The organism is Sphingomonas sp. HMP6 (assembly GCF_013374095.1).
In the GTDB taxonomy this organism is placed as follows: Bacteria; Pseudomonadota; Alphaproteobacteria; order Sphingomonadales; family Sphingomonadaceae; genus Sphingomonas.
This window is the reverse complement of record NZ_AP022672.1, coordinates 2,403,998-2,461,668: the sequence shown is the minus strand read 5'-3', so window position 1 is coordinate 2,461,668 and position 57,671 is coordinate 2,403,998. Positions and strand designations below refer to the sequence as shown.

Here is a 57,671-nt window from a genome sequence, read left to right as displayed (position 1 = left end):
TGCGGCGCGAGGGGATCTGCACCGGGTGTTTCTTCTTCCACTGGGCATAGGTCATCGGGCCGTCGGGGGTGTCGATGATCGTATCGTCGATGCTCATGCGCGCGCACTCCGGGGCTTGAACGGCCAGTCGATGACCGCACCGGCGAACAACGCCCACCACACGATCACGGGTTGAAATGCCAGACGCGGGATATGGTACCACAGGCTCAATCCGCCAGTGCCATGCGTGACGTAATCGACCGCGTGCTTCACGTTGGCCGGATAGACGCACACCGCATACGCCGCCAGCAGCACCCCCGCCCACCAGCGCAGGCGCGGCACGAACAGGCCGATGGCGCCTGCCACTTCGCACAGGCCGGTGAACAGGATCACCTGCGCGGCGTAAGGCACCCAAGGGGGGGTGATGCCGAGGAACGGGGCGGGGTTGAGGATGTGGAGCACGCCCGCGACGAGATAAGCGACGGCGAGCAGGACACGGAGGATTTGGCGGGTGAGCGGCATAGGGGCGAGCTTAGGCGCTTACGGGGACGCGGGCAAAGCCCGCGTCGTCGACCGGGGCAAGCCCCGTCGGCCGGGCTTGCGCGAGTCAGTCGGCGTCGCCGCCTGCCGCGCTGCGCCTTAAAACGGGAACCACTTCGATTTGTGGCTGAACTTCATATAGCCGACATTGACGCCCTGCCGCCAGCCGACGCCGAGCCGGATCGGGATCACCACGATGTTCCCGCGCCGCAGATAGGATGCGGTAAACCCGCCAATGACGTACAGCCGACCCTCCGCCGCCGGGAAGCGGTGATAGAGTTCCTCCGAATCGTATAAATTGTAGACCAAGACGAAGACCTTGTTGGCATCGCCGCCAAGATCGAACCCAACCGAGGGCCCAGTCCAGTAGACGGGCTGCTGACCCTCGACCTTGTGAAACATCGTCCCCTTGCCATAGCGAAGGCCGACGACAACCGCGCCCGATGCTTCGCGTCCAGCGATATAGGCATTGGGGCGGCCCTGTTCCTTGAGCGTGCGTTCGAGAATGCCGGCAAGCCCCGCCGCACCCTTGCCGAACGTGCCCTCGGCAGCACTCAGCAATTCCTGTTGCTGAAAGGTCTGGCTCGCGGCCGATTCGGCACCTGCCCCATCGCGGGCGACTGTTTGTGCGCTTTGCTCGCCCATTGGGGGCGCTTGTGCAGGGCCGGTCGGCACCGGCGCATTCGATTGCGGGGCGTCGGGGTAGCGCCGGGCGTCTGGGTCGGTCGGTGTCGCGGCGGGCGCTGCCGGATAGCTGGTCTGCGGTGCGCTGGTCGATCCACGCGCTCGTAAATCCGCATCGATCGTTTGAGTGGGATCGATCGTGCGCACTTGCTGCGCGGCAAGCGGCGCGCTGGCCGTTACGACCGCGAGGGCGAACATGAGGCTCGCTCGCCCATATCCAATCGCTATCCGCCGCATCACCGTCTCCCCCGGAAATTCAAAGACGGAGCGTAGCGCCGTGGAGCCTGTCCCGACAATGAACGGCGCGGCATCGGCGCGACCAAGCGAGTCGATTTCGCGCCGAGCGCCCGTGTGATGCATGGTTGATCACGGACGCCGGCGCGGCTATAGCGCCACTTCGCTGTGATCCGGAGACGTGGGTGAGTGGCTGAAACCAGCGGTTTGCTAAACCGCCGTGGGGGGTTTACTCCCACCGAGGGTTCGAATCCCTCCGTCTCCGCCAATATCCTTGAAATCAGTGATGCGCCCGCTGGGCCACGATGCCGCCTCCGCCGGATCGCCACGCTGCTCGCACAAGGCGAGACGTCGGTCGGCGCAATAGAGGCGTTGACCCGCATCAGCCGCCTTCCTCGCTGCGTTGGCGCGGACCGCTCCAATCGAGATGGCGGCGCGCGCCGAGCGCCGAGCGTTCGGCAGCATCGTCGGCGCGCGGTTCAGCCGCCATGTTCGCCAGGATCCTCTAGCTCCTTGGTTTGTGGCCGCACCCGGCCACGACCGTCCGTCATGAGTGTCGCCGCAAGCACCGCTGGCGCCAGCAGGATTGTTCGATATGTCAGCCTGGCATCATCGAGCCCGTGTCGATGAAGCGCTGATGCCAGGACAGCGCTTCGCCGGGTAAGGAGGGGGATTGCTGGCCATAGGAACCGTCACGCGCCCGGCGGTAATAATCGGCCAGCGCGGGCCGATAGTCGGGATGCGCACACTTCTCGATGATGACGGCGGCCCGCTGTTTTGGGCTGAGGCCGCGAAGATCGGCCAGTCCCTGCTCGGTGATCAATATCTGGACGTCCTGGCTGATATGATCGACGTGGCTCGCCTGTGGCACGATCGCGGAAATCTTGCCGCCCTTAGCGGTCGAAGGCGTCATGAAGATGGAAATATAGGCGTTGCGCGCAAAATCGCCCGAACCGCCGATGCCATTCTGGATCCGCGATCCCATGATGTGGGTCGAATTGACGTTGCCATAGATGTCCGCCTCGATCAGGCCGTTCATCGCCAGGCAGCCAAGCCGCCGGATCAATTCTGGGTGATTGCTGATTTCCTGCGGTCGCAGGATCATCTTGTCGCGATAGCGCCCCATATCGGCATTCAGTCGCATCGCCGCGTCGGGACTGAGCGAAAAGGCGGTGGCCGAAGCCATGCGTAACCTGCCCGAATCGAGCAAGTCCAGCATCCCGTCCTGGATCACCTCGGTATAGGATGTCATGTCCTCGAACGGACCTGTCACCAGCCCGGTCAGCACCGCATTGGCGATATTGCCGACCCCCGATTGTAGCGGCAGCAGCGACGCGGGCAGCCTTCCCCTGGCGACCTCATGGCGGAAAAATTCGATCAGATGCCCGGCAATGGCGTGCGCCGCCGCATCCGGCGCCGCAAAGGGCAGGTTGCGATCGGGTGCGTCGGTTTCCACAATCGCGATGATCTTGTCGGGATCGCACCGAAAATAAGCCTCGCCGATGCGGTCGTCCGCCCGCACGAGAGGTATCGGAATACGGTGGGGCGGCAATGCGGTGCCATAATAGATGTCGTGCATCCCCTCGAGCGCAGGGTTCTGCCAGCGATTGACCTCAAGGATCACGCCTTCAGCGCGATCGAGCCAGGTCTTGTTGTTGCCCACCGAGGACGATGGGATCAGCGATCCGTCGGCGCGAATGCCCGAAACTTCGATGACCGCCACGTCGAGCGGCCCGAGAAAGCCCTGCCACGCCATCGGCGCGACCTGGCTAAGGTGCATGTCGAAATATTCCATCTCGCCGCGATTGATCTTCTCTCGCGCGATCGGATCGGAATTATAGGGCAAGCGGAACTCGATTCCGTCCGCCTTGGCCAGCGCGCCATCCAATTCGGGGCCGGTCGACGCGCCCGTCCAGACGCGGCAGCGAAACGGATCGCCGGCAGCGTGTGCCGCTTCGATCCGCTGTGCCAATGCGAGCGGCACCGCCTTGGGATAGCCCGATCCGGTGAACCCGCTCATGCCGATCGTCATGCCGTTGGAAATCAGGCTGGCCGCCGCATCCGCATCCATGATCCGATTTGCGAACCTGCTATCGGCAATGCGGTTTCCGTTCACGTCAAACTCCTTGTTTTGAGGCGGCATTCGACTGTTTAGCAGCGCACCATCCCCGCGCGGCGATGGTCGTCGCGGGCGTCGCGATTCGAATGCACACCGCCTGGGCTATTTCGCGCCGAAATGCTCGCAGAGAAATTCCATCAGGTTTTTTCGGTATAGGCGGCGGCCTCCATATCGTGCCGAGACGAATAGCGTCGACGGGGATGCCGGTGATCAACGCGGTTGGATCATCGCGTGTGGCGGTGGCCGCCTTCGGGCTGACGAAAGCGCGCTTCACGGTGCCGATCCTCTGTGCCGCCCTCTCCCTTCACCGACGCCGCCGAACGGCAAGCGGCGTTGTGGCGGTCATTGCCCTAGCCGCGGCTCGGCGCTGCCCAGGTCGCGATGACATCCTTGGTCGCGGGATTGTCGATCGCCACATCGTCAAAGGTCACGGCGACCAGACAGACCGGACGCTGCTCCTTGCCCGCCGGCTGTCGGCAACGCACCGTCGCCCCTTCGGGAAACCGGGTGATGCGCCCGCGAAGCCGAACGCGCAGGCCCTGGTCGATCCTGAGATCGTCCTGCTTCAATCTGGTCACGCTTTCATAGGGCTTGCCGCCCCGCCGCGCGCTTCGCGAATCCTCATCGGTAAAGACTTGCGCGAGCCCCAGCGTCTGGCCGGGCAGCGTCACCGGATCGGTGCCGCGCTGCGCGCTCGGATCGGCCTCGCGTGCGCAAGTCTCCTGCGACGACCACGGGCGGGTGACCCAGAAGCCCTCAATGGCCTCGCTCGCCGCGGTCGGCTCCCCCCCGCTGCCTTCCGACGATTGCGCGTGAAGCCATTCCTCCGGATCGAAGGCGACCGGCGCGACGGAGATGCGCAGCGAGGCCGTCTCGCTGTCGTAGCGCCATCGGAACGGCTCGATACTGTCGCCCGATACTGGGCCGTCGCAGCCGAACGGCAGATAAATTTCGAAACGCTGCGCATCGGCCGCGGTGACACTTAGGGGCATAGGTTGCCCCGCCGAGGCAGCGTCCGCAGCCGCATTGGCGATCCCGATTACGTCGCCCCGCGCGAGCACCCGCACGACCGGCTTCGCGGCTGCTTCAGGCGGTGCCGCAGGCGCAGGCGACGGTATTACGACCGTTGGCGGAGCCTCCGGCACGGTGCTCCGCCCGAGCAGAAATCCGCCCCCGCCGAGCAGGACAACGGCCGCGACCGCGCCGGCGAAGGCGAGGCGACTGGTGCGGGGCGACGGCTCATGCATCTGAAGACGATAGCAAAATTCGCGCAATGCTCCATAGCGCAAGCGCTAAAGGTGAGGATGAGCAGCGTCGGAAGCAAACCGACGATGAGGGACGCATGACGATCGATCAACTCATCACCCTGTCGGTCCTGGCACTCGTCGTGGCCGCGCTGATCTGGGACAAGGTTCGCGCCGACGTGGTTGCGCTGGCCGGTGCCGCCGTGCTGTTGATGACCGGCGTGGTCCGTCCCGTCGACGTCCAGGGCGCGTTCGCCAGTCCCGCCATCATCGCGCTCGCTTCGCTGTTCGTCATTTCCTATGCGCTCGAATTGTCCGGGCTGCTCGATCGTGCGATCGAGGCTGCGGTCGCGATGTGCCAAAGGCTCGGGGCGACCGGCGTGTGGCTGCTGCTGGGGGTCGCGGGGCTTCTGTCGAGCGTGTTGAACAGCACGCCGATCGTCGTCTTGACCGCCCCCGTCGTCAAGGATGTCGCCGCGAGTCTGCACTTGTCGGCGAAACGCTTCCTGATGCCGCTGTCCTACATCACCATCCTTGGCGGATGCTGCACGCTGCTCGGCACCTCGACCAACCTGCTGGTCGACGACATGGCGCGGATCGCGGGGCAGAGCCGCTTCGGCATCTTCGAGATCACGCCCGTGGGCGTTCCGGTCGCGCTGGCGGGGGGGCTGTATCTGCTGCTGTTCAGCGGGAAGCTGATGGGCACGCGGATGCTCGATCCCGACGATAGCTTGCCGGATGCGCCGATCGTGGCCGCGGGAGGACAGATTGGCGACGCCGAAGTCTTCGCCGAACGCCGTCCGCTACAGCCGATAAAGGCCGGCATCGCGCTGGCGACGTTCGTGGGCGCGATCCTGCTAGCGGCCTTCAATGTCGCACCGATCGCGGCAACGGCGTTTGCGGGCGCGGTGCTGCTGATCCTGCTGCGCGTCATCTCGGCCGACCAGGCATATGGCGGATTGCGCCCGCAGATCCTGATCCTCATCGCTGGCATGGTCGTGCTCGGTATCGCGATGGCGCAGAGCGGGCTGGCGAGTGCTGCCACCACGACGCTGATCGCCTCGCTGAAGAGGGTGAGCCCGCTGACCGCGCTCATCGTGCTCTATGGGCTGACGATGGTGCTGACCGAACTGCTCTCGAACGCGACCGTGGCGGTGCTGGTCACGCCGGTGGCCGTGGCACTGGCAGAAAGCCTCGGCGTAAGCCCGCGCCCCTTTCTCGTCGTGGTCATGATCGCGGGCAGCGCATCGTTCGCGACGCCGTTCGGTTACCAGACCAACGTCATCGTCTATCAGCTCGGCCGGTATCGCTATACCGATTTCCTGCGGGTCGGCCTGCCGCTCAATTTGATTACGGCGGCCGTTGCGATCGCCGCGACCCAGACATTCTTTCCGTTCTGACCATCTGTCGGCGGCGCCTGGCCGCGCAGGCGGATCAGCGTTCGCCGAAAAGTTCGCGCTGCGCTTTCTCCAGTTCCTCGGCATAGCGTCGCCGGACATAACTTTCCGACACGATGCCAAGGACGCAGCGATCGCTGGAAAGCACCGCAAGTTCGTCGGTGCGCGCTTCGTCGAAACTCGCCATCACTGCCGCGATATCCATATCCGGCGTGAGGACCAGCGCGTGACCTGTCGCCAGCGTCGCGACGCTCGCCTCCGGTTCAAGCCCCTCTGCATACGCGGTCGGCACCACCACGATTCCGGCATAGGCATCTTGCGCATCGGTCAGCACGACCCGGCTGGTCGATCCGAGCGGGAAGGCGCGTCGAAACTCCGCAATGGAAATCGCTGCTGGCGTCGCGCGCGTTTCCTTGCGCATCATCCGTCCGGCGGTGAGCGTCTTGACCCATCCGACATCGCGCGCACTCTTGATCGTCTCGCCGCGCAAATGCAGACGCCAAGTCGAGAAGGAATAGCCGAACAGTTCGCGCACGATCGCCGATGCGACCAGCGATGCGGCTATGACTGCTCCGGTCAGGGAAAAATCATGCGTCGCCTGCAATACCAGCATCGCCATGGTCATCGGGCCACCGACAACGGCAACCGCGAAGGCTGCCATGCCGACCAGTGCAGCGTTGCGCGGATCGATCACGACATGACCCGCCACCAGCGCCAGACTATCGGCGAATAAGTGGCCGATCAGCGTGCCGAGAAACAGCGACGCAAAGAACAGCCCCCCGCGAAACCCGAAACCGAGCGAGATAATAGACGCGGCACTCTTGGCGCACAGCACGAGCACAATGAAGCCGATCGACGCGCCAACCGCCAGATCGGCATGGAGCGCACCGTGGCCAGCGGACAGCACTTGGGGCGAAACGATCGCGACCGGAATCAGCAGCAGACCGCCGACGATGGGGCGCGCCCAATCAGGTAGCCAGCGTTGGCGCGACCCGCGCTCGACCAAGGCCACGGCGCGCATCAGCGCGATGCCGAGCAATGCGCAGATCGCACCCAACCCACCGTAAATCAGATAATGATGCGTCTCGACGAGCGTGTTGGATGCGACATCGATCAGATATGGCTGAACGCCAAAGAGTTGGGCGACCAGCGCACCAGCGAGTGCGGCTGCCGCGACCGGGGCGATTGCCGCCGGCGAATAGGTGCCGATGACGATCTCAAAGGCGTAGAATGCACCGGCGAGCGGTGCTCCGAATGCTGCCGCGATTGCGGCACCCGCCCCGGCACCGACCAGGGTTCGCTGGTCCGCGCGTCGTAGCTTCAGCCAGCCCCCGAGAACCGACGCAGCCGCACCCCCCATTTGGGCATAGGCCGCTTCGAGCCCGACCGAAGCGCCGAAGCCATTCGACAAAATCGTCTGGCCAGAGATGACCAGGCTGTCGGGCAGCGACATCCGCCCTCCATGCAGCGCATTCGCCTCGACGGCGTCGATGAGGCGGCGCTTGCGTGCGCGCGTTGCGAAACTGAACAGCGCGAGCACCGCGCCGCCGAGCGGCAAAACCGCGAGACTGGCCAGGCTCAACTGACCGATGGCGCTCAACCGTGTATCGGCGGGAAGCGCGAACAGCAGATGCTGCAGCGTGCGCGCAAGCGCGCCCAGCACAACGCTGAGGAGCCCCGCGCCCGCGCCGACGGCGATCGCCAGCACGATGAACGACGCTTCGCTTGCGCGCAGCCAGCCGCGGAAATCGCGCGCCGCGACGCGGGCGCGTGCACCTGAGCGAGCAAGTACGGAGGCAGCGGGCCGCGCGGGCGTCATGAAACAGACGCTGACACCCGGTGCCCTGCGGCACGCCGTGGCGGCGTCGCCACCAGACAGGCACCGTCGAACACCATCGGAATCGTCATCCATTGCCCCATATGCAGCCCGGTTCGTATCGTGACCTGAATGCGTTGCGGATCCGGCTCGCGGAAGATTTCCACCGCGAAACGCGCGCAGCCCTAGCCGATCGGGAACGCTCCTACCAGCATTCCCGGACGGCGGCGGGCAAGGTTGCTCTGCCTGTTTTCGGCTCGGCCCGAATGTTTCTGCGCGCACCGCAGGACCGCGTTCCGATATGTTTTACGCTCCCGTTACGCCTGCGCCCGACAATGCCTCGCGCGGCTTAACGCGCTTCCGCGATAGCCAGTCCGCCTGACCATCAAAGGCGGCCTTATGTCCACAGATCTCATCCTCGGCGCGATCACGCTCGCCATCATCCTTATTTACCTGCTCGCCGTGCTCGCACGGCCCGAGCGGTATTGAGCGGGAGCGCGGCGATGACCTTCGCTGGATGGAGCTTGATCGTGCTCTTCACCGCCATCGTGGTGGCGCTCGCCAAGCCGGCGGGCAATTGGATGCATGCGTTGTACGCGCGCGACAGCCTGCCGGGTGAGCGCGTGCTGTTCAAGCTGATCGGCGCCGATCCAAAGGCCGAACAAAGCTGGGTCGGCTACGCGGTTTCGCTGATGACATTCAACCTGCTCGGCATCGCGTTCCTGTTCGCGGTGCTGAAGCTGCAGGGCGTCTTGCCGCTCAACCCGCAAGGCTTCCCCGCGGTCGAAAATCTGCTCGCCTTCAACACCGCGGTCAGTTTCGTCACCAACACCAATTGGCAGAATTACGGCGGCGAAAGCACGCTGTCGCATCTGTCGCAAATGGTCGGCCTGACGGTGCAGAATTTCCTGTCGGCGGCGACAGGCCTTGCGGTGGCGTTCGCGCTGATCCGCGGCTTTGCGCGGCGGCAGGCCAGCGGCATCGGCAATTTCTGGGTCGATGTCACCCGCGTCACGCTATACCTGCTGCTGCCCGCGAGCATCGTGCTTGCGCTCATCTACGTCGCGCTCGGGGTGCCCCAGACGTTCGCGGCATCGGTCGGCGCGACGACGGTCGAGGGCGCCAAACAGGTCATCGCACTCGGGCCAGTGGCGTCTCAGCTCGCGATCAAGATGCTTGGCACCAATGGTGGCGGCTTCTTCAACGCCAACTCGGCCCATCCGTTCGAAAACCCTTCGGCGATTAGCAATCTCGTGCAGTTGCTCAGCATGTTCGTGCTCGGCGCGGGGCTGACGATCACCTTTGGCAAGGCGGTCGGTAATGTCCGGCAGGGCTGGGCGATCCTGGCAGCGATGCTGCTGCTGTTCGCCGGTGGCATCGCGGTGGCGTACGGCGCGGAAGCGGCCGGCAACCCGGTGCACCATGCGCTTGGTGTCGCGGGCGGCAATATGGAGGGCAAGGAAGTGCGCTTCGGCGTGGCTGCGTCGGCATTGTTCGCGACCGTTACCACCGCGACCTCGACCGGTGCCGTCATCGCCGCGCATGACAGCTTCACGCCGCTTGGCGGGTTGGTGCCGCTGTTCAACATGCAATTGGGCGAACTGGTCATCGGCGGGGTCGGGTCGGGGCTGTATGCGGTGCTGATCTACGCGATCCTCGCGGTGTTCATCGCCGGGCTGATGGTCGGCCGCACCCCCGAATATGTCGGCAAGAAGATCGAGGCGCGCGAGATGAAGCTGAGCGTCATCGCGATCTTCATCCCGCCGCTGATGATCCTGGGCCTCGCCGCGATCGCCAGCGTGCTTCCCGCCGGATTGGCCGGACCGCTCGCCAAGGGGCCGCATGGCTTTAGCGAGATCCTCTACGCCTTCTCCAGCGCAGCGGCGAACAATGGCTCGGCGTTCGGCGGCCTCTCCGGGAACACGCCCTTCTACAATCTGCTGCTTGCACTCGGGATGTTCGTCGGGCGTTTCGGAGTGATCCTGCCCGTGCTCGGCATTGCCGGCGGGCTGGCGGCCAAGCGCGTCATCCCGGCGGGTGCGGGTTCCTTCCCGACCACGGGCGGGCTGTGGATCGGGCTGCTGGCCGCGGTCATCCTCATCGTCGGTGGGCTCACCTTCCTGCCGGCCCTCGTGCTCGGACCGATCGCCGATCAGGCGCAAGTCGCCGCCGGCACGCTTCTCTAAAGGCTTATCGACATGGCAAACCAGACTTCGCTCTTCACCGGCCCGCTGATCGCGACCGCCGCGCGCGACGCCCTCGTCAAGCTCGATCCGCGCACGCTGATCCGCAACCCGGTGATGTTCGTGACCGGCATCGTCGCGGCGCTGTCGACGGTGTTGCTCATCAAGGGCATCGCGACGGGATCGAGCGGCATCGCCTTTCAGGCGCAGCTCGTCTTCTGGCTGTGGCTGACCGTCCTGTTCGGCAATTTCGCCGAGGCGATGGCGGAAGGACGCGGCAAGGCTCAGGCCGCGTCGCTCCGTTCGACCAAGGCCGATCTGCGCGCCAAGAAGTTGATCGGCGTGGCCGACGCCTGGGAAATGGTCGATGCGACGCGGCTCCAGATCGGCGACGAAGTGCTGGTCGAAACCGGCGACCTGATCCCGGCTGACGGCGAAGTGATTGCCGGTGTCGCGAGCGTCAACGAAGCCGCCATCACGGGCGAAAGCGCGCCGGTGATCCGCGAGGGCGGTGGCGACCGGTCGGCGGTTACCGCAGGCACGCGCGTCATTTCGGATAAAATCACGGTGCGCGTGACCGCGGCACAGGGGCAGGGGTTTCTGGACCGGATGATCGCGCTGGTCGAGGGGGCGAGCCGCCAGAAGACGCCCAATGAGGTTGCGCTGACGATCCTGCTTGCCGGGTTGACGCTGATCTTTCTGATCGCGGTCGGCACGCTGCCGGCGTTTGCTGCCTATGCCGGGGGGAGCCTTGCCATCCCGGTGCTGGTCGCGTTGTTCGTCACGCTCATCCCGACGACGATCTCGGCGTTGCTGTCGGCGATCGGGATCGCAGGGATGGACCGGCTGGTGCGCTTCAACGTGCTCGCGAAATCGGGTCGTGCGGTCGAGGCCGCAGGCGATATCGACACGCTGCTGCTCGACAAGACCGGCACGATCACGATCACGATCGGCGATCGTCAGGCGACGGCGTTCCTGCCCGTGCCCGGCGTTTCGCTGGCCGAGCTGACCGCCGCCGCGCGCCTCGCCAGCCTGTCGGACGAGACACCCGAAGGCCGCTCGATCGTCGTGCTCGCAGGCGCGGGCGAGGCGGCTCCGGCCGGGGCCGAGGAGATCAAGTTCACGTCGCAGACGCGCGTCTCTGGCCTCCAGATCGGGGACCGCGCCTTGGTAAAGGGGGCGGTCGACGCGATCCTGAAGCGCCTGCCCGATGCGCCGAATGCCGATGCGCTGCGCAAGATCGCGGATGAGATCGCGCGGAGCGGCGCCACCCCGCTCGCGGTCGCCGATGGCAACCGTCTGCTCGGCGTCGTCCAGCTCAAGGATATCGTCAAGGCGGGCATTCGCGAACGCTTCGGCGAACTGCGCCGGATGGGGATCCGCACGGTGATGATCACCGGCGACAACCCGCTGACCGCCGCGAGCATCGCCGCGGAAAGTGGAGTCGATGATTTCCTCGCCGAGGCGACGCCCGAGGACAAGTTGGCCCTGATCCGTAAGGAACAGGAAGGCGGCAAGCTCGTCGCGATGTGCGGCGACGGCACCAACGATGCCCCGGCTCTGGCGCAGTCCGACGTCGGCGTGGCGATGAACACCGGCACCCAAGCCGCGCGCGAGGCGGGCAACATGGTCGATCTCGACAGCGATCCGACCAAGCTGATCGAGATCGTGGGCTTGGGTAAGCAATTGCTGATGACCCGCGGCGCGCTGACGACCTTCTCGATTTCGAACGACGTGGCGAAATATTTCGCGATCCTGCCTGCGATCTTCGTCGTGCTCTATCCGGGCCTTGCCGGGCTCAACGTGATGCGGCTTGGCCGCCCGGAAAGCGCGATCCTGTCGGCGATCATCTTCAACGCGTTGATCATCCCCGCGATCGTCCCGCTTGCGCTGAAGGGCGTGAAGTACCGGCCCGCACCGGCGGGCGATCTGCTCGCGCGGAACCTCGCGATCTACGGCGTCGGCGGGCTGATCGCGCCGTTCATCGGGATCAAGCTCATCGATCTGGCCGTCACCGCTCTTCATCTCGCCTGAGAAAGTCACACCCATGTTGACCGAAATCCGCACCGCGCTGCGCCCCGCCGCCTCTCTTCTGCTGCTGCTCGCGGGCGTCACAGGCCTCGCCTATCCCGCGCTCATTACCGGCGTCGCGCAGGTCGCGCTGCCCGCCCAGGCGAATGGCAGCCTGATCGTCGATCGCGGTACCGTGATCGGGTCCGCGCTGATCGCGCAAGGCTTTGCCGCGCCGCGCTATTTCCACCCGCGCCCGTCGGCGGCGGGGAAGGGGTATGACGCCAGCGCATCGGGCGCGACCAATCTTGCGGCGGGTTCGAAGAATTTGCACGACGCCATCGCGGGCCGTGTGGCCGATGCGCGCGCTCAAGGCATGACCGGGGGTTTAACAATCCCGCCTGACCTGGTCACAACTAGCGCCTCGGGGCTCGATCCCGATCTGAGCCCCGAGGCGGCTTTCTGGCAAATTCCCCGCGTCGCCACGGCACGCGGCATCCCCGAAGCGAGGGTACGCGCGCTGGTCGAGCGGTCGATCGCCTGGCCGTTGCTCGGCATCATCGGCGAGCCCCACGTCAACGTGCTGTTGCTTAATCGACAGCTCGATCGGATTTCGACTAACCCGGTTCCGTGACCGATCCCACGCGCCCCTCGCCAAATGCCTTGCTGAAGGCCGCCCGTCGGGAGGCGCGCGGGCGGCTGAAAATCTTCCTCGGCGCGGCGCCCGGGGTCGGCAAGACTTTCGAGATGCTGCGCGAGGGCGCCGAGCTGTTGCGCCAGGGGCGTGACGTGGTGGCGGGGATTGTCGAGACACATGGCCGGGCCGAGACCGAGGCGCTGGTCGAACCGTTCGAAGTCGTGCCGCGCCGCGCGATCGAACATGGCGCGCACCGGCTCGATGAATTCGATATCGATGCGATGCTCGTCCGGGCGCCGGCGGTCGCCTTGATCGACGAACTGGCGCACACCAACGCCCCCGGCAGCCGCCACCCGAAGCGCTGGCAGGACGTCGAGGAGCTGCGCGACGCCGGCATCGACGTGCTGACCACGCTCAACATCCAGCATATCGAGAGCCTCAACGACGTCGTCGCCGGCTTCACCCGGGTGCGCGTGCGCGAGACGGTGCCCGACGCGATCCTCGACGATGCCGAGATCGAAGTGATCGATCTGCCGCCGGACGAGCTGATCGAGCGCCTGAAGGCGGGCAAGGTCTATGTCCCGCACGAAGCGACGCGGGCGCTGGGGCATTTCTTTTCGAAATCGAACCTCTCCGCGCTGCGCGAACTGGCGCTGCGCCGCGCCGCGCAAGCCGTCGATCGGTCCTTGCTCGACCATGTCGATCTGATTGGCGACACGGGAAATTGGGCGGTCGGTGAACGAATCGTCGTCGCTGTGGGAGATCAGCCAGGCGGCGACGCGCTGATCCGCGCCGCCAAGCGCTTCGCCGATGCGATGCACGCGCCGTGGACGGCGGTGAGCGTCGAGACGCCCCGCACTGCGACCCTTGGTGATGCCGCGCGCAACCGCATGGCGAGCGCGCTCAAGCTCGCGGCAAGCCTCGGCGCGGGGCTCGCGACCGTTCCCGCGCGCTCGGTCATCGACGGGCTGCGCGCGCATGTGCTGGAGACGCGCGCCACGGCGGTGGTGATCGGTAAATCGCGGCGCAGCTGGTGGTTCGAGCTGCGCCACGGGTCGGTGGTCGATCAGCTCGTGCGCGGGCTGGACAATGTCGCGGTGCACGTCGTTCCGATCGGCCTGGGCCCGGCGCCTGGCGGCGAAGGCGCGGTGCGGCGGTCGAGTGCGACACGCGGCATCGCTGCCGGGCTGGCGATGGTCGCGGCGACGACGGCCGGTGCGGTGGCGCTCCATCCGCTGATCGGGTCGAACGCGATCGACCTGCTGTATCTGCTGCCCGTCATCGCGACCGCGACGTTGTTCGGGCTCAGATCGTCGCTGGTGGCGAGCGTCGCGGCCGCGCTGGCGTATAATTTCTTCTTTTTGCCGCCGATCTACACCTTCACGATCAGCGATCCGCAGAATGTCGTCACGTTGCTCGTGCTCGTCATCGTCGCGGTTGTGGCCAGCCAGTTGACCGGTCGGCTGAAGCGCGAGGCGACGATCGGCGCGCGCACCGCGAGCGAAAACGCTGCACTGGCGGCCTTTGGGCAACGGCTCGCCTCGGTCTCCGACGAAACCGGGACCGCGGCGGCGGTGTGCGAGGAGATCGCGCAGTTGCTGAAGGTGTCGACCGTGTTGTTCGCGCGGGAAGGCGGGAGCATCGCGCTGATCGGCGCGAGCCCGCCCGCGCCCTTGCTCGGGGCAATCGACATGGCAGCAGCCGAATGGTCGTTCGATCGCGGCGAAGTGTCGGGGCGCGACAGCGGCACGCTGACCTCGAGCGACTGGCAATTCCACCCGCTCGAAACCGCGCTCGGCATCCTCGGCGTGCTCGGCGTCGCCGCCCCGGGCGGTGAGGATCCGGTGCCCGCCGACAAGCGCATCCTGTTTACGACGCTGCTCGGGCAAGCGGCGCTCGCCAACGAGCGGTTGAAGCTGGAAGCGAATGCGCGCGAGGTCGGTGCGCTCAAGCAGCGTGATGATTTGCGCGCGACCCTGCTGTCCTCGATCGGGCATGATCTGAAGACCCCGCTAACCGCCGTCGTCGCCGCCGCCGACGCGCTCGCCGCCGAGCATGGCGAAAGCGGCACCACCGCTATGCTCAAGAGCGAGGCGCGGCGGTTGCGGCGGGTGTTCGACGATCTGGTTGAAATGACGCGGATCGAAGCTGGCGCCTTGGTCGTGAAGCGCGAGGCGACCGACTTGACCGATGCGGTCGCCGCGGCGGCGCAGGATTTGCGCGCCGAACTGGTCGGACACCCGCTCGTCCTCGACGTGCCGCCCAGCCTGCCGCTGGTCGAAGCCGACCCGCGGATGTTGCATCACATCCTGATCAATCTGCTCGGCAATGCCGCAAAGTTCGCCGGACCCGGCAGCGAAATCGTCATTCAGGCGCGGCGCTTGCCCGATCGGGTCGTGCTGTCGGTGCTCGATCAAGGGCCGGGCCTGCCGGTCGGGCGCGAGACCCTGCTGTTCGATCGCTTCACGCGTGTCGACGGGGACGACCGGAACGGCGGCACCGGGCTTGGTCTTGCGATCGTGAAGGGCTTTGCCGATGCGATGGGGCTGGACGTCGCGGCGTCGAACCGCGAGCAGGGCGGAGCGGCGTTCGCAGTGATCTGGCCCGAGGCAAGTATCCGGCGGGGGGGCGAATGACTGGGCAAATCCTGATCGTCGATGACGAGCCGGCGATACGGCGGCTGGTGCGGGGTGCGGCGGAGCGCGCTGGCTATTCGGTGAGCGAGGCGGAGACCGCGGCCGATGCGCTGCGCGCGGCGCACCGCGAGGGGTGCGAGCTCGTCTTGCTCGACCTCGGCCTGCCCGATCGCGACGGGCTCGAACTGGTTGGCTTGATCAAGGCGATGGACCGCGCCGTCATCGTACTGACCGCGCGCGATGCGACCGGGGAGAAGGTCGCCGCGCTCGATCTCGGTGCCGACGATTATGTCGTGAAGCCGTTCGATACCGAAGAATTGCTCGCGCGCATCCGCGCGGCGCTGCGCCACCGCAACGCGCCGAGCAGTGGGACTGCGGCGCTGGTCATCGGCGACATCACGGTGGACCTTGCCGCGCGGCGCGTGATGCGCGGCGGTGACGAGGTGCGGCTAACGCGGAAGGAATATGCCGTCCTTGCCGAACTCGCGCGCCACCCCGATCGCGTCGTCACGCACGCCGCCTTACTCCGCGCGGTGTGGGGTGATGCGCATGTCGACGACGTCGAATATCTCCGCGTCGCGATGCGCGGGCTGCGGCTGAAATTGGAAGCGGACCCGGCCACGCCGAGCATGTTCCGCAACGAGCCGGGGGTTGGGTATCGGTTGGTCGCGTAAACCCGGCCCGTCAGATTGCAAAAAGTGCCTATCGAACCCGCAACGACCCGGCAGTCCGCTATAACGGAAAAAGCGGCGATCTTTAATCCGACATCGCCGCCTTGATGCGACCGGCGGCTCGGTCGGGTCGGGGCAATCGGGTCGTCGGCCGAAAGACAGGGAACAGTGCGTGATGCACGCCGACAAGGCTGACAGCGTCGAGCGGGAACTCTTCGCGATCACCTGCGAAAACCTGAAGGCGATGGTGGGCATGAGCTTCGTCGCGTGCGCTGGCGTTTCGTTCATCTTATGGTCGAGCGGCGCGCACTGGGTGGTCGGGTGGTTCGCCGTCGGCACGATCATGGGGGCCTATCGCTATGGCTTCAGCATCCGTCTGTCGCGCGCGGTCATCATGGCGGGCACGCCGCGTCAATTGGCGCGCTGGCGCCAGGAGTTTGCGGTCGGGCTGTATCTGTCCGCCGCCTTGTGGGCGTCGCTGTCGCTGCTGGTCAGCCGCACCCATCTGCCCAGCCAATATATGCTCGCGATCGTCGTCTCGGCGTTGGCGGCGGGTGGATCCGGCATCATGGCGACGGTGCTGCGCGAGGGTCGGATATATATCGTCGTGATGCTCGCCCCGGCATCGATCCTGCTGTTCGACTCCGATCATCAGGGGTGGGTGATGCGGCTTCTTGGCCTGGTGTTCCTGTTCGTGATGCTGCTGGTGCATGGCCGCAACCACACCGCGATCCGGTGCAGTGTCGTGCTCAGGACCGAGAATGTCGAACTGGTGCGCGATCTGCAGACGCTCAATACCGACCTAGAACACCGGATCGAGGAGCGCACGAAGGCGTTGGCCGATGCCGCCAATTCCGACAGCCTTACCGGCCTGCCGAACCGACGGCGGCTGCTGACCTGGATGCAAAGCCATCTCGATGCCGATAAGGGTCGCGACGCTGCGGCCCTGTTTCTCGATCTCGACCGCTTCAAGCAAATCAATGATGCGATGGGCCATGATGTCGGCGATCGCATCCTCAAGGCCGTGTCCGAGCGGATCGCCCGACTGATCCCCGCCAATGCCATGCTCGCGCGCTGGGGCGGGGATGAATTCGTCCTCGTGCTGGGGCATGGCGAGGATGTGCATCACCACGCCGAGCGGATTGGCAACGCCCTGATCAAGGCGGTGGCCCGGCCGTTCCGGATCGACGGGCAAACCCTGTCGATCGGCCTCTCGGCCGGGCTGGCGATGTTTCCGGCAGATGCACGCACGCACGAAGCGCTGATCCTGGCGGCCGATCTCGCCGTTGCGGAGGTAAAGCGCCAGGGGCGCGGCAAGGTTCTGACCTTTCGCGAATCCTATGCCGCCACCCAGAAGCGCCGCTTCGAAGTGTCGCGCGCGCTGTCCAATGCGATCCAGGTCGAGCAACTGGTGCTGCATTATCAGCCGATCTTCAATTGGCGCACCGGCGCAATCCATGGCTATGAAGCGCTGGCGCGCTGGACCCATCCGCTGCTCGGGACGATCGGGCCGGACGAATTCATCCCGATTGCAGAGGAAACCGACCGGATCATTGCGCTCGGCGATCTCGTCCTGCGGCGCGGTTGCGCCGCTGCAGTCGCGTGGACGACGCCACATCATGCGCCGAGCGTGGCGATCAACGTCTCGGTCAAGCAGTTGCGCGAGAGCGATTTCGCGCTGCGCGTCGCGCAGATCCTCGTTCAGACCGGCTTGCCTGCGGGGCGGCTTGAGCTTGAGGTGACCGAATCCGTCTTCGCCGACGACCATATCGACGCGACCCGCGCCTCGATCGAAAGCTTGCGGGCGATCGGCGTGTCCTTGCTGATCGACGATTTCGGAACCGGATATTCCTCGCTGTCGCGCCTGTTGAGTTTTCCGGTCACCGCAGTGAAAATCGACAAATCGTTCATGTCCACGCTTGGCGGCAATGGCGGCGCGGTCGTCGAAAGCACCGTGCTGATCGCCCGGCGGCTCGGGATTTCGGTCGTTGCCGAAGGTGTCGAAACGGCGGAGCAGGCCGCGCTCCTGTCGGCGATGGGGGTGGATTTGTTTCAGGGCTATTATTTCGGCCGTCCCGCCGCATCGGTGCTTTTTGACCACGACATGCGCTTTCCGCTGACCGCGACGCCGCGCTGAACGGCGCGAACATCGAACGTGAGCCGCGCTGAGCGCGTCAGCGTCGGCGCTTGGTGCGATAGGTGGGGGCGGGGTTGTCCTCTGCGGCCAATTGGCGCCAGCGATCGAAGCGCTCGGCCGTCAGCGTGCCCTCGGCAATCGCTTCGCGCACGGCGCAGCCGGGTTCGCTGCCATGCGCGCAGTTCGAGAAGCGGCAGCGCTGGGCAATCAGGACCAGATCGTCGAAGACCTCGGCTATGCCGGCGCTCGCCTCGGCCAACTGGAGCTCGCGCATCCCCGGTGTGTCGAGCAGCCAGCCCCCGCCGCTTAGCCGGTGCATCATCCTCGCCGTCGTGGTGTGGCGCCCGGTATCGTCGCTTTCGCGGATCGACTGGGTTGCGATGCTGTCCGAACCGCGCAGCGTGTTGACCAGCGTCGATTTGCCGACGCCCGAGGAGCCGAGCAGCGCGACGGTCTTCCCCGGGCCGCAATAGGCGGCGAGCCCTGCGGCGCTGGCGGCATCGCGCCCATTGATCGTCTCGACCCGCAGGCCCGGTTCGATCGCACGCACGGCTGCGGCGAAATCCTCTGGCGTGTCGGTCAGGTCGATCTTGGTGAGCACGACGACGGGATCGACCCTCACTTCACGCGCCAGCACAAGATAGCGCTCCAGCCGCGCCACGCTGAAATCCTGATTGCACGACGCGACGATGAAGAGCGTATCGATATTGGCGGCGATCATCTGCTCGCGGCGCGGGTCACCCGGCGCGCGGCGTTTGAACAGGTTCCGCCTCCGGAGAACACGGGTCGGCTGCTGCGTGGCGGTGTCGACCAGCAGCCAGTCGCCGACGGTCGGATGGTCGTCCGTCGGGGAAGCGCCGGGGATATACGGCGACACCGAGAAGGTCGCGCTAGCTCCGGCGACGGTGATTTGACCGCGATGCACCGTCATCACGCGGACCGGGGTGGATTGCTGCGTCTCCTCGCGCGAGAGCTGCTCGCTGAAAAAGGCGTCCCAGCCCAAGCCCTGCAAGGTTTCATCCGTCGGTGGCATAGCGCGCGGCAGCGCCTTTCTTGTCAGCCGACACGCACGAACGGCCGGACATGTGGCGCTACCATGATCGATCGCGCGATCCTACCCGTGATCGGGCTGCGATCCTTGTTCTCTCTCTGTTCGACACGTGCTATGCCGCGCGCATGCTTGCCGAGTCCACCGTCAGGAAGGTCATCCATGTCGACATGGACGCGTTCTTCGCCTCGGTGGAGCAGCGCGACGACCCGTCGCTCCGCGGCAAGCCGGTCGCGGTCGGGCATGGCGCCGCGCGCGGCGTGGTCGCGGCGGCGAGCTATGAGGCGCGCACCTTCGGGGTGAAGTCCGCGCTGCCGTCGGTCACTGCGCTCAGGCGTTGCCCCGATCTGGTGTTCGTACGCCCGCGTTTCGAAGTGTACCGCGCCGTCTCGCAGCAAATCCACGCGATCTTCGCCGACTATAGCGATCTCATCCAGCCGCTGTCGCTTGATGAGGCGTATCTGGATGTGACCGCAAACCGGCGCGGGATCGCGACCGCGTGGCTGACCGCCAAGGAAATCCGCGCGCGCATTCTGGCGGAGACCGGGCTGACGGCCTCGTCGGGCATATCGTACAACAAATTCCTGGCGAAGCTCGCGTCGGACCATCGCAAGCCCAATGGGCAGTTCGCAGTCACGCCCGACATGGGCGAGGCGTGGGTCGAGACGCTGCCGGTGTCGCGCTTCCACGGCGTCGGCCCGGTGACGGCAGCGAAGATGAAGCGGCTCGGCATCGAGACCGGCGGCGACCTTCGCGCCAAGCCGCTGGATTTTCTGCAGCGCCATTTCGGCAGTTCGGCGGACTGGTATCATGCGATCGCGCGGGGGCAGGATCACCGACCGGTCAACCCCGACCGGGTGCGCAAATCATCGGGATCGGAGACGACCTTCCGCGCGGATCTGACCGAGAATGCGGAGATCGAGGCGGGCGTGCTGCGGATGGTCGACGATGTCTGGGGCTGGTGCGAGACGCGGCAGGCGTTTGGGCGGACCGCAACGGTGAAAGTGAAATATGCCGATTTCCGGCAAATTACCCGCAGCCGCAGCAGGCCCACGCCGATTACGTCCTATGCCGAACTGCGCGATGTCAGCCTTGAGTTGATCCGGTCGGTGCTGCCGGCAGACAAGGCGATCCGGCTGGTCGGAGTGACGGTGTCGAACTTCGAGACGGTGTCGGCGGCGGCTGAGGAGCCGCAGCTTTTCGAAGCGGTATCAGGCTAGAGCTTCGTGCTCTACCGTCGCCCCCCAACCCGTTCGGGCTGAGCTTGTCGAAGCCCTGCCGGCCACAAACGGCGTCGGGCGCGTGGCACGCTGCCCTTCGACAAGCTCAGGGCGAACGGTCCTGGGGCAGTCTCATCAAAAAGCAATTTGGCGCCCGGTGCGCTCAGTCCTCGTCAAGCCGCTCGCTCATTTCCATGAAATTGCGCGCGGCGTCCCGATCCTCGGGCGCGGCAAAGGCGACGTCGAGATCGGGCGCGACGCCGAGCATGTGCATCAGCGTCCACAAAGCAAAGCGGCGGTTGCGATCCTTTTCCAGCCCGAATGCGACGCGCATATGCTCGGTCCCCGCGGCCAGCGCCGCCGGGGTCAGCGTGGCGAGGTCACTCGTGCCGAAATAGCGGCGGAACTGGTCGTCGAGCTCCACGCGCTATTTTCCCTTCAACGCTTGCCGCACGCTCGGCAGGAGGCGCGCGACGATGACATCGACGCCGCGCGGATTGGGATGCAAGCCGTCGGCCTGGAGCAAGCGTGGGTTGCCGGCGACGCCATCGAGGAAGAAGGGATAGCGCGGCACGCGGTGCTTTGCGGCGAGCGCCGGATACATGCCGTCGAACGCCCGGACATAGTCCGGCCCGAGATTGGGCGCGGCGCGCATCCCCGCCAGCAGCACCGGGATGCGGCGCTTGCGGAGCTCGGTCAGGATCGCATCCAGATTGGCCTTGGCCTGCGGCACGGGAAGCCCGCGCAGCATGTCGTTCGCGCCGAGTTCGACGATCACCAGATCGGGCGTCGCACCGAGCCCGCGCAAGCCCCAGCGCAGCCGCGCGCGGGCCTGGGCGGCGGTGTCGCCCGACACGCCGCCGTTGCGGACGGTCGCGGCAACGCCGACCTGCCGCAACGCCGCCTGCAACCGCGCGGTGAAACCGGCGGCGGGCGGTAACCCATATCCTGCACTGAGGCTGTCGCCGAACGCCCAGATCACGGGTGCGCGGGGCGACGCGTCGGCGGTGGGGGCAATTGCGAGAAAGAACAGCAGCGCGAGATGGACAATTCGCCGCGACCATCCATATCGCTTGAGACGTGACCATAGCATCCCCCCCAGATAGCGCGCTGATCTGCGCGCGCAATGTCTCCCTCTCGCTCGGCCGTGCGCCGTCGCGCGTCGAAATCCTGCGCGGGATCGACCTCAGCGTCGCCGCTGGGGAAAGTGTGGCGCTGCTCGGCCCCTCGGGATCGGGCAAATCGTCGCTGATGGCGGTGCTGTCGGGGCTCGAACAGCCGAGCGGCGGGACGGTCGAGGTAGCAGGGCTCGATTTCACCGCGCTCGACGAAGACGCGCTGGCGATCGCCCGGCGCGGGCGAATCGGGATCGTGCTGCAGGCGTTTCACTTGCTCCCGACCATGACCGCGCTCGAAAATGTGGCGGTCCCGCTCGAGCTGGCGGGCGAGCCGGATGCCTTCGCGCGCGCCGCGACCGAGCTTGCTGCCGTCGGCCTTGGCCACCGCACCGGCCATTATCCCGCGCAATTGTCCGGCGGCGAGCAGCAACGCGTTGCCATCGCCCGCGCGCTGGTGGCGCGCCCCGCGTTGATCTTCGCCGATGAGCCGACCGGTAATCTCGACACCGCGACGGGCGTTGCGATCATGGATTTGTTGTTCGAACGGCACGCGGCAAGCGGCACGACGCTGTTCGTCATCACGCACGACCCGGCGCTTGCCGCACGCTGTGCGCGCGTGATCGATTTGGCGGATGGCCGGATCGTGGCCGATCGGGTTAGCGCTTGAGCATTGCCTGGCGGCTTGCGGTGCGGGACCTGCGGCGGGGCGGTCGCGGGTTGCTGTTGCTCGCGGCGTGCCTGTTCCTGGGGACGGCGGCGCTCGCCGGGATCGGGAGTCTCGCCGCGAGCATGATCGCCGCGCTCGACGCCAACGGGCGGCAGATTCTGGGGGGCGATGTCGAATTCAACGTGTCACAACGTCGCGCGACCGTCGAGGAGCTTGCGCTTTTCGCGCAAGCCGGGCGTGTCGCCGAGACGGTGTCGATGCGCGGTATGGCGGATGCAGGGGGACCTGCGACGCTGGTCGATTTGCGTGGGACCGATGCGGCGTGGCCACTGGTCGGGCAATTCCGGCTGGCGCCCGGTGCGCTGGCGGAGCGACCGCACGGGCGCGAGGTCGCGGTCGCACCTGCGCTTGCCGAACGGTTGCGGTTGAAGCCGGGCGATACGCTCCGGCTGGGCATGGCGCGACTGCGCGTGATCGGCATCATTGCCGAGGAACCCGATCGGCTTGGCGCTGGCTTTACACTCGGGCCACCGGTGCTGGTCGATCTCGCGGGGCTGGACGCGACGGCGCTGGTTCAGCCCGGCAGCCTGTATGAGAGCCACTATCGCATCGTGCTGCCCCGTGGCGTGAGCGCAAAGGCGGTGCGCGAACGCTTGCTCGCGCGGCTCGGCGGCGCGGGCTGGACCGCCAAGACGAGTGACCGTGCGGCCGGCGGCTTGCGTAGCGGGATCGACCAGTTTGGCCAGTTCCTGCTGCTGGTCGGGCTCGCCGCGCTGGCGATTGCCGGGGTGGGCGTCGGCAGCGGGGTCGCGGCGTATCTTGCGGGCAAGGCCAAGATCATCGCGACGCTGAAAGTGCTGGGCGCAACCTCGCGCACGATCGCCGCGATCTTCCTGGCGCAACTCGGGCTGGTCGCGGCGGGCGGGATCGCCGCTGGACTCCTGGTCGGCGCGGCGGTGCCGTGGATCGTGACGTCGGTGGTCGGGGCGGCGCTGCCCGTGCCGCCGCGGCTGGCGCTCTACCCGGTGCCGCTCGCGACCGCTGCGCTGCTGGCCTTGCTCGTGGCATTGTTGTTCGCGGTGCCAGCGCTGGCGCGGGCGCGCGATGTGCCCGCCGCGACGTTGCTGCGCGATGCGCTTGCCCCGCGCCGCTGGCCCGCGCCGGGCGTGCTGGCGGTGATGGCGCTGCTGGTCGCGGCGCTGGTGGCGCTCGCTGTGCTCACCGCATCGAACCAGATGTTGGCGCTCGGCTTTGTCGGCGCGGTGACGGCGGTGATCGCGATGTTGTGGGTCATCGGCATCGCCATCCGCCTCATCGCCGCGCGCTTGCCGCGTGCGCGCACGCCGCTGCTCCGGCTCGCGATCGCCAATCTGCACCGGCCCGGCGCGCAGACCGACCGGTTGGTGGTGGCGCTCGGCCTCGGTTTCTCGCTGTTCGTCGCGCTCGCGGTGATCGATTCGAGCCTGTCGTCCGAACTGCGCAACGCGGCGCCAACCAAGGCACCGCGTTTCTTCGCGATCGACCTTCAGCCCGGCGATGCGCCTGCCTTCGCCAGCGCGGTGACGGGTGCCGCGCCCGACGCCATAATCGAATCGTTACCGTCGCTGCGGGGTGCGATCGTCGCGCTGCGCGGGCAACGCGTCGCCGACATGAAGACGCTGCCCGAGGGGGCATGGGTGCTGCGCGGCGACCGGACGATCACCTATTCGGCGCAGCTCCCGCCGCGCAACGTGGTGGCGGCGGGCAAATGGTGGCCCGCTGATTATCGCGGCCCCCCGCTGGTGTCGCTGGAGGATAAGGCGGCGGCGGCGCTTGGCCTTAAGGTCGGCGATAGCATCACCGTATCGGTGCTCGGGGTTGAAGTGCCGGCGCGAATCGCGGCGCTCAGGACGATCGACTGGGGCGGGCTGGGGTTGAACTTCGCGATCGTCTTCTCGCCTGGTTATATCGAGGAAGCGCCCCACGGCCTGCTCGCCAGCGTCTATGCGCCGCCGAGCCAAGACGGCGCGATCGCCCGGCGTGTTTCGGAGGCGCTGCCGTCGGTGACGCTGATCCGCGTCGGCGATGTGATCGGACAAGTCGGCGCAGTGCTCGGTCAGGTCGCGGTGGCGATCCGCGCGGCGGCGGCGGTGACGGTGGCGGCCGGGATCGCGGTACTGATCGGCGCGGTGTCGGCATCGGGCCGCGCGCGACGCTATGATGCCGTCATCCTGAAATTGCTGGGCGGGAGCAGTCGGCAAGTGCTCGGCGCACAAGCGATCGAATATGCGATCCTCTCGGCGATTTTGGCGATCGTCGCGTTGACGATCGGCGCGGGCGCGGGGTGGTTCGTCGTTCGGCAGGTGTTCGACATCGCCTGGGCACCACGCTGGGACGTGGTCGCGGTAACGCTGGCCAGTGCGGCGGTCATGACGCTTGGCGCTGGGGTGGCAGGGAGCTTGCCCGCGTTGCGCGCGCGCCCGGCCGAGGCACTGCGCGACTTGTAAGGCGAATTAGCACCCTTCCGCAGGCCTGGGCGTTATGGCTAAGGTTCGAGCGTTCAAGCGAAAGAAGACCATGACCGATCAGCGTGATTTGCCGCATTCGCCCGGGCCCGCCGGGGGTTGGGGATCGCTCAAGGGCATCGCCCGGATCTTCGGCGAAAGCTGGTCGTCACCCGCCTCGCTTGCCACGCTGGGACAGCTCAACAAGCCAAAGGGCGTGATGTGCGTATCGTGCGCCTGGCCCAAGCCCGCCAATTATTCTGCGTTCGAATTCTGCGAGAATGGCGCCAAGGCGACGCTGTGGGAATTGACCAGCGCACGCTCCACGCCGGCGTTCTGGGCGGAGGAGGGGCATAGCGTCAGCGCGTTGCGCGACTGGAGCGACCATGACCTCGAAATGACCGGACGGCTGACGCATCCGCTGCGCTACGATGCGACGACCGATCGCTATGTCGAAGTCAGTTGGGACGAAGCGTTTGCCGGGATCGGCGCGGCGCTCAAGCCGCTCGAGCCCAACGAAGCGGTGTTCTACGCGTCGGGCCATGCCGGGTTGGAGGCGTCCTACCTTTACGCGCTTCTGGCGCGCGCGTTCGGCACCAACAACCTCCCGCAAAGCTCCAACATGTGTCACGAGACGACTTCGGTCGGCCTGACCAAGGTAATCGGGTCGCCGGTCGGGACGATCGTGTGGGACGATCTGGCCAAGGCCGATGCGTTCTTCTTTTTCGGGCAGAACCCCGGCACGAACAGCCCGCGTTTTCTGCATCCGCTCAAGGACGCAAAGGAGCGCGGCGCGAAGATCGTCACCTTCAACCCGATCATCGAGCAGGGGCTGGTGTCGTTCGTCGATCCGCAAAGCCCGGCGGCGATGCTGACGGGCAAAGCGACCAAGATTTCCGACCAATATCACCAGTTGAAGGCCGGCGGCGACATCGCGGTTTTGCTCGGCATGTGCAAATGCGTGGTCGAGGCCGACGATGCGGCGACGGCGGAGGGCACCGCTGCGGTCATCGATCACGCCTTTGTCGCGGAGCATACCACCGGCTTCGAAGCGTTCATCGCCAAATGTCGCGCCGCCGATTGGGCCGAGATCGAGCATGAAAGCGGCCTGACCGAGGCGGCGATCCGCGATGCCGCAGCGGTCTATATCAAGGCCGAACGCGTGATCGGCGTGTACGGCATGGGCCTGACGCAACACGCGCACGGTGCGCTGAACGTCGCGATGCTCGTCAATCTGCTGCTGCTGCGCGGTAATATCGGCAAGCCCGGCGCGGGTTGCTGCCCGGTGCGCGGGCATAGCAATGTGCAGGGTCAGCGCACCGTCGGCATCGCCGAGAAAGCGCATCTCGTGCCGCTCGATACAATCGATGACCTGTTCGACATCAAGGCCCCGCGCGAGGACGGGATGAACATCGTCGAAGCGACCGAGGCGCTGTTCGCGGGCAAGGTGCGCGCGTTCGTTTGTCTCGGTGGCAATCTGCTGCGCGCGGTGCCCGATCAGCGGCGGCTGGAGGAAGCGTGGGGCGCGCAGGATTTGACCGTGATGGTCTCGACCAAGCTCAACCGCAGCCACCTCTTCCCCGGCAAACACGCCTATATCCTGCCGTGCCTCGGCCGCTACGAGATCGATGCGCAGGCGGGCGGCAATCAGGTGGTGACGACCGAGGACAGTTTCTCGATGATCAGCGCCTCAGTCGGCAAGCGTGCGCCGGTGTCGGATTCGGTGAAAAGCGAGTTGGCGATCGTGACGGGGATCGCCAAGGCGACATTGGCACCGAATGAACAGCTGCGCTGGGACGACTGGACCGGCGATTATGGCCTTGTGCGCGATTTGATCGAACGGACCTATCCGGACGATTTCCGCGATTACAACGCGCGCATGTTCGAAGCGGGCGGCTTCTACCGCGGCAATGGTGCGCATCAACGGGTTTGGAAAACCGAGAGCGGCAAGGCGGTGTTTACCACGCCGGGCGACCTCAACGCGGTCGGCTTCCAGGATGCGCCGGGGCGCTATCGTTTGATGACGATTCGTTCGAACGATCAATTCAACACGACGATCTACGGCTATTCGGACCGCTTCCACGGGATTGAGGGGACGCGCGACGTGGTGCTGATGAACCCCGAGGACATCGTCGAGGCGGGGTTTCGCGAAGGCCAGATGGTGCGGATGATCACCGACACCGACGACGGGGTCGACCGGCAGCTCGGCGGGTTGAAATTGACCGGCTATCGCCTGCCGCGCGGCACGATCGCGTCGTATTATCCCGAGTGCAACGTGCTGGTCCCGATCGGGCTGCATGACGATCTGTCCAAGACGCCGGCGTCGAAATCGGTGCCGGTGCGGATCGTCGCGGACGCGGCGTGAAGGGGGCGATCAGCGTCGATTTCGTCAGGACCGCGCGCGAGGGATCGGCCGAAGCGATCGCGCGGAGTGTCCCACTTGAACGGCCGATCGCGCTGGAGTTCAACGGGATCGGTTACGCCGTGATGATGGCGACGCCGTGCGATCTGGAGGATTTCGCCGTTGGTTTCGCGTTGAGCGAGCGGCTGGTGTCGCGCCCGGCGGAGATCGTCGATGTGGACTGTCATTCGACGGCGCAGGGCGAAATCGTTCGCGTAACGCTGTCCGCCGAGTGCGCGCCTGCGCTGTTCGAGCGGGTGCGGCATCGCACCTCGGATTCGTCGTGCGGGCTGTGCGGGATCGAGAATCTCGAACAGGCGCTGCGGCCCTTGCCCCCCGTTCCCGCGCAACCGCCGATCGCTGCCGACGCGATCTTCCGCGCGCTCGGGGCTTTGCGCGACCATCAGCCGCTCAACCGCGAAACCGGTGCCGCCCACGCTGCCGCCCGGTGCTCGGCGGCGGGCGTCATCCTTGACGTGCGGGAAGATGTCGGACGCCACAACGCGTTCGACAAGCTGATCGGTGCGATGGCGCGCGCGGGCGCGGGGTGGGACGGCGGCTTTGCCCTGCTGTCGTCGCGCTGCAGTTATGAGCTGGTCGAGAAGGCCGCGCTGTCGCGATGCGGCACGCTGGTGACGATTTCGGCGGCGACCGACCTGGCCATCGCCCGCGCTAAGGCGTGCGGGCTGACGCTGGTGGTGCTCGCGCGGCCCGATGCGATCCTGACGGTTTCGGCGTGACTATTCTCGGCGCGATCCTGGCGGGCGGGCAATCGCGGCGTTTCGGCAGCGACAAGGCGGTCGCCGATCTCGGCGGCCAACCGATGATTGTGCGTGTGGCCGATGCGCTCGCGCCGTTCGTTGAAGGGATCGTGGTGTGCGGACATCCGGCACCACCGGCGGGGCTGATCAGAGTTGAGGACAAGCCGCATCCCGGCCTCGGCCCACTCGGCGGGCTGGCGGGGGCGCTCTTCCATGCCCGCGCGCACGGTTATGCGGGCGTGCTTTCAGTCGGTTGCGATACGCCGATCCTCGACGCCGATCTCCTGTCCTGCTTGGGCAGTGCGGAAAGCGCCATGTCCGTGACCGACGCCCCGATCATCGGCTATTGGCCGACTTCGCTCTACGACACGTTGATCGCGCATCTCGCAACCGACCCGCGCCGATCGATGCGCGGCTGGACCGCGGCGATCGGGGCCAATCCGATCGATTCGCCGCGGCCCATACCCAACGTCAACACACCCGAGGATCTCGCGCTTTTACTCCGTTCGGGCTGAGCCTGTCGAAGCCCTGCCTGCCTCAAGCTACGTCGTCAGAGAAAAGGGCAGCCCTTCGACAAGCTCAGGGCGAACGGGAAGAGTGAGCGGGCCGTACCGCGCACTTCCAGCCAGTCACTTCCCCGCCGGCACCAGCGGCAGCCACACCGCGCTCGCCGCCGCGCCGCCGCGTTCGATCGTGACCGTCGCCTTCTGGTAATCCGCCTTCTTCGCCAGGAAGATATTGGGCACGAACTTCTGCGGGTTGCGATCGTAGAGCGGGAACAGGCTCGACTGGACTTGCACCATCACGCGGTGGCCGGGCTTGAAGACGTGGTTCACGGTCGGCAAGCGGAAACGATAGCGTTGCGTCTTGCCCGCCGGGATCGCGCTCGGTTTTTCAAAACTGTCGCGGTAACGGCCGCGGAAAATGTCGAGGCTGATCGGGAGTTGATAGCCGCCCATCTTGGCATCGCCCGCCACTTCGTCGGGGAAGACGTCGATCAGCTTCACGACGAAATCACCGTCGCTGCCGGTGGTCTTGGCATAGATGTCGGCGATCGGCGCACCCGACAGCCGCATCGGCGCGGCGAGCACGTCGGTGACATAGGTTTCGACATCGGGCCGGCCATCGGCGTGGCGCTGATCGCTGACCAGCCAATCACTCCAGCGCCCGTCATCGAAATTCACCGGGCGCGGCAAATGCGGCACCGGCTTGGCGGGGTCGGAGATGTAGCTGTCGCCACCCGCAGCGCCCTTGTCGAAACCCAGCCCCCCATCGGCCTGAAGGTACAGCGGCTTCATCGGCGCGGCGCAGCCTTGTTCACACGCGAGCGGCCAGGTGGCGAAGCGGTCCCAATGATTCTCGCCGGTGTTGTAGATCGTCGCCGCGGGCAGATTGGCCGCCGGCCCGTCCTTCAGATATTGGTCGAACAGCGGCAGCACCATCTTCTCACGGAATTGCGCGGCGGTATCGCCATCCCATTTGAACGGCCCGAGTTCGCGCCCCTCGCGATTGACCTGGCTGTGCCGCCACGGCCCCATCACGAGGAAATTGTTGCCGATCTTGCCCTTCGCCTTCAGCGCCTCCCACGCGGTGATCGCGCCGTACATGTCCTCCTGATCCCACAACCCCTGTTCCCACAGCGTCGGCACGTTGGAGGGATTGGCGGCGAGCAATTTGTCGAGCGCCTGGCCTTGCCAGAAGGCGTCATAGGCCGGGTGTGCGACCATTTTCTGCCATGCGGGCAATTGATCGAAGCCTGAGCGCTTCGCCCATTCATTGGCTCCGCCCAGACGGCGGAACTCCTCATAATTGTCATAGATGCCGGTCGCCGGATCGCTGCCCGCACCCTTGTAGCCGGTCTGCGATCCGACCCAGCCGATATTGGCGAGGCGGAACGCGCCGTAATGGAACCAGTCGTCGCCCATCCAGCCGTCGATCATCGGGCTTTCGGGCACCGCGACTTTCAGCGCGGGGTGTGGCGCGAGCAAAGCCATCACGACGGTGAAGCCTTCGTAGGACGATCCGATCATCCCGACGCGGCCGTTCGATTCGGGCAAGTTCGCCTTGTTCACCAGCCAGTCGATCGTGTCATAGGCGTCGGTAACGTGGTCGGTCGCGGTCGGGTTGAGGGCCCCGCGCACCGGGCGCGTGACGATGTAATCGCCCTCCGACCCATACTTTCCGCGAATGTCCTGATAGACGCGGATATAGCCGCCCTTGACGAAAATCTCGTCGGCGGACGGCAGGGTGGACAGGATCGACGGGCTGTCCATCCGCTGCGCCCGCCCCTTGGCGTTATACGGCGTGCGCGTCAGCACGATCGGCGCGTTGGTCAGCCCCTTGGGATAGACAATCACGGTATAGAGCTTGGTCCCGTCGCGCATCGGAATCATCACTTCGCGCTTCACATAATCGCGCGCCTCGATTGGCGCGGTGAAGGCTTTGGGAATGTCGCTCGGTGGAAACGCGGTTTGCTGCGCGGCGATCGGCGCGGCGAGCAGCGCCATGGCGGTGGCGAGCAGCAAAGGATATTTCATGGGGGAGGCTCCGGGCAGGGATCGGTCTGGGGTGACCATAAGGCAGAATGACATGCGATCAATGTCTTGTCGGCTGGTGCCCCGGCGCTAGGGTGGGGCCATGTTGAAACGCCTGATCCCGCTCGCCCTCCTCGCCATCGCGACACCTGTCACCGCACAGGGCGTAGATCCCGCCGCGATCACCAAGACCGTGCAGGAGATTTCGTCCGATGCCTTCCACGGCCGCGCGCCGGGTGGGCCGGGCGAGGCGGTGACGATCGACTATCTGACCAAGCGGTTCCAGGCGCTCGGGCTGGAACCCGGCGGCCCCGACGGGAAATGGACGCAGACGGTGCCGCTGCTCCACACCAAGCTCGGTCAGCCGCAAAAGTTCGGCGTAACGGTCAAGGGCCAATGGCAGCCCTGGACGCGCGGCGAGCAAGCCTATGCCTGGTCGCTCCAGCCGAACGACAAGGCCGTGATCGCGAACGCGCCGCTCGTCTTCGTCGGCTACGGCGTCACCGCCCCGGAACGCGACTGGGACGATTTCAAGGGCGTCGATCTGCGCGGCAAAGTCGCAATCATCTTGGTCAACGATCCCGATTTCGAAGCGGTGCAGGGCGATGCCGCGTTCGGCAAGTTCGGCGGCCGCACAATGACCTATTATGGCCGCTGGACCTATAAATTCGAGGAAATGGCGCGGCGCGGCGCGATCGGCGCGTTGATCGTCCATGATACGCCGGGTGCGGGTTATGGCTGGAACGTCGTCGTTTCCGGGCAGGGTGAGGCGTATGATATCGTCCGCCCGGCCGACCAAATCACCAGCCTGAAACTGCAGGGCTGGCTGAGCGGCGATGCCGCGACCAGCTTGTTCAAGGGTGCGGGACTCGATCTCGCCACGCTGCGCACCGCCGCGCGGCAAAGCACGTTCAAGCCGGTGGTGCTCAAGGAAGCGACCTTCTCGGCCGCGGTCCCGGTCACCCATGAGGTGGTCGAGAGCCACAACGTGCTGGCGAAAATCCCCGGCACCGGCGCGCCTGGCGAGACGGTGATGTTCGGCGCGCATTGGGATGCCTATGGCGTCGGCCCAGCGGATAAGGACGGCAAGACGATCCGCCCCGGCGCGAATGACGATGGGCTGGGCATCGCGGCGCTACTCGACATCGCGCGCATCCTGAAGGCCGAACCGGTCCCGCGCCGCACGATCGCCTTCGCGCTGTGGACCGCTGAGGAACGCGGGCTGCTCGGCTCCGAATATTACGCGAACCACCCGGTCTATCCGCTCGAGACGACGGCGGCGAACCTGACGATCGACATTCTGCAAACCGCCGGTCGGGCGAAGGACGTGATCCTGGTCGGCGTGGGCCAAGACAGCTTGCAGGACGACATGGCGCGGATCGCAGCGACGCAGGGGCGTCGCGTGACGCCCGAGGGCTTGCCCGAACGCGGCTTGTTTTACCGTGCCGATCATTTCAGCCTGGCCAAGCGCGGCGTGCCGGTGCTGCTGCAAATGGGGATTGCCGGGGCCTCCGATCTCGAAGTCGGCGGCGTCGCGGCGGGGCAAGCCTGGATCGATGCCTATACCGGCAAATGCTACCACCAGACCTGCGACGCCTGGTCGCCCGAGTGGAATTTGGCCGGGGCCAAGCAGGACATCGACGTGATGCTGCAGATCGGCCGTGAAGTCGCGAACTCCAAGGCGTGGCCAGACTGGAAACCGACCTCGGAATTCAAGGCGATCCGCGATAAGAGCGCCGCCTTGCGCCCCTGAGGCACCGCGCGCCCGCGATGCCTGCTTGCGTCGCGCGTCGCGGCACCGCACTGTTCGTCCAACCAAAATTGTCCAGGAGAGTTGCCATGCGTCACACGATCACCAAGCTCGGCCTCGCGACGGTGGCGATCACCGTATCGACCATTGCGATCGCCCAAGTCCCCGGCGTCCGCGCCGAGCTCGCCAAGGCGGTCGCAGCACCCTCGCGTACCCCCGCCAATGCGGCCCGTGATCCCGCGCGTCATCCGGCGCAAACGCTCGCTTTCTTCGGGGTGAAGCCAACCGATACCGTGGTCGAGCTGATTCCCGGCGGCGGCTGGTACACCGAGATTCTCGCGCCGTATCTCGGCGCGCGCGGGACTTATTATGCGGCGGGCGGCTGGGCCAAGGGGCTCGACGGCGTGAAGCGGCTGCAAGCGGCCAATCCGGCGCTCTATGGCAAGGTCAAGCTCGCCGCGTTCCCGGCGGCCGCTGGCGAACCGGTCGTGCCCTCGGGCAGCGCCGATGTCGTGCTGACCTTCCGCAACATCCACAATCTGCGCTTCGCCGGGGTCGACCGGACCCAGGCGGCCTTCGCCGAAATGTACCGGATGCTCAAACCCGGCGGGACGCTCGGCATCGTCGAGCACCGCCTGCCCGAAGCGCGCGACGCGGCGGCCGAGGAAAAAAGCGGCTATATGAAGGTGTCGAGCGTGGTGCAGTTTGCCACACGCGCCGGTTTCAAGGTTGCCGCCAGGTCGGAAATCAACGCCAACCCGAAGGACAAAGCGGATTATCCTGGTGGCGTATGGACTTTGCCGCCGACTTACCAACTCAAGGATGTCGACCGCGCCAAATATGCCGCGATCGGCGAGAGCGACCGCATGACGATCCGCTTCGTTAAGCCAAAGCGCTAATCCCGCGTCGGGCGGGCGCTTAAAAGCGCTCGCCCAGAACGCGCGGAATATGCTCCTTGAACGCGAAGAAGCCCTTCTTCGCGTTCGGCCAGAAGCGCGCATCCCACGGCCGATGCACCTGCACCAGATCGATCCCGGCCGATCGCAAGGTTGGTGCCGCGGCGCGCAGCGAATCTGCGATATTCCCGACCGGCGTATAAGCGGTCGCGATCGTCGCGACGTGACAATCGCGCGCCGCCGCGGCGAGCGTTTCTGCATCGATCGCCGCGATGACGCGCGCTGGACAACCGAAGTGCGCCTCCATCCGCGTCGCACAATCCTGCGCCGCGGCGGCGACGAACGCGCGAACCGGCTCTTCGCCGCTGCCGCGATCGGCCAGCACGATTGCCCCCGCAAAGCGACGGTCTGGAGCGAATACGGTTTCGGGATGGAAATCCTCGGGCGTCACCAGCAGCAGCGCCCGCGCATCCGGACCGAGCGCGATGGGGGCAGGCAGCGGCATCGCCGCGGGGATCGGCGCTTCGGTCAGTGGCGCGGCGGTGGCGGCCAGCCCATTCGGTGCGAAGCGTCCGCCGGTATAGCGCGCGATGTTGTCGGCGGTGGCTAGATAGGTTTTGCCGACTGTCTGCAACCCGGCGACCCAGCGCCATGACAAGGTGTTGCTCGCCGGATCGCCGTCGAGCAGATGCCGCAGGAAGAAATCCGCGCCCAGCGTCCACGGCAAGCGCAGCGTAAAGATCCAGATCGAGGCGAACCACATCCGCGCGTGGTTGTGGAGATAGCCGGTCTCGACCAACTCGCGCGCCCAATCGTCGAACCCTTCGATTCCCGTCGTGCCGTTCTCCGCGCGGGCCAAAGCCGTTGCACCGCGGAAGCCAGCCCGCACGGTATCGCGCTCGGCAAGATAGCGATCCCAGATTGCGGGCCGCATCTCCAGCCAGCCTTTCCAATATGTCCGCCATAGAACTTCCTGGACGAACTTCTCGGCTTCGGAGAAGCTGTGCCGCGCAAGAACGGCGGAAACGACTTCACGCTCGGTGATCAATCGATGCCGGAGATAGGGCGCCAGAAGCGAGACGTTGGTACGCGCGTCAGGGCCAAGATCGGCGTTACGATTTTGCATATATTCCGCACCGGCGCGCGGGACAAAGGTGTGCAGCCGCGTCAACCCCGCCGCGCGCGTCGGTATGAAGAGAACGGGCGAATGCATTGGATCTATCCTGCTTTCGATTATCATAAAGCCGTCCGGGGCGGCGGGGCGCAGCTTTCTACCGCGCATCGGCGAAGGGCGATTACGGCACAATATGATGAGAGGATAGTGCCTTGCCAGCCCCCAGGTTGCCGCAGATTTCTATGAGCTGGGAATGTTTCCTGTATCGACTAATGCTCACCGGTGGTGGTGGCCCATAGGGCAAAGCTGGGCACTCAAATCGTTGGATAATTCTGTGCCACGCGAGTGAAGGTGGAGGCTAGGACTGCTTGTTTTGGTGCCAGAACGGTTACGGTGGATGCTCTTCTGCGTGGCTGGCGATGACTTGCCAGCCCACACCAATGCAGAGGGGGCCGATGCTTCGATACATGTCCCTGAAGACTGACGTCCGCGATCCGATAACGGATTGCCCTTCAATAACCCACTCCACCGCAATGCGGTTGCATTGCGGTGGAGGTCTATTCGGCACGCCGTCCACAATGGCACGAGCCCGTATTTGAAGCGTCCCCTAGCGGGCCACGCGCTTTGGGTGATTGCGCGCCTGCGCTTTGCTCGCGATGATGCTGGTATAGAGTTCATGATAGTCGCGGGCCATCCGGTGCACGGAAAAACGCCTCGCGACATCGGCCCGACACGCCCGTCGGTCGATCGATCCGATCGCGGCGACCGCCGCCACGGCCTGTTCGGGCGTGGCGACGACGAACCCAGTGGTGCCCTCGCGGATCAGGTCCGGCATCGATCCGCGCCGAAAGGCGATGACTGGCGTCCCGCACGCGAGCGCCTCGACCACCGACAGCCCGAACGGTTCCTCGAAATCGATCAAGTGGAGCAGCGCCATTGCGGAACCAAGCGCACGCAGCCGCTCTTCACCCCCCACCGCGCCGGAATACCGCACGGTGATTCCGTCGATCCACGGCCGCACTTCTTCCTCGAAATAGCGCTGATCCTGGACGATCCCCGCGATATGCAGCGGCAGTCCCGCGGCGCGCGCAACCTTGATCGCGACGGCGGTTCCTTTGTCGGGATGAATCCGACCGAAGAACAGCAATTCCCGTGTCGGCGTGGTATCGAGCGGAAACGCATCCACATCGATGCCATGCGGAATGGTCGCGGCGTAGCGCAAATGCGGGCTGCGATCGGTCTCGCTGATCGCCACATAATGCACGTCGTGCTGGTATTCCTGGAGCATTGGCAAGATACGCTCGGACGGCATGCCATGGACCGTCGTCACGATCGGCGTCTGCACGAAGCGGCTGAACGCCATCGGCACGAAATCGGCTTGATTGTGGATGATGTCGAACGCAGCGGCACGCTCCATCACATGCGCAACGTGACGCATTTCCCACACCTTCGCGTCGACCGACGGATCGTCATTGTACGGACGCGGGACGACGCCCGCGAGCGTCGCTTTCGTAAGGCTATCTTGGGTCGCGAAGAGCGTGACATCGACACCGCGTGCCACCAGCGCTTCGGTCAGCAGGCTGGTCGCCAGTTCCCACGGACCGTAATGACGCGGCGGCGTCCGCCACGCGATCGGCGCGAGCATCGCGACGCGCAGCGGGCGTCCGGGGACCGATCGATCAACCGCGTACATAGGATTCCACGCGCCACCGGCCCGTCCGCACGATGGTCTGGCGCCGCCACGACACCCCGCTCGCCGCCAGGAAGCGCTCGTGGATACCGTGCGCATGCTGGACGAAATCGGGATAATCGACGCGGTGCTGCGCAAGGATCAGCCTGCCCCCGGGGCGAAGTCGTGTCGCGACATCGCGCGCAACCTGCACCATGTCGCGCGGGGAGAGGTAGTAGAGCACTTCTGCGACGACCGCCGCATCATAGACAATGGCGGGAAACGCGGCTGGCAGCACGACCTGTCGCACCCGCACGCGCGAATCGTGCCCCACGGCGCGGCGCACCAAATCGGTGCCGCTCTTGGTCCCCTCGGTCGCGTCGAGCCGAAGCGCGAGGCGGGCGAGCGCGACGCTGTTCGACCCGTTGCCTGCCGCCAGTTCGAGCACGCGGCCGATCGGCCCGGCACCCATCGCATGCAGGATCGCACGGCGCTTGCGCGCTTCGTCGCGGTTGCTGAACGTGGCCCAGGGATCATCGTGATCGGCGAATTTCCGGTCGAAACCGGCGAGGTCGATCGGTTTCATCGCCGCACCTCGAAAAAGCATTCGACCGGGCGCGCGAACCCGGCAAGTTCATCGCGCGAGATCGCAAAGCCGCCGGGGTCATCGGTGATCGCGCCCATTTGCGTGCGATAGCGCTGGATCGCCCCACGTTTGGCCGCGACGCGCTGCCCAAGCGGCAGATAATGGCTCGCCCCGTGTGATGGCGTCTGGCGATTGGGCCAGACGAGATAGTGCAAGCGCCGCGCGGCCGTACGGCGGAAGGCGGCGGCAACCGCGCGATGATCGGGATGGTCGTCATCAGCGGCGGGGATGACGAGCAAATCGTAGGACCGCCGAGCCGATGTTCGACGGAGCATCCGGTGGGTGAGGACCGACCGCTCAAGGCCGCCGTCAGGCAAGCCCAGGAACGTCACGTCGCGAGCGGTCACGCCGATCCGCCACAGCGCGGCCAGGCTCTCGCGCTGCCGCTCGGCAATCAGGCGACGGCGCGGCCAGCGGTTGCTCGCGGGGTGCGATCCGGCTCCGTCGGTCACGACCAGCACATGCACGCGTGCGCGGCGCGCTTTAAGCGCACGGATCAAGCCGTACGCTCCGATCGTCTCGTCATCGGGGTGCGGCGCGACGATCAGCGCGCTGCGCACGCGCGAGAGCGACAGCGGCGTCACAGGTCAGGCACCAGCACACCATTGGCCGCCGCCGCGCCGACGCGCATCCGCTGCGCATCCGGCATCGGCTGGCGCAGATACACCATCAAATCGGTCAACGCGGCCGAGAGCGGATGCTCGACGAACATGCCACCAAGCCCGACGGCCTGTTGCGCCGTGGCGAGCGCACGTTCGGCACAATCGGTCACCGCCACGCGGGCTGCCGCGACGTGATCGACATGGCCAGCCGTGCCCCAGGTATCGGCAGCCCCGCGCACCGCAGCGGCGGCAGCCTGCGCGACGAGATACAAATCAGCAAGCCGACCGGCCTGATGCGGGTCGCCAGCACGCGCGGTCGTCACAAGATGATCGCGGACATGATCGAACAACGCCGCGACCCCGCCCGCGTGGCACGCCACGAATCGTAGCGCACCACCGCTGAAGAAGGGCTCGCGCGCATAATCGCCGGGTTCTCCGACAAAACGGAAGCTCGCCGGATCGGCGCCATCCCAGCGTACAACGTGCGTCTGCGAGCGCTGCATCCCGACCACCTTCCACCAATCGCGGTCGATCTCGGGCTCCGACGCCGCAAGATCGATCAGCACGAGGCGATTGCCCTCGGGCGTATCGGCACCGGCAAGCGCATGGCTGAGCAAGCCCGCCCCCGACGCGTAGCGCTTGCCGCCCGACAATCGCCCATCGACGACCCGCAATGGCGCGTCCGGCAAAGCCGCGTTCCACACGCCAAAGGCGCCGCCGCGCGCCGCGATCGCCTCCGCTTCGCGGACGGTGTCCGCATCGGCATAGCGTGCGATGATCTGCACCGCGTCGACATGCCCCTCGAACAGGCGCGCCAGTGGCAAATCGCGCCGCGCAATGCGGTACAGGAAGCGCAGGAGCATCAAAAGATCGGCCGGGGTTTCGGGGTCACCTTGCACCGGCAGCAAATTGTGAAGTGCGGCCAAGGCCGCCTTCATGGCGCTCGGCGCGGTGCGATCCTGCGCGAAAAGCTCGTCGAGCGTCATGCGGCGAGCCGCCGGTCGTTGCGCAAGGCGGAGAGAGCCAGCTCGGCTTCTTCGAGTGATATGATCCGTTCCCCGCCGGGAGTTTCGATAACGATTTGCATCGCAAAGGCCTCGGCATTGATGGCAGTCACGGCGACGCGAACAATCTCGCCTGGATCGCGACCAACCTCGACCGCCAGCGCTTCGCATGCGTCTGGGTCCGACCACGCCAAGCGTGCCGCTGCGTGCTGGCGATAGCGCCAGACCATATCGTCGGGGTGCGCCATCGTCGCCGCGGCAATGCCACTGTCAAGCTGCCGGAGATGATCCGCCAACCCGCCAGTCGCGCGACCGACGCGTCGTGCCGAGGTCTCGACCCGCATCGCCGCGTCGCGGCGCACGCGCAGGCCAGCGCGGTGTGCGGCATCGACCAGCCGCGCATCCTCGGCCGAAGGGAGCGGTTCGAATCCGCCAAGATCGCGATAGACGCCCTTTCGAAACGCAAGGCTAGCGCCGCTCGTATAGTGGTGCGTGCGCGCGGCTTCCCATGGCACGGGATCGATCGTGCGGCGTAGTGCGAACAACGCATCATAATACGCCTCGACGCGATCCTGCACCTGATTGGGCGCGCCGCCCGCGCGCGAAATTCGCCCGGCCGCCACGTCAGCGACCTCAAGCGCGGCGCGGTTGGCGACGAGCCAGTCAGGATCGGGTACCGAATCCGCATCGGTCGACACGATCATGGAATCGTCGGCGCTTAGCACCGAGAGACCGAGTGCCATGGCCCGCCGCCGCGCCAGCCCGGCATTCGGATCGCCGGCCAGCGCATCGGCCGCAACCACCGCGAAGGGCAATGTCGTGGCCCGCGCGGCGACGATTGCAGCACTGTCATCCTCGCAACCGTCGAACAGGACACACAGCGTAAATCGCTCGGCGTCACGCTGCGCCGCCAATGCGTCAAGAAAGCGCGGAAGCAGCGCCGCCTCGTTGCGAACCGGCACGCAGACGGCAGCGGTTTTCGCTGGGACTGACGCGCTCAAGCGCGCGACCCCATTGCTGCGCATCCATGCCGATCGCTGCTGCGCGTCGTGATCACGCGGTGATGGCCGCCTGCACGACCGGAGCCACAGCGGACGTCGCCGTACGCGGCTCGCAGCGGTTTGCTTGGGTCGCCCGAAACTTCGCTTTCTGCATCTTCATGTCACCTGAAAATGTTGGAAAAATTTGGCTGATGCGATCGGGGATCAGTCCGTGCCGGATCCCGGTTCGGCCATTTTTCGATGCTGGTCGGCCAGGATCGCGGGCGGAACAATGCCGGCGGCTGCGACTTGCAATTTGTTATGCCAGCCTGAGACGATATGGCCCTTGCCTGCCATCAGCGCATCCCACCCGTCGCGCGCGACCTTAGCCGGATCGTCCTTCTTGGCTTGGCCGACGCTGGTGTCCTCCATGTCGGCGCGCGCGAAGAATTCTGTTTCGGTGGCGCCGGGCATCAGCGTAGTCAGCGTAATGCCCTTGTCGTCCTTCAACTCGTTGCGCAGCGCTTCGGTGAAATTGTCGATGAACGCCTTGGTGCCGTTGTACACCGCGTTGAACGCGCCCGGGATGTAGCCTGCGATCGAGCCCGTCACGAGCACCTTGCCTTCGCCGCGCGCCCGCATCACGGTGAGCGACTTCTGAAGCAGGTAAAGCGTGCCGGTGATATTGGTGTCGATCGTGCGCCGCCATTTGTCGACCGGCTGATCGAGAAACGCCTTGCCAAGACCAGTGCCGGCATTGGCGCACAGCACATCGACCTTGCGGTCGCCGATTGCCTGCAACAGCGTATCGACGCCGTCGATCGACGACAGGTCGGTCTCGACCGATTGTACGTCGGTGCCGAATTGCCGGAAGTCGGCGGCGGCGGCATCGATCAGCGCCTCATCGGCGACGACGAGAATGTCATAGCCTTCCTGCGCCGCGATCGAGGCGAGTTCGAACCCGATGCCGGTCGAGGCACCCGTAATGACGGCGAATTTGTCAGCCATGATGATTCCTTTCTGCGGTTTAAGCGCCGCGGCAAAGCCGCGTCGTCGGTCCTCGGCGCGGCGATGCCGTCCGGCATTCGCTGCCTCGGTAACAGCTATGCTGTGACCGCGCCGCTCATGCCGGGCTTGAGCACGATCTTCGTCACCTCATCCTGATCGTCGTGGAACATCTTGTAGCCCTTGGGGGCATCCTCGAGCGCCATGCGGTGCGAGATCAGGAAGGTCGTATCGATCTTCTCTTCCAGGATCGCGGCAAGCAGGCCGGGCATATAATGCTGGACGTGCGTCTGGCCGGTCTTGAGCGTCAGGCCCTTTTCCATGAATGCGCCCAGCGGGAATTTGTCGACGAAGCCGCCATACACCGCCGGCATCGACACACGCCCGCCCTTGCGGCAGGCGATGATCGCCTGGCGGATCGCGTGGGTGCGATCGGTGCCGAGGAAAGTCGATGCCTTGATCTGGTCGATCACATTGTCGACGAACAGCCCGTGCGCCTCGAGCCCGACCGCGTCGATCACCGCATCAGGACCGATCCCGCCGGTCATCTCCATCAACGCGTCATAAACGGCGCTTTGCTCGAAATTGATCGTCTCCGCGCCGAAATTCTTGGCGAGCGCGAGCCGATTGTCGAAATGGTCGATCGCGATGACGCGCTCGGCCCCCATCAGGAAGGCCGACTGCACCGCGAACAACCCGACCGGGCCGCAACCCCACACCGCGACCGTGTCGCCGGGCTCGATCTCGGCATATTCCGCCGCCTGCCAGCCGGTCGGCAAGATGTCCGACAGGAACAGCACCTTGTCGTCCTCGATCCCGTCGGGGATGACGATCGGGCCGACATCGCTGAACGGCACGCGGACATATTCGGCTTGTCCCCCGGCATAGCCGCCGGTCATGTGGCTATAGCCGAACAGCCCGCTCATCGGCTGGCCATAGACGGTCTGCGCAATATCCTGATTGTCGGCGGGCAAGCCGTTATCGCACGCCGAATATTGGTGCTTGCCGCAATGGTAGCAGGAACCGCACGCGATCGTGAACGGCACGACGACGCGCTGGCCCTTCTTGAGCGTCGATTTCGCGCCGACCTCGACAACCTCGCCCATGAATTCGTGGCCGAGAATGTCGCCCGCCTGCATCGTCGGGATGTAATTGTCGTAGAGGTGCAAGTCGGATCCGCAAATCGCGGTCGACGTCACCTTGATGATGCAATCGCGTGGGTTGACGATCTCGGGATCGTCAACCGTGTCCATCCGGACGTCGTGCTTGCCGTGCCATGCCAGTGCGCGCATCAGCGTCGCTCCTCTAAACAGTTCGCGCGCATTATTTCTGCTCCTCTGCAAGCTGCTTTGGGTTCATCGCCGCAGTCGCGATCTCGCCGGTTTCCATGAGTTGCTTGAAGCGCCGCAGGTCGCGCCGCGCCTGAATCGTCGGTTCGCGCTGGAACATCCGCGCGATCAGCTTGCCGATCGTCCCGCCCGGCGGATCGTACAGAATCGTTGCGGTCACCACCGTGCCGCGCGCACCCGCTGCGCGGAAATCGACGCGGCCGCTATTGGGGACATCGGCCCCTTCGGCAGACGCCCACGCGATGAAGCTGTCGGGCGCTTCTTCGGTGACGACGGCGTCCCATTCGACCGTCTTGCCCGCCGGTGCCCGAACCACCCAATGCGAACGGCGTTCGTCGATCACATCGACGCGCTCGACATTTTCCATGAACGTCGCAAGGTTTGAGAAGTCTCGCCAATACGCGAACAGTTCGGGCAGCGGACGGTTGATCGTCACCGACTTGGCGAACAGTGTATCGCCGCGATCCTCGATCAGCGAGGCGGTCGCCTCAGCGACAGCGTCGGAACGTTTTGAGGTGGTCAGCGGTGCATCGTCGCGCGGACGTTCGGAAGTCTTGTCGGTCACGCTTATCCTCCGGGCTAGGAGGCCAATAATCGAACGATCGATCGCGAAGTTCCCGAGCAGATCCCCGAACGCACCCGCACATTAACTCAGGTTAACGTGTTTTTTTGTTCGGAACCTGCGGCGCTTCCACCGGTGCTGGCGGCGCAATTCTAAGGAAGCTGGAAATGTCTGACGCCTCGAACCGCCGCGATGGTTTTCCGCATGCTGCGAAACACGCATCCTGTCACAAATCGCATGACGCTCTACGTCAGCAACGGCATGGGTCTATGACCGGGCTCCGCGCTGCGGACGGGCGTGCCATCCGAGATCACGCGGATCCCGCTGCGACGGACGGCGTAGGGCAGCAGCTCAACGCCCCGGGCTTGGTCGTTCGTCTCAGGCGACGGCGGCGAGCGCGGTGGACAGACCCGCGCCGCCTTCATCGGCCAGCGCGAGATCGCGTAACTGTCGGACCGGCACCGTCAACTTGCTGCGGTCGGGCGCGAGGAAAGACGCGATGCCGGAATTGGGCGCAATCATGCGGCCATTGCGACGCCGGTCACCTCAGCCCAGTGCGTGAACGCCTGGGTGCGGGCAGAACGGACGGTGGCGGCGCTGGCAAGAGGCGGGCGGGAAAAGACGTGGGCAATTTGATCGTGGGTGGACAGGAAGCGCTGGACGTGGCGCGGCGACTTGAAGCCCTTCATGATGCGCTCTCGTCGCCTTGTTGGCTGGTGGGAATTCTCGGCCCGGTTGTTGAGGCCCTTGTGCTGGCGGTGCTCGACGCCGGGCATGATGGTTCGTTTGGCGGCGCCGTAGCTTCTGAGCTTGTCGGTGATCATCACCCGGGGAGCCCGACCCTGTTTCTTCAGCAGTTTGCGTAGCAGACGGCGGGCAGCCTTGGTGTTGCGCCGGCTCTGGACAAGGACGTCCAGAACAAAGCCCTGCTGGTCAACCGCGCGCCACAGCCAGTGTTTGTGCCCGGCGATGGTGATCACGACTTCGTCGAGATGCCATTTGTCGCCGCGTTGCGGCGCTCGCTGCCGGATGCGGCGGGCAAAGACCTCACCGAACTTCAGCCCCCATTGCCGAACCGTCTCATAGCTGACCTCGATACCGCGCGCAGCCAACAGTTCCTCGACCATCCGCAGGCTCAGCGGGTACCGGAAATACAGCCAGACCGCGTAGCAGATGATCTCGGGAGGATAGCGGTAACCCGCGTAAATCGGGTCTCGTGATGTGGTCATACATCCGCAATAGCCCTCCGATCCGGCACCGCAAAGCCACAGGGCTTAACTTGACGGTGCCTCGTGCGGGGATCCACGGCCGTCCCAAGGCCGCCAAACAATGCGGCGATCTCCGGGCGCACGACGTCGGATTTGAAGTTCGCGAGCGGCAGCAAGAGGGGCGAGAAGTTGCGCCCGCTGAGTGTGTCCCGGACGGCGTGCATCTTTGTCATAAGTGCAGCGATCGCAACTTCGATGCTGTCGACATAAGCCAAGAGCGTCGCGCGGCGCTCGGCCTTAGGGCCGGCCTCGGGGTCGAACGGATCAAGCGGCGCGTGAATTCCGAAAGGGAAGAAGGTATCGACGAAGCGCTGCGTCTCAGCACCTTGATAGGCGACATAGGCCAGGATCACGGCGACCTCGTCGCGGGGGTTAAGCGCGGCGATCCTCGCTTCGAGGTCCCGATGATATCCCTCGGCCATTCCAGGGCGATAGCCGTAAGGCGACTTGACCGGTCGCACGATCGGTCGGTTAGCGGCGTCCCCGGTGAACGGATTGGCGGATCTCGATCGGATTTCGTCTGCCACGGCGGTTGGTAGCCCCGCAACGCAGGTCAGGACCTGCATGTCAGAGGCGCCGCGTTTCCAACGTTTTAATCACGTCGAGCGGTAGGCTCACGCGCTTCAGCTGATCCTTGTCAAGCGCGTTGATCAATGCGGTCAAAAGGCTTTCTTGCTTCAAATGCTGCTTGTTGCGCTGAACCAGGAAGGGGCCCTGCTCGAGGTGCTGTGCGTCTAGCCATTCCGCAATGTGGCTCAGGATCACGTCGGGCGTTGCAACGTCTGATCCTTCGGGCAGAAACTTGGCATCGATCTCTCTGATCGTGTCGCCGTGCGAGCTGAGCTGACCAGCCTCGGCAGCGAATTCCAATGTCTTGATGTCAATGAAGCGGCGTTCGCCTTCCGCCAACGGCACCTTGAATGCAGCCCAGAACCGGCTGTTGTAGCGTGGAGCGGCTACTGGTGGCACAGCTGTGCCCTCGGGAGCGATGAGATAGAGGATGTTTTCGTGCTGCCCAGAACGACCGATTTTATAGTCGAAAGCATCGGCGACGAACTGAGAGATTTTCGTGTGGGTCAGCACCTCGAGCAGCTTACGATCCTCGTCGCCAAGCTGGTTACCAAGCTGCGAGAGATAATATGCCGATTTACCTGTGGCGAAATGGCCCTCAATCAGAGTTTCAATCCGTGCGCGAATCCTCGCCACTTCCGCTTTCTGGCCTTCGTCCAACTCGGTCGCCATTGTGATGCCCGTCTTTCCTGATCCTTCGGCATTCGGCCGATCACATTTGCCCTTTGGTAGGCGATCTTCCGCCACGAAAGCTAGTCGGGCTTCGGCGCATCACCTTGCGCGTAGACCCGCGCTTTCACGTCGTCGAAATTGACGAAGAATGGCGTCACGATGTCGTCGGCCTTGGGAGCGTCGTCGAGTGGTATCATCTGGCCATTCTCGAGGCCAAAGACAGGTATCACGTGGAGCGCCATGAACCAGTCATGATAGCCTTGGCAAACGCGATAAAACTCACCAAGCATCCGCTGAACGTGATCAGCGAGGAGATTAAGAGCATCTCGGCTAGACTCCATATCGAACAGGATCGCGAGCGCACGTAAGTGAAGCGTCTCCGCGCTCATGAACAAAGTAGTAGCAAAATACCGACCGCGATAGTCGACCATCTCGGTATCGGCGATGCCATTTAGCGACTGCTTCGCGAGAGCCGCGTCCTGATGGAAGCCAAGCTTATTTCGCAGAAGGCGAAGAGGAGCGTGGATGCGGCGGTGACAAAGCAGGCCATCGGAACGCCGGCGGTGTGCTGAGCGTGGCGGAGTAAAATCCGGCCGTTGGTAAGGTTGCTTCTTTTGGGAGCGGCCGGGGATGTTTGCCGTGGAGAGCTATGCCGCCGTTCGGCGCTTCGTGTTCGTTGAGGGTCACAGCCGTCGGGAGGCAGCGCGGGTGTTCGGGCTGAACCGGGAGACGGTGGCCAAGATGTGCCGGTTCTCACTGCCGCCGGGATATACGCGCAAGGAGCCTGCAGCGAAGCCGAAGCTGGGGCCGCTGCTGCCGGTGATCGATGCGATCCTGGAAGCGGACCAGACAGCGCCGGTGAAGCAGCGGCATACGGCCAAGCGGATCTTCGAACGACTGCGCGACGAGCATGGCTTTGCCGGCGGATATACCGTGGTGAAGGACCATGTTCGGCTCTGCCGGGCACGAGGGCGCGAGACGTTCGTGCCGCTGTCACACCCGCCGGGGGCACCGTCAAGTTAAGCCCTGTGGCTTTGCGGTGCCGGATCGGAGGGCTATTGCGGATGTATGACCACATCACGAGACCCGATTTACGCGGGTTACCGCTATCCTCCCGAGATCATCTGCTACGCGGTCTGGCTGTATTTCCGGTACCCGCTGAGCCTGCGGATGGTCGAGGAACTGTTGGCTGCGCGCGGTATCGAGGTCAGCTATGAGACGGTTCGGCAATGGGGGCTGAAGTTCGGTGAGGTCTTTGCCCGCCGCATCCGGCAGCGAGCGCCGCAACGCGGCGACAAATGGCATCTCGACGAAGTCGTGATCACCATCGCCGGGCACAAACACTGGCTGTGGCGCGCGGTTGACCAGCAGGGCTTTGTTCTGGACGTCCTTGTCCAGAGCCGGCGCAACACCAAGGCTGCCCGCCGTCTGCTACGCAAACTGCTGAAGAAACAGGGTCGGGCTCCCCGGGTGATGATCACCGACAAGCTCAGAAGCTACGGCGCCGCCAAACGAACCATCATGCCCGGCGTCGAGCACCGCCAGCACAAGGGCCTCAACAACCGGGCCGAGAATTCCCACCAGCCAACAAGGCGACGAGAGCGCATCATGAAGGGCTTCAAGTCGCCGCGCCACGTCCAGCGCTTCCTGTCCACCCACGATCAAATTGCCCACGTCTTTTCCCGCCCGCCTCTTGCCAGCGCCGCCACCGTCCGTTCTGCCCGCACCCAGGCGTTCACGCACTGGGCTGAGGTGACCGGCGTCGCAATGGCCGCATGATTGCGCCCAATTCCGGCATCGCGTCTTTCCTCGCGCCCGACCGCAGCAAGTTGACGGTGCCCAATCTCGCACTCGACTGGCTTTGCGAACTGCCAACAGTCGAAACTGCCCGCAGCCGGTCCGCTCGTGCGTTGCCGTAGTGGCAATATAAGCGAGCTCACGGGAATCTTCAAACTCCTTCTTCTATGGAGATTAAGAGTCTTCACCCGGCGCGTTCGCGGCCGCAATGACCCACAACCCGACATTCCTGGACGCTTTCCGGCTGCCCGACTTCCGACGTCCATTCATCTTAAACTGCGGCCGAAATTTGCGTCTGGCATCGGCGCTATGTGCCGCACCAACATGTCGGACACATGGCCGCACCAACCGGCTACGCGCCGCTCAATATGCCCCTCGCCAACGGAGAGCCGTCCACACACGGGGTGTTAGCGATCGTTGCCGTTTATAACCGCCCGGCCCAGCCTTCCCCTTCCACGCGGTAACGCAATTACCGTTCCGCGCGCTCGGCCGCGATTTGCAGGACCAGCGGCTGCAGCGCCGGATCGAATTTCGCATAGGTGGCGCGCGGACGGACGACGTCGAAATACGTGACCAGTGCGCCAGCCTGCCAGCGGTGCAACGCATAGCCCGGTGGATCGTCCGTCACCATTGCCCGACCGTCCGGCTGCTCGGGGTCGATCGGACGCAGATCGAGCGCGAGTTGCGCCGCGGTCGCCGGGCAGACGATCACCTGTACCTCGTGCCAGCGCGATACGAGCGGGCGGTGGAGGTGTCCGCACCAGATCGCCGCGATCTGCGTATGCCCCGCAATCGTACTCGCGAAGCGCCGCACCCACGGTTCCCCCTCACGCGTACTGATCCAGTCGATCCCGGCATCGAAGGGCGGGTGATGCATCACGATGATCGTCGGCGTGCTGCGCTGCTCGCTCAGCCGCGCCGCGAGCCACGCTGCGCGCGCCGCGCAAAATCCACCGCCCTGCCGCCCGGGCTCGAGCGTATCGAGCACGACGATCCGCAACCCCTCCAGCGCGATGCAATAATGCGCAAAGCCATCGTCCATCGCCACGTGCGGAAACACCTCGGCAAAGGTATCGCGCTGGTCGTGATTGCCGAGACAAGGATAGACCGGAAACGGGCAAGCGCGGATCGCCCCGGCAAAGCGGCGATAGCTGTCCCCATCGCCGCGATCGATCAGATCGCCCGACGCAATCAGCAAGTCGGGTCGGTTCACGCCCTCGGCGAGCACTGCTAGCACCGCGTCGAGCCGCTGGCGATTTTCCTCATCGGGCGTGTCGGGCGCGAAGCCCAGATGGATATCGGTGATCTGCGCGATCAGCAAACTTTGCTCTCCCCTTCAGCGCTCAGCCGGTCGTACCCATTGGCTCATCTGCCGCTGACGCGCTGCGTTCACCCTGCCACGCGGCACCCACGGTGCGCCATCGTCGATATGGTAGCTGTGGCACATTGCACAGTTTGACGAAACTTTAGCTGCCGATCCTTCGCCGCCATGGCAAGTTCGACACGACTTGATGCCCGGCAGCAGCAGATCTTCCGACCGGGTAGAGGTGGCGGCGGTGTTATGGCAGCTCGCGCAGGTCTCGGTGCGATGCGCCTTATGATCGAACCAGCCATGCTGCAGAAAGCGCATCGGTTGGCGCACCGGCGTCACGGCCCAGTCGAGTGCCCCGTTTATGCCGGACGGTGTGACGGTATGGCAATCGAAGCACGCGCCGCCCTTGGAAAAGACCGCGCGCACCGCCGCCTCGCCGCCTCCCGGTCGCGCCGCAACCGCACCGAAATAGGCGTGGTAGAGCTGGCCCTGTGCGTAAAGCCCCGGCTGCCGCCGTGCCATGCCGCCAAGTTCGGGCGGTTTTGCCGGTGCAGTCGAGCGATACATCGCACGCAAATCGGCGATCATCTGCGCGGTATCGCCATGCCGCAGCGTCCGGACGGTCCCGCCGACCCGGTCATAGGCAAGGCTGTGGCAGCCCTGACAATTGCGCTCCATCTCCACCGGCACGAAGCGCGTGCCGTCGGCGCTCGGCGTATGGCAATCGGCGCAGACGAGCGCCTGCCCCGAGCCATTGGTCTGCGCCATCCGCGCAACGCCGCCGCGCCGATCTAGGTGGAGCTTGTGCGGGAATTTCAGCCCGCTGATATCGATCGGTTTTGCGTCGAGCGATACGCGCGTCAAGACCGGCTTCGCGCCCGCACTCGTCGCTACGGTGGGGCGGAATTGCGGGTGCGCTGTGCCGAAATCGGCAGCATTGCCGATCTTGGTGTCAGCCAGCCGCGTGTTCAGGCTCGCATGGCAATCCGCGCAAAAGGCTTGGGCGGTGGCGGGCATCGGCCCCGCGCCTTCATGCTCGGTGTGGCAATCGACACAGGCACCGGGGCCAGGCTTGTTGAACCCTTTCGCGACCGCCGCCAGCACGCGACCACCCCACCCCGGCTGAGCGCGCGCCTTGGCAATCCGTGCCGCTGATGCGTGATCGTGCGTGTCGTTGTGGCACGCGACACACGAGTCATCGCGTACGGACACGAACGCCTCGCGGTGGCACGCCTCGCACTTGCCCTCGAGCGCATGATGCGCCTTGCTGAGCGGTCCGCTCGACCAGCTCTGGTCAGCTTGCAGCGCGTAGATGCTGCGTCGATCCTCCGGATGTAAGAACCCCCAGATCGGCACCGCGAGGAAGCCGACCAGCACCGCAACCGCCAGCACCCACGCCGTCGCGCGCTTGCCCGGCAGCAGACCGCGCAGGGAAAACCCCGTCGCCGCATCGCGCTCGACTGCGTCAGCCGTCCGTGCGACGGTCAGCGAGATTTGCCCGTCGGCCTCCAGCGCAACGGTGATGCGATACGCGCCGATCGCGATCTCGCCACCCTTGGCGCTATCGATCGTCGCGCGCAGCGTCGTGCGGCCATCGACCGTAAAGCCGAGCGTCCCGGTCGCGCTGATCGTCAGTCGCCGCGCATCGCTCCGCTCGATCCGCGCATGGTCGGGCGAGACGGCCAGATCGGCCAGCACGATGTCGCGATCAGGACTCCGCCCGATCGTCACCGCATCGCGCTTGACGACGTGAGCGCGCACGATCTCGCGCCCGCCGCTCGTCTGGCTGATCTGACGCAGCAGGAAGCTCATCGCCCGCTCACCAGTAGAAAAACACGCTGACGATATGCGCGATCAGCGCGGCGATCAGCGCGAAGGTCAGCGGCACATGGAGGTACAACCAGATCTCCAGCAGCGCCTTCAGCCGCAAATGCCGCCGTAACCTAGCGAGTGCTGCCAGCTTGCGCTCGAGCAAAGCATCGACCCGGTCGAGCGGATCGCCCGCGACATCGGGCCGGCCGGCAGTGACCTTGCGCACCTCAGCGAAGCTGCGCGCGGTGGCGCAGCGGCGGTCCTGCCCCGACAGCCGCACCCACATCCCCCCGCCGAACGGATCCTGATCGAGCGACGCCTGCACTACCCCCGCCATATCCGCATCGAGCGGTTGCGCCGCCTCGTGCAATTGCCGGTCGATCGCCTCCACTGCGCCGAGCATTTGCGGCTCGGTCATTTCCTCGCGATTGTCGCTCAGCGCGCGCGGCACGGTGGCATAGGCCACCACACCCCACAGGCCCGATGCAATGACGACCATCATCAGCCCGTACGCCAAAGTGTGGACATTCCACCCCAACTGAAACCCGGTGTGCAGCGTCGCGATCACCACCAGCGAAAGCCCAAGATAGACATGCGCGCTGGTCCACGCCTTGAGCGACCAGCGCCCCCGCGTCATCGTGCGCTTGCGCACCCCCAGCAGCGTCAGCCACAGGATCAGCAGGACCGCAATCGTCCCCAGCGTATAGCCATACCAGGTCCCGCCGCCGCTGCGCGGCCCGACATCGGCCAAGCCATAGCCAAGCAGCGTGAGCAGACAAAGCGACAGCGACACTTTGAGCCAGCGGAAGCGCTTGTGGCGCAGGAACCCCTCGTGCAGCGGCACGGCCCCCGCCCGCGGCCCCGCTCTGGCGGCCGCGCCGACTATGACCGCGCCTCCTCTTCCAGCCGCGTGACGCTCAGGAACTGCTCGGGCGCGACGCGGATCGCGGCCCCGGTTGGGCAGGCGCGGACGCACGCCGGGCCGCCGCTTATGCCCGAACACATGTCGCACTTGATCGCCTTTTTGGGCTTTTCGACTCCTAGCTTCGTATGCTTCGCCCGCCACGCCCTGTCCGGCTCGCCCGGGCCGGGGCCAGCGCCGAACAGCAGCCAATCGACCAGACGCGGTTTCTTGGGCGGGACGCTGTCCATCCGGATGACGCCATACGGGCAATTGCGCTGGCAATTGCCGCAGCCGATGCACGTGTCGTCGATCACCACTTCGCCGTCTGGCCCACGGTGAATCGCATTGGGCGGGCAGTCCGCCATGCATTGCGGATGCTCGCAATGGCGACAGCTCGTCGGCACATGGAGATGCGCGTAGGTCCGCCCCGCCTCGCGGTCGAGCCGCGACAGGCCTTCATGGCTATCGGCACACGCCTTTTCGCAATTGTCGCAACCGATGCAGAGATTCTCGTCGATCAGCAGCACATCGGTCGCTTCGCCAATCCCGTTGTCGACCAGGAAGGCGGCGGTCTGCGAATACATGTCGACCACGCCCGAAAACCCGTCCTTGCGGCTTTCGACAAAGGCGTTGAGGTCTTGCCGCGCCGCCATGTCGCTCCGCGCCTTTTCGAGCAGCCGTGGCTTGGCATCGAGCAAGCGCCGGAACGCCTCGCCGCGCAGCCGGATTACTTCGGACCTGATCGCCGCGCGGACCGTCGCGGTGCGCTTGCCACCGGCGATCAGCGCCATCTCGCCGACATAGGAACCGGCCGGAAGATACGACAAAAACACCGGCTTCCCGGCGATCGTCTTCTCGACGATCATGCTGCCGACGCGGATGACGTAGATGTCGTCGCCCGCATCGCCCTCGGTCAGGATCGCCTCGCCCGCGCGCACTTCGACCACGTCGGCGGTGTCGAGCACTTCGGTCAAATCCGCCGAGACCAACCCCGACCCGAACAATTGCAGCACTTGCCGCTCGATCGAGATGCGCGTGACCGCGCGCTTGGCGGCGGGAACCGAGGCCATCAACTTCAGCGCCGCCGTGCGCGATACCTCGACCGCGATCATCTGGTCGCCTGCGCGGATCGTCGCGCCGCGCTTGCGCCCGGAGATCAACCCGACCTCGCCGAAGATCGAGCCTTGCGGAATGCTGACCGTCACCGACGGATCATTCCTGTCGACTTCGACCAATGCGCTCCCTTGCGCGATGCCGAATAAGGACGATCCAGGATCATCGCGCTCGAACACCACCTCGCCCGCCTTGTACGATCGCACCTCCGCCCCGAGCATGAACTCGCGCATTTGCAGCGGCGACAGATCGGCGAGGATCGCGATATTCCGCCTCAGCAAATCGAGCCATTCGTCGACCGGGCGCTGCGCCTTGAAACGCTCGAACTTGGCCGCGAGGATCGGTTCGTCGGCGGGTTTCAGCGCTGAATTGCCATTGATGAACTCGACCACGTCATGGCCCTGGTTCATGCAATGTTTGATCAACGGATAGCCCGCGAGTGCGCCGATCACGAACAGGCCGGACTTGGTCGTCTCGAACGTCGGCGAAAGCTTGGGATAGGCCTCACGGTCGCCACTGGTAAACTCGATGCCGCAGCCTTCGACGAACGCGCGCGGCGCGGCCGATCCCATCCGCGCGATGATCCGGTCGCACCGCACCGTCTGGACTCCGTCGCGCGTATCGACGACGAGTTCGCGACTGCGGACTTCCGAAGGCGTGGTGTTGAGCAGAATCGTAATCCGCCCCTGGTCGGCCGCCTCGGTCAACAGCTTCACATTGGCCGATTTGGCGCGCGCGAAATCGCCCGACCGATTGAGGATCGTCACGACATTGCCCTGCGCCGCGTCCGCCGCCAGCCCGAGCGCGTTCTCAATCCCCGCATCGCCCGATCCGACGACGACGATATGTTCGTCGATATGCGCGGCCGGATCGTCGAGCTGATATTGCACATGCGGTTGATCCGCCCCGGCGCAGCGCATCAAGTTCGGGTTGCCCTGCGTGCCGATCGCCAGCACGACCGTTTCGGCCGCGATGCTGCTGCCATCGGCCAGCGCGATGGTGAACGCGCCACGCTCGCCGGTAATGGCGGTGACATCGCTGTTCAGTCGCACGTTGAGGCCCTGGGCCGACGCCTGACTGTCCCACGCACCTAGGATCGCCTCGCGCTTCCCCGCGTCGAACGGCAAATCGGCGCGCAGCACGAGCAGGCTGGGCGTCGCCATGACGTGCTTGCCCTTTTGATAGCGATAGATCGTGTCGGAGAGGTGGTCGGTCTTTTCCAGCAGGATGTGCGACAGGCCGAGCTGCGCGGCACGCGCGGCGGCGCTGAGCCCGGCCGGCCCTGACCCGATGATCGCGATGCGGACTCGCTCGCTCACCCCGCAATCCCCCTGTTTCGGCCATCGACACGGGCGGTGCCCATCCCGCTCCTGCGCTACCGTCTAGCATATGGCGCTAATCGCGCTACCCTCCGCCGGGCTAGGAGGGAGTCGCCATGGGGCAGGTTCGGGTCGGCTGGCTGCTCTTCGGCGCGGCGGTTTCGCTGTTCGCAGGCGTACTGGTGTGGCGCGCACTGCCGTCGCGCGTGGAAAGCCCGGCGTCGGTCAGCGCCATACCGTCCGGCCCGGTACGCGCTCCAGAGGATGCGACGCGCGAGCGCCCGAACGATCCCGAGGCATGGAAAACGCTCGGCCTCGCCCGCTTCGATGCGCAGGATTTTGCCGCATCGACGGCGGCGTTCGAGCGCGCCACCACGCTCGCGCCCGATCGCGCCGATCTGTGGTCGGCGCTGGGCGAAGCGCGCGTGATGGGCAGCGCGACCGATCCGATGCCGCCGCCCGCGCTCGCCGCGTTCCGCAAGGCGATCGCGCTCGACCCGCGCGATCCGCGCAGCCGCTATTTTCTCGCCGTCCAGCGCGATCTGTCGGGGGACCATCGTGGCGCGATCGACGATTGGTTCGCGCTGCTGCGCGACACGCCGCCCGGTGCGCCATGGGAGCAGGATTTGCGCCGCACCATTATACAGGTCAGCAAAATCAACCGGATCGATGTGACCGCGAAACTCGCCGCCATCGCGCCGTCTGCCCTGCACCCGAGCGGCCCCGACGCAGCGCAAGTGCAGGCCGCCGCCGCGCTCCCGCCGTCCGAACAAGCCGCCATGGCGCAAACGATGGTGTCGCGCCTCGAAACGAAATTGAAGGCGGACCCCGCCAATGTCGACGGCTGGATCATGTTGATGCGCAGCCGCATGACGCTCGGCGAACCGGCCAAGGCAAGCGTTGCGCTGGCGGCGGCGATTGGCGCAAATCCGGGTGCAGCCATGCGTTTGCAGCAAGAGGCAACAGCGCTGGGCGTGCCCACGCGCTGAGAGCCAAGCCTATTTCTCGGTCGCCTCGAATACGCCTTCCCAATCCGCGCCCGGCGGATCGACCGCAAACCCCGCAATCCGGTCGCGCATCAAATCATACAGTTTCGCCAGGCCATACCCCGCCGCCGGATCGCTCCCGGCCTCGATCAACGCTGCCGCCCCGGCCCAATCGCGCGCATGATATGCATCGAACAGCACCCCATGCCCCGCCGCGAAGGCGCGGTAGGCGGCGTCTTGCGCGAGCGCCTCATCCCCCAGCAGCACGAACACCGTCTCGCTCGCTGCGCGCCCGACGACGCGCACGCGCCCGAGCGGCAGCACCGCGAAGTCCGGCAAATGCGCCGCGAGCGCACTCCCGATCGCGATCTGCACGCCGAACAGCTTGGTCAGCCCCTCGATCCGCGAGGCGAGGTTCACCGTGTCGCCGATCAGCGAATAGGACAGGCGCTGCGCCGACCCCATATTCCCGACGCAGCACGGCCCGGCATTCAGCCCAATCCCGATCTGCACGTTGCCGGGCCAATCCGGCGGGCAATCGCGGTTGAGCGCGGCGAGCCGTTCAACCATCGCGAGGCTCCCCCGCGCGGCATTGGCGTATTGCTCGGGATCGTCGAGCGGTGCGTTCCAGAAGGCGACGATCGCATCGCCGATGAACTTGTCGATCGTCGCCTTGCGGTTCAGCAAAACGTCGCACATCGGCGTCAGGAACGCGATCAGGAAGCGGATGATGGTTTGCGGATCGAGCTGTTCCGACAGGCGTGAGAAACCGCGAATGTCGCAGAACAGCACGGTCATCTCACGCTCTTCGCCACCGAGTTCGAGCTGCCCCGGATCGTCGACGATGCGCTTGACCATGTCGGGCGAAAGATAGCGGTCGAACGCGCGGTGGATATAGGCGCGCTGCCGCTCCTCGCGATAATAGGTCCATACCGTCTCGACCGCATAAACCGCCGACAGCCCGAGGACGATATAGGTCGGATCGAGCAGAAATCCGTCCGCGCGGAACGCGTACCAACTGCCATAGCCGACGCCGCCCACTAGCACCGCGCCAAGCACCGCCCCGCGCACCGCGCCGATCAGCGGCAGCGCCAGCACCAGAATGAGTCCGAGCGCCAGCAGCAACGACCGCTCCAGCCCCACCGCCCAATCGGGCCGCACGAGGAATTTGCCGAGCACCATCTGCTCGATCGCCTGGGCATGGACCATCACGCCCAGTTCGCGGTCCTGCACCGGCGTGGCAACAAGGTCGCGAAGCCCCGCCGCCCCGGTACCGATCAACACGATCCGCCCGGAAAACTCGCGCTCCATTTCGGACGCCGACAGTTGCCCGGTGAGGATCTTCCACGCGGGCACCACGCGCTCTGGGTGCGGGGCGGTGTAATACATCCACAGCTCGCCGGCATGCGTCGTCGGGACTTCGAACCGCCCGGTCTTGAGCGAGACGACCTCGCCCTCGCCACCATATTCGCCGCTCGCGTCGCTCGATTTGACCGTGATCGACCCGGCCCCTTGCGCCGTCCGCAAGGCGTCGAGTGACAGTGCGGGCATCAGTTGATCGCCCTGAAAGGCAATCAGCGGGGCCTTGCGGATGATCCCGTCGGCATCGCCGATCAGGCTGACGAAGCCGCCGCCGCTCGCCGCATCGCGTAACGGGGCAAGTGGCTGGATCGCGTTCGGAAAACGCGGCACGCCCGCACTCGGCGGCGAGCCGACGACCGCCATCCCCGCCTTGGGCGGCATCGCCGCCGCACTACCCTCGCGCGTCAGGAAATAGCCGAGCACGCTCGGTGCTTCCTGCAAAGTCTGGGCGAAGGCTGTATCATGATCGGGCATCGCCGCGAGCGCCGCGACGATCGGCGCCGCCCCGCCCTCCAGTCCGACACGCTTTGCCAGCAAGGCGGGGGAAGTCCGGTCGGGTTCCGCGAACACAACATCGAACGCCACCGTCGACGCTCCCGCCGCCGTCAACTTCCGAACCAACGCCGCAACATCGGTACGCGGCCACGGCCATTGCCCCAGCCGCCGGATCGACTCATCGTCTATGTCGACAATCCGAACGCCTGCATCCTCGAACGCACGCGGTGCCGCCCGTTGATACCGGTCGAACAGCAAAAGACCCAGCCGATCGGTCCCGGCAAACCCGGCGACCTGCAGCGTAAGCACGCTCAGCAATGCCGCCAGCCCGATCAGGATCGCGCCGCGCTTGTTGGTCAGATGGTGAAACACCCCCCGTATCGCCCGTCTCCCCATCCGGCGGCACCCTAGTCCCCAGGCCACGACGCTGGACGTCAGCTGACCCTCGAATACCAAGTTTCCGCAGAAAGGCGAACCAAGCCTTTCGCCCAAGCGCGGAACGCGGTACTGTACAGCGACGTCAAGCACAGCCGACCAATGCCCGTCGTGGGTATCGCCGCAAATGTCGGGTCGGTCCTATTCTCTCCCATATCAGTGCGCGTAAGATTGTCGGGTACGGTAGTAACGGGCGAATGTTGGACGTTTCAAGTGTCGGGAAACACGATGAAATGTTCCATGCAAAGAAGGGGGTCACATGAGTCGGTGGGAAAAGCGCGCCAGGCGATGCTGTATCGCGTTGGCAGGAGGAGGGCTGTTGCTTGCAGCACCTGCAACGGCGCAACAGGCGGAAACCGATCTCGATTCGATCATCGATGCGTCGGGGTCGCCCGACCGTGCGATCGCGCTTGCCCGCACGCAGGAAGAGGCAGGCGATCTGCTGGGCGCAGCCGCCACGCTGGAGCGCGCGCTCTTCAAAGGGTCGATCACCGCGACGGCATCGGCGCGGCTGCGCTATGTCGGGCTGCTCTGCAAACTCGGCGACCGCCCGCGTGCAACGACCGAACTCGCCAAGCTGAACGGGATCGGTGCCAGCGACACCGCTTGGGCCGCGACCCAGCGCGCCTGTGGTGATCTGCCGCGTCCCGCTGGAAGCGGCAGCGCGGCGCTGTTTTCGGGGCAAGTCGCGGCGGGGATGGCCTATGATAGCGACGCGCTGGGGGCGCTCGCGGTGCAATTCGCACTGCCCGGTTTCAAGGGCGTTCGCGATGACGGCTTCTCGTTCATCGGATCGCTCGATCTGGCGGGGCGCATCCCGAGCGGTAGCAGTTTCTTATACGGGCGCCTGACCGCGCTGACCAAGAACAGAGTCGCGGGCGCGGACCTCGATTACCAAATTGGCGACCTTCAGCTGGGCTATGGCGTTTCGGAGGGCAATGTCGAACTTTCGGGCGGGTTCTTCGGGCGTTATGGCCGCATCGCGGGACGCGATTTCGTCGCCGAATTTGGCGGTGCGGCGCGCGCGGCCGTCCCGGTTTCGGCGCGCAGCCGGATCGGATTTGAGGCCGTAGTCGTCCACCAGAACTATGCCGGCTCGACCGCGCTCTTCTCGCGCAACGGCACGCGCTACGATTTGGCGCTCGATCTGCAGGGCAGCACGCTGAGCGGTGTCACTTACGCGCTGGGTGCAGCGTTTGAGGACAAGACTGCCAACACGCGCCAACTCGGCTATACCGGCGGGCGCGTCTTCGGCGCGGTACGGGTGCCGCTCACCGCGCAGGGCCTGTACGGCGCGCTTTCGGCCACGATCCGGCACGTTGCGTTCCGCACACCCGCGCTCGGTGCACGCCAGATCGAGACCCGCTATTTCGCGCGCGCGGCGCTTGGCGTGCCGATCGTCGACCGGCTCAATATCGAGGCGGCGGTGAGTTATACCGCGCGCGATTACAATAAAGCGAGCGCGCTCGTCGATTATCACAGCGTCGGCGGCGAATTGCGGCTCGTCTGGAACTTTGGCCAATGAGGAGG

The 57,671-nt window shown here is 65.5% G+C and carries 49 protein-coding genes, 1 tRNA gene and 1 pseudogene (1 of these 51 cut by a window edge); 21 read left to right on the top strand and 30 right to left on the bottom strand.

The features are described 5' to 3' along the window. From HMP06_RS11870 to HMP06_RS11860, 3 genes are all read right to left on the bottom strand, one after another. On the bottom strand, positions 1 to 97 hold the 5' portion of the coding sequence (locus HMP06_RS11870; protein ID WP_176497262.1) for a hypothetical protein. It extends 50 nt beyond the left edge of the window; only the first 97 of its 147 coding nucleotides appear in the window; the start codon lies at positions 95 to 97; its stop codon lies beyond the left edge, outside the window. Beyond that, positions 94 to 501, bottom strand: coding sequence for a DoxX family protein (locus HMP06_RS11865; protein WP_176497261.1), 408 nt, complete (start codon positions 499 to 501; stop codon positions 94 to 96). Before HMP06_RS11865 ends, HMP06_RS11870 begins: the two co-directional genes overlap by 4 nt. Before the next feature lie 117 nt (positions 502 to 618). Beyond that, the gene (locus HMP06_RS11860) at positions 619 to 1,401 is read right to left on the bottom strand and encodes an EipA family protein (protein ID WP_232089633.1); all 783 of its coding nucleotides are present in this window, start codon (positions 1,399 to 1,401) and stop codon (positions 619 to 621) included. Between the two features lie 211 nt (positions 1,402 to 1,612). Here HMP06_RS11860 and HMP06_RS11855 point away from each other — a divergent pair. After that, a tRNA-Ser gene (locus HMP06_RS11855) sits at positions 1,613 to 1,705 on the top strand. Positions 1,706 to 2,035: 330 nt separating this feature from the next. Here the strand turns inward: HMP06_RS11855 and HMP06_RS11850 are convergent. The 3 genes from HMP06_RS11850 to HMP06_RS11840 form a co-directional block, all read right to left on the bottom strand. Then, positions 2,036 to 3,580 carry an acetyl-CoA hydrolase/transferase family protein gene (locus tag HMP06_RS11850; RefSeq protein WP_443026483.1) on the bottom strand — a complete coding sequence of 515 codons (1,545 nt, stop codon included), beginning with the start codon at positions 3,578 to 3,580 and terminating at the stop codon, positions 2,036 to 2,038. Further along, entirely contained in the window at positions 3,555 to 3,830 is a 276-nt protein-coding gene (locus HMP06_RS11845) for a hypothetical protein (RefSeq protein WP_176497259.1), read from the bottom strand. Before HMP06_RS11845 ends, HMP06_RS11850 begins: the two co-directional genes overlap by 26 nt. Positions 3,831 to 3,906: 76 nt before the next feature. Next, positions 3,907 to 4,803 (bottom strand): hypothetical protein, encoded by an 897-nt coding sequence (locus HMP06_RS11840; RefSeq protein ID WP_176497258.1) that lies wholly within the window; start codon positions 4,801 to 4,803, stop codon positions 3,907 to 3,909. Between the two features lie 95 nt (positions 4,804 to 4,898). Between HMP06_RS11840 and HMP06_RS11835 the strand changes: the two genes are divergently transcribed. After that, on the top strand, positions 4,899 to 6,200 hold the full coding sequence (locus HMP06_RS11835) for an SLC13 family permease (RefSeq protein ID WP_176497257.1): 1,302 nt from the start codon (positions 4,899 to 4,901) through the stop codon (positions 6,198 to 6,200). A gap of 34 nt (positions 6,201 to 6,234) precedes the next feature. On the opposite strand, the gene HMP06_RS11830 is transcribed toward HMP06_RS11835, so the two are convergent. Continuing rightward, positions 6,235 to 8,109, bottom strand: a complete 1,875-nt coding sequence (locus tag HMP06_RS11830; protein ID WP_232089631.1) for a chloride channel protein — start codon at positions 8,107 to 8,109, stop codon at positions 6,235 to 6,237. A gap of 303 nt (positions 8,110 to 8,412) precedes the next feature. Between HMP06_RS11830 and HMP06_RS11825 the strand changes: the two genes are divergently transcribed. From HMP06_RS11825 to HMP06_RS11795, 7 genes are all read left to right on the top strand, one after another. Further along, a complete protein-coding gene (locus HMP06_RS11825; RefSeq protein WP_176497256.1) occupies positions 8,413 to 8,502 on the top strand; it encodes a potassium-transporting ATPase subunit F in 90 nt (29 codons plus the stop codon). A 14-nt stretch (positions 8,503 to 8,516) separates the two neighbouring features. Beyond that, positions 8,517 to 10,199 carry a potassium-transporting ATPase subunit KdpA gene (kdpA, locus tag HMP06_RS11820; protein ID WP_176497255.1) on the top strand — a complete coding sequence of 561 codons (1,683 nt, stop codon included), beginning with the start codon at positions 8,517 to 8,519 and terminating at the stop codon, positions 10,197 to 10,199. A gap of 12 nt (positions 10,200 to 10,211) precedes the next feature. Continuing rightward, positions 10,212 to 12,230 (top strand): potassium-transporting ATPase subunit KdpB, encoded by a 2,019-nt coding sequence (gene kdpB / locus HMP06_RS11815; protein ID WP_176497254.1) that lies wholly within the window; start codon positions 10,212 to 10,214, stop codon positions 12,228 to 12,230. 13 nt (positions 12,231 to 12,243) lie between these two features. Then, on the top strand, positions 12,244 to 12,840 hold the full coding sequence (gene kdpC, locus HMP06_RS11810) for a potassium-transporting ATPase subunit KdpC (protein ID WP_176497253.1): 597 nt from the start codon (positions 12,244 to 12,246) through the stop codon (positions 12,838 to 12,840). Then, complete coding sequence (locus tag HMP06_RS11805) at positions 12,837 to 15,479, top strand: sensor histidine kinase (RefSeq protein ID WP_232089629.1); 2,643 nt, start codon at positions 12,837 to 12,839, stop codon at positions 15,477 to 15,479. Before kdpC ends, HMP06_RS11805 begins: the two co-directional genes overlap by 4 nt. Then, the gene (locus tag HMP06_RS11800) at positions 15,476 to 16,153 is read left to right on the top strand and encodes a response regulator transcription factor (RefSeq protein WP_176497252.1); all 678 of its coding nucleotides are present in this window, start codon (positions 15,476 to 15,478) and stop codon (positions 16,151 to 16,153) included. Before HMP06_RS11805 ends, HMP06_RS11800 begins: the two co-directional genes overlap by 4 nt. Positions 16,154 to 16,325: 172 nt before the next feature. Then, positions 16,326 to 18,287 (top strand): putative bifunctional diguanylate cyclase/phosphodiesterase, encoded by a 1,962-nt coding sequence (locus tag HMP06_RS11795; RefSeq protein WP_176498510.1) that lies wholly within the window; start codon positions 16,326 to 16,328, stop codon positions 18,285 to 18,287. A gap of 37 nt (positions 18,288 to 18,324) precedes the next feature. Here HMP06_RS11795 and rsgA read toward each other — a convergent pair whose 3' ends face one another. After that, the gene (gene rsgA, locus HMP06_RS11790) at positions 18,325 to 19,320 is read right to left on the bottom strand and encodes a ribosome small subunit-dependent GTPase A (protein WP_176497251.1); all 996 of its coding nucleotides are present in this window, start codon (positions 19,318 to 19,320) and stop codon (positions 18,325 to 18,327) included. 143 nt (positions 19,321 to 19,463) lie between these two features. On the opposite strand from rsgA, the gene dinB reads away from it, so the two are divergent. Continuing rightward, positions 19,464 to 20,555 (top strand): DNA polymerase IV, encoded by a 1,092-nt coding sequence (gene dinB, locus HMP06_RS11785; protein ID WP_176498509.1) that lies wholly within the window; start codon positions 19,464 to 19,466, stop codon positions 20,553 to 20,555. 163 nt (positions 20,556 to 20,718) lie between these two features. Here dinB and HMP06_RS11780 read toward each other — a convergent pair whose 3' ends face one another. Then, on the bottom strand, positions 20,719 to 20,979 hold the full coding sequence (locus tag HMP06_RS11780; RefSeq protein ID WP_176497250.1) for a hypothetical protein: 261 nt from the start codon (positions 20,977 to 20,979) through the stop codon (positions 20,719 to 20,721). 3 nt (positions 20,980 to 20,982) lie between these two features. Further along, the gene (locus HMP06_RS11775) at positions 20,983 to 21,648 is read right to left on the bottom strand and encodes an arylesterase (RefSeq protein WP_176497249.1); all 666 of its coding nucleotides are present in this window, start codon (positions 21,646 to 21,648) and stop codon (positions 20,983 to 20,985) included. Between HMP06_RS11775 and HMP06_RS11770 the strand changes: the two genes are divergently transcribed. The 5 genes from HMP06_RS11770 to mobA all read left to right on the top strand — a co-directional run bounded on the left by HMP06_RS11770 (position 21,636) and on the right by mobA (position 28,500). After that, positions 21,636 to 22,340: an ABC transporter ATP-binding protein gene (locus HMP06_RS11770; RefSeq protein WP_176497248.1), complete on the top strand. Its 705-nt coding sequence runs from the start codon at positions 21,636 to 21,638 to the stop codon at positions 22,338 to 22,340. The two genes, HMP06_RS11775 and HMP06_RS11770, sit on opposite strands and share 13 nt — an antisense overlap. Then, entirely contained in the window at positions 22,337 to 24,826 is a 2,490-nt protein-coding gene (locus tag HMP06_RS11765; protein ID WP_176497247.1) for an ABC transporter permease, read from the top strand. The genes HMP06_RS11770 and HMP06_RS11765 overlap by 4 nt, the downstream gene beginning before the upstream one ends. A 70-nt stretch (positions 24,827 to 24,896) precedes the next feature. Next, complete coding sequence (locus HMP06_RS11760) at positions 24,897 to 27,188, top strand: FdhF/YdeP family oxidoreductase (RefSeq protein ID WP_176497246.1); 2,292 nt, start codon at positions 24,897 to 24,899, stop codon at positions 27,186 to 27,188. Beyond that, a complete protein-coding gene (fdhD, locus tag HMP06_RS11755; protein ID WP_232089626.1) occupies positions 27,185 to 27,964 on the top strand; it encodes a formate dehydrogenase accessory sulfurtransferase FdhD in 780 nt (259 codons plus the stop codon). The genes HMP06_RS11760 and fdhD overlap by 4 nt, the downstream gene beginning before the upstream one ends. Continuing rightward, a complete protein-coding gene (mobA, locus tag HMP06_RS11750) occupies positions 27,961 to 28,500 on the top strand; it encodes a molybdenum cofactor guanylyltransferase (RefSeq protein WP_176497245.1) in 540 nt (179 codons plus the stop codon). Before fdhD ends, mobA begins: the two co-directional genes overlap by 4 nt. Positions 28,501 to 28,614: 114 nt before the next feature. Here mobA and HMP06_RS11745 read toward each other — a convergent pair whose 3' ends face one another. Then, positions 28,615 to 30,522, bottom strand: a complete 1,908-nt coding sequence (locus HMP06_RS11745) for a CocE/NonD family hydrolase (RefSeq protein WP_176497244.1) — start codon at positions 30,520 to 30,522, stop codon at positions 28,615 to 28,617. A gap of 100 nt (positions 30,523 to 30,622) precedes the next feature. On the opposite strand from HMP06_RS11745, the gene HMP06_RS11740 reads away from it, so the two are divergent. Then, entirely contained in the window at positions 30,623 to 32,272 is a 1,650-nt protein-coding gene (locus HMP06_RS11740) for a M28 family metallopeptidase (RefSeq protein ID WP_176497243.1), read from the top strand. A gap of 86 nt (positions 32,273 to 32,358) precedes the next feature. After that, positions 32,359 to 33,168, top strand: a complete 810-nt coding sequence (locus HMP06_RS11735; RefSeq protein ID WP_176497242.1) for a class I SAM-dependent methyltransferase — start codon at positions 32,359 to 32,361, stop codon at positions 33,166 to 33,168. A gap of 19 nt (positions 33,169 to 33,187) precedes the next feature. Here HMP06_RS11735 and HMP06_RS11730 read toward each other — a convergent pair whose 3' ends face one another. The 14 genes from HMP06_RS11730 to HMP06_RS11665 form a co-directional block, all read right to left on the bottom strand. Further along, positions 33,188 to 34,378 carry an FAD-binding domain-containing protein gene (locus tag HMP06_RS11730; protein WP_176497241.1) on the bottom strand — a complete coding sequence of 397 codons (1,191 nt, stop codon included), beginning with the start codon at positions 34,376 to 34,378 and terminating at the stop codon, positions 33,188 to 33,190. A 508-nt stretch (positions 34,379 to 34,886) separates the two neighbouring features. Continuing rightward, positions 34,887 to 35,972 (bottom strand): glycosyltransferase family 4 protein, encoded by a 1,086-nt coding sequence (locus HMP06_RS11725; protein ID WP_232089624.1) that lies wholly within the window; start codon positions 35,970 to 35,972, stop codon positions 34,887 to 34,889. Further along, positions 35,959 to 36,534, bottom strand: a complete 576-nt coding sequence (locus HMP06_RS11720) for a class I SAM-dependent methyltransferase (protein WP_176497240.1) — start codon at positions 36,532 to 36,534, stop codon at positions 35,959 to 35,961. The genes HMP06_RS11725 and HMP06_RS11720 overlap by 14 nt, the downstream gene beginning before the upstream one ends. After that, the gene (locus HMP06_RS11715) at positions 36,531 to 37,178 is read right to left on the bottom strand and encodes a PIG-L deacetylase family protein (RefSeq protein ID WP_176497239.1); all 648 of its coding nucleotides are present in this window, start codon (positions 37,176 to 37,178) and stop codon (positions 36,531 to 36,533) included. Before HMP06_RS11715 ends, HMP06_RS11720 begins: the two co-directional genes overlap by 4 nt. Continuing rightward, positions 37,175 to 38,182 (bottom strand): acyl-CoA dehydrogenase, encoded by a 1,008-nt coding sequence (locus HMP06_RS11710; RefSeq protein ID WP_232089622.1) that lies wholly within the window; start codon positions 38,180 to 38,182, stop codon positions 37,175 to 37,177. Before HMP06_RS11710 ends, HMP06_RS11715 begins: the two co-directional genes overlap by 4 nt. Further along, complete coding sequence (locus tag HMP06_RS11705; protein WP_232089621.1) at positions 38,179 to 39,162, bottom strand: glycosyltransferase; 984 nt, start codon at positions 39,160 to 39,162, stop codon at positions 38,179 to 38,181. Before HMP06_RS11705 ends, HMP06_RS11710 begins: the two co-directional genes overlap by 4 nt. A 243-nt stretch (positions 39,163 to 39,405) precedes the next feature. Then, entirely contained in the window at positions 39,406 to 40,188 is a 783-nt protein-coding gene (locus tag HMP06_RS11700) for an SDR family NAD(P)-dependent oxidoreductase (protein WP_176497237.1), read from the bottom strand. A gap of 95 nt (positions 40,189 to 40,283) precedes the next feature. Then, the gene (locus tag HMP06_RS11695) at positions 40,284 to 41,477 is read right to left on the bottom strand and encodes a zinc-dependent alcohol dehydrogenase (protein ID WP_176497236.1); all 1,194 of its coding nucleotides are present in this window, start codon (positions 41,475 to 41,477) and stop codon (positions 40,284 to 40,286) included. 31 nt (positions 41,478 to 41,508) lie between these two features. Beyond that, the gene (locus HMP06_RS11690) at positions 41,509 to 42,099 is read right to left on the bottom strand and encodes an SRPBCC family protein (protein WP_176497235.1); all 591 of its coding nucleotides are present in this window, start codon (positions 42,097 to 42,099) and stop codon (positions 41,509 to 41,511) included. A gap of 375 nt (positions 42,100 to 42,474) precedes the next feature. Next, positions 42,475 to 42,618 (bottom strand): hypothetical protein, encoded by a 144-nt coding sequence (locus tag HMP06_RS11685; RefSeq protein ID WP_176497234.1) that lies wholly within the window; start codon positions 42,616 to 42,618, stop codon positions 42,475 to 42,477. Then, positions 42,615 to 43,325, bottom strand: coding sequence for an IS6 family transposase (locus tag HMP06_RS11680; RefSeq protein ID WP_176497170.1), 711 nt, complete (start codon positions 43,323 to 43,325; stop codon positions 42,615 to 42,617). Before HMP06_RS11680 ends, HMP06_RS11685 begins: the two co-directional genes overlap by 4 nt. Next, a complete protein-coding gene (locus HMP06_RS11675; RefSeq protein WP_176497233.1) occupies positions 43,322 to 43,786 on the bottom strand; it encodes a hypothetical protein in 465 nt (154 codons plus the stop codon). Before HMP06_RS11675 ends, HMP06_RS11680 begins: the two co-directional genes overlap by 4 nt. Positions 43,787 to 43,931: 145 nt before the next feature. Then, positions 43,932 to 44,606, bottom strand: a complete 675-nt coding sequence (locus HMP06_RS11670) for a hypothetical protein (protein ID WP_176497232.1) — start codon at positions 44,604 to 44,606, stop codon at positions 43,932 to 43,934. A gap of 80 nt (positions 44,607 to 44,686) precedes the next feature. Further along, complete coding sequence (locus tag HMP06_RS11665; protein ID WP_176497231.1) at positions 44,687 to 45,037, bottom strand: hypothetical protein; 351 nt, start codon at positions 45,035 to 45,037, stop codon at positions 44,687 to 44,689. 199 nt (positions 45,038 to 45,236) lie between these two features. On the opposite strand from HMP06_RS11665, the pseudogene HMP06_RS17920 reads away from it, so the two are divergent. Continuing rightward, a pseudogene (locus tag HMP06_RS17920) lies at positions 45,237 to 45,614 on the top strand (IS21 family transposase); the annotation flags it as partial. 60 nt (positions 45,615 to 45,674) lie between these two features. After that, positions 45,675 to 46,385 carry an IS6 family transposase gene (locus tag HMP06_RS11655; RefSeq protein ID WP_176497170.1) on the top strand — a complete coding sequence of 237 codons (711 nt, stop codon included), beginning with the start codon at positions 45,675 to 45,677 and terminating at the stop codon, positions 46,383 to 46,385. Between the two features lie 487 nt (positions 46,386 to 46,872). On the opposite strand, the gene HMP06_RS11650 is transcribed toward HMP06_RS11655, so the two are convergent. From HMP06_RS11650 to HMP06_RS11635, 4 genes are read right to left on the bottom strand one after another with little or no spacing between them, the layout of a single operon-like run. Then, a complete protein-coding gene (locus HMP06_RS11650) occupies positions 46,873 to 47,724 on the bottom strand; it encodes a metallophosphoesterase (protein WP_176497230.1) in 852 nt (283 codons plus the stop codon). 15 nt (positions 47,725 to 47,739) lie between these two features. Beyond that, complete coding sequence (locus HMP06_RS11645) at positions 47,740 to 49,527, bottom strand: cytochrome c3 family protein (RefSeq protein ID WP_176497229.1); 1,788 nt, start codon at positions 49,525 to 49,527, stop codon at positions 47,740 to 47,742. Between the two features lie 7 nt (positions 49,528 to 49,534). Then, positions 49,535 to 50,371 (bottom strand): hypothetical protein, encoded by an 837-nt coding sequence (locus HMP06_RS11640; protein WP_232089619.1) that lies wholly within the window; start codon positions 50,369 to 50,371, stop codon positions 49,535 to 49,537. A 38-nt stretch (positions 50,372 to 50,409) separates the two neighbouring features. Then, positions 50,410 to 52,863: a cyclic nucleotide-binding domain-containing protein gene (locus HMP06_RS11635; RefSeq protein ID WP_176497228.1), complete on the bottom strand. Its 2,454-nt coding sequence runs from the start codon at positions 52,861 to 52,863 to the stop codon at positions 50,410 to 50,412. A gap of 116 nt (positions 52,864 to 52,979) precedes the next feature. Between HMP06_RS11635 and HMP06_RS11630 the strand changes: the two genes are divergently transcribed. Then, positions 52,980 to 53,852: a tetratricopeptide repeat protein gene (locus HMP06_RS11630; RefSeq protein ID WP_176497227.1), complete on the top strand. Its 873-nt coding sequence runs from the start codon at positions 52,980 to 52,982 to the stop codon at positions 53,850 to 53,852. A 9-nt stretch (positions 53,853 to 53,861) separates the two neighbouring features. Here HMP06_RS11630 and HMP06_RS11625 read toward each other — a convergent pair whose 3' ends face one another. Further along, positions 53,862 to 56,078 (bottom strand): CHASE2 domain-containing protein, encoded by a 2,217-nt coding sequence (locus HMP06_RS11625; RefSeq protein ID WP_176497226.1) that lies wholly within the window; start codon positions 56,076 to 56,078, stop codon positions 53,862 to 53,864. 382 nt (positions 56,079 to 56,460) lie between these two features. Between HMP06_RS11625 and HMP06_RS11620 the strand changes: the two genes are divergently transcribed. Beyond that, on the top strand, positions 56,461 to 57,666 hold the full coding sequence (locus HMP06_RS11620) for a hypothetical protein (RefSeq protein WP_176497225.1): 1,206 nt from the start codon (positions 56,461 to 56,463) through the stop codon (positions 57,664 to 57,666). The last annotated feature ends 5 nt before the right edge of the window (positions 57,667 to 57,671 follow it).

Bases quoted from the DNA above. Each gene is read 5' to 3' on its own strand.
- HMP06_RS11865 (WP_176497261.1), bottom strand. From the start codon at position 501: ATGCCGCTCACCCGCCAAATCCTCCGTGTCCTGCTCGCCGTCGCTTAT.
- HMP06_RS11860 (WP_232089633.1), bottom strand. From the start codon at position 1,401: ATGTTCGCCCTCGCGGTCGTAACGGCCAGCGCGCCGCTTGCCGCGCAG.
- HMP06_RS11850 (WP_443026483.1), bottom strand. From the start codon at position 3,580: ATGCCGCCTCAAAACAAGGAGTTTGACGTGAACGGAAACCGCATTGCC.
- HMP06_RS11840 (WP_176497258.1), bottom strand. From the start codon at position 4,803: ATGCATGAGCCGTCGCCCCGCACCAGTCGCCTCGCCTTCGCCGGCGCG.
- HMP06_RS11835 (WP_176497257.1), top strand. From the start codon at position 4,899: ATGACGATCGATCAACTCATCACCCTGTCGGTCCTGGCACTCGTCGTG.
- HMP06_RS11830 (WP_232089631.1), bottom strand. From the start codon at position 8,109: ATGGATGACGATTCCGATGGTGTTCGACGGTGCCTGTCTGGTGGCGAC.
- HMP06_RS11825 (WP_176497256.1), top strand. From the start codon at position 8,413: ATGTCCACAGATCTCATCCTCGGCGCGATCACGCTCGCCATCATCCTT.
- kdpA (WP_176497255.1), top strand. From the start codon at position 8,517: ATGACCTTCGCTGGATGGAGCTTGATCGTGCTCTTCACCGCCATCGTG.
- kdpB (WP_176497254.1), top strand. From the start codon at position 10,212: ATGGCAAACCAGACTTCGCTCTTCACCGGCCCGCTGATCGCGACCGCC.
- kdpC (WP_176497253.1), top strand. From the start codon at position 12,244: ATGTTGACCGAAATCCGCACCGCGCTGCGCCCCGCCGCCTCTCTTCTG.
- HMP06_RS11800 (WP_176497252.1), top strand. From the start codon at position 15,476: ATGACTGGGCAAATCCTGATCGTCGATGACGAGCCGGCGATACGGCGG.
- HMP06_RS11795 (WP_176498510.1), top strand. From the start codon at position 16,326: ATGCACGCCGACAAGGCTGACAGCGTCGAGCGGGAACTCTTCGCGATC.
- rsgA (WP_176497251.1), bottom strand. From the start codon at position 19,320: ATGCCACCGACGGATGAAACCTTGCAGGGCTTGGGCTGGGACGCCTTT.
- dinB (WP_176498509.1), top strand. From the start codon at position 19,464: ATGCTTGCCGAGTCCACCGTCAGGAAGGTCATCCATGTCGACATGGAC.
- HMP06_RS11775 (WP_176497249.1), bottom strand. From the start codon at position 21,648: ATGCTATGGTCACGTCTCAAGCGATATGGATGGTCGCGGCGAATTGTC.
- HMP06_RS11760 (WP_176497246.1), top strand. From the start codon at position 24,897: ATGACCGATCAGCGTGATTTGCCGCATTCGCCCGGGCCCGCCGGGGGT.
- HMP06_RS11745 (WP_176497244.1), bottom strand. From the start codon at position 30,522: ATGAAATATCCTTTGCTGCTCGCCACCGCCATGGCGCTGCTCGCCGCG.
- HMP06_RS11740 (WP_176497243.1), top strand. From the start codon at position 30,623: ATGTTGAAACGCCTGATCCCGCTCGCCCTCCTCGCCATCGCGACACCT.
- HMP06_RS11735 (WP_176497242.1), top strand. From the start codon at position 32,359: ATGCGTCACACGATCACCAAGCTCGGCCTCGCGACGGTGGCGATCACC.
- HMP06_RS11730 (WP_176497241.1), bottom strand. From the start codon at position 34,378: ATGCATTCGCCCGTTCTCTTCATACCGACGCGCGCGGCGGGGTTGACG.
- HMP06_RS11725 (WP_232089624.1), bottom strand. From the start codon at position 35,972: ATGTACGCGGTTGATCGATCGGTCCCCGGACGCCCGCTGCGCGTCGCG.
- HMP06_RS11720 (WP_176497240.1), bottom strand. From the start codon at position 36,534: ATGAAACCGATCGACCTCGCCGGTTTCGACCGGAAATTCGCCGATCAC.
- HMP06_RS11710 (WP_232089622.1), bottom strand. From the start codon at position 38,182: ATGACGCTCGACGAGCTTTTCGCGCAGGATCGCACCGCGCCGAGCGCC.
- HMP06_RS11700 (WP_176497237.1), bottom strand. From the start codon at position 40,188: ATGGCTGACAAATTCGCCGTCATTACGGGTGCCTCGACCGGCATCGGG.
- HMP06_RS11695 (WP_176497236.1), bottom strand. From the start codon at position 41,477: ATGCGCGCACTGGCATGGCACGGCAAGCACGACGTCCGGATGGACACG.
- HMP06_RS11685 (WP_176497234.1), bottom strand. From the start codon at position 42,618: ATGATTGCGCCCAATTCCGGCATCGCGTCTTTCCTCGCGCCCGACCGC.
- HMP06_RS11680 (WP_176497170.1), bottom strand. From the start codon at position 43,325: ATGACCACATCACGAGACCCGATTTACGCGGGTTACCGCTATCCTCCC.
- HMP06_RS11675 (WP_176497233.1), bottom strand. From the start codon at position 43,786: ATGGCCGAGGGATATCATCGGGACCTCGAAGCGAGGATCGCCGCGCTT.
- HMP06_RS11670 (WP_176497232.1), bottom strand. From the start codon at position 44,606: ATGGCGACCGAGTTGGACGAAGGCCAGAAAGCGGAAGTGGCGAGGATT.
- HMP06_RS11665 (WP_176497231.1), bottom strand. From the start codon at position 45,037: ATGGTCGACTATCGCGGTCGGTATTTTGCTACTACTTTGTTCATGAGC.
- HMP06_RS11655 (WP_176497170.1), top strand. From the start codon at position 45,675: ATGACCACATCACGAGACCCGATTTACGCGGGTTACCGCTATCCTCCC.
- HMP06_RS11645 (WP_176497229.1), bottom strand. From the start codon at position 49,527: ATGAGCTTCCTGCTGCGTCAGATCAGCCAGACGAGCGGCGGGCGCGAG.
- HMP06_RS11630 (WP_176497227.1), top strand. From the start codon at position 52,980: ATGGGGCAGGTTCGGGTCGGCTGGCTGCTCTTCGGCGCGGCGGTTTCG.